The organism is Streptomyces lunalinharesii, assembly GCF_039532155.1.
Lineage (GTDB): Bacteria > Actinomycetota > Actinomycetes > Streptomycetales > Streptomycetaceae > Streptomyces > Streptomyces lunalinharesii.
This window is the reverse complement of record NZ_BAAARK010000011.1, coordinates 1-55881: the sequence shown is the minus strand read 5'-3', so window position 1 is coordinate 55881 and position 55881 is coordinate 1. Positions and strand designations below refer to the sequence as shown.

Annotated in this window: 55 protein-coding genes and 1 riboswitch; of the genes, 33 read left to right on the top strand and 22 right to left on the bottom strand. The window is 73.3% G+C overall.

Annotated elements, in window-relative coordinates:
• Positions 1-56: 56 nt before the first annotated feature.
• Complete coding sequence (locus ABD385_RS18725; protein WP_344577264.1) at positions 57-1778, top strand: flavin monoamine oxidase family protein; 1722 nt, start codon at positions 57-59, stop codon at positions 1776-1778.
• Positions 1779-1827: 49 nt separating this feature from the next.
• Here the strand turns inward: ABD385_RS18725 and ABD385_RS18720 are convergent, their stop codons facing one another.
• Both ABD385_RS18720 and ABD385_RS18715 read right to left on the bottom strand, forming a co-directional pair.
• On the bottom strand, positions 1828-2760 hold the full coding sequence (locus ABD385_RS18720) for a TIGR03619 family F420-dependent LLM class oxidoreductase (RefSeq protein WP_344577261.1): 933 nt from the start codon (positions 2758-2760) through the stop codon (positions 1828-1830).
• Between the two features lie 92 nt (positions 2761-2852).
• Entirely contained in the window at positions 2853-3506 is a 654-nt protein-coding gene (locus tag ABD385_RS18715) for a DUF5995 family protein (RefSeq protein WP_344577590.1), read from the bottom strand.
• A 396-nt stretch (positions 3507-3902) separates the two neighbouring features.
• On the opposite strand from ABD385_RS18715, the gene ABD385_RS18710 reads away from it, so the two are divergent.
• From ABD385_RS18710 to ABD385_RS18700, 3 genes are all read left to right on the top strand, one after another.
• Positions 3903-4358 carry a phospholipase gene (locus ABD385_RS18710; RefSeq protein ID WP_344577258.1) on the top strand — a complete coding sequence of 152 codons (456 nt, stop codon included), beginning with the start codon at positions 3903-3905 and terminating at the stop codon, positions 4356-4358.
• A 200-nt stretch (positions 4359-4558) separates the two neighbouring features.
• Complete coding sequence (locus ABD385_RS18705) at positions 4559-5947, top strand: uracil-xanthine permease family protein (RefSeq protein WP_344577255.1); 1389 nt, start codon at positions 4559-4561, stop codon at positions 5945-5947.
• 10 nt (positions 5948-5957) lie between these two features.
• Positions 5958-6752: a GntR family transcriptional regulator gene (locus ABD385_RS18700; protein WP_344577253.1), complete on the top strand. Its 795-nt coding sequence runs from the start codon at positions 5958-5960 to the stop codon at positions 6750-6752.
• A gap of 40 nt (positions 6753-6792) precedes the next feature.
• On the opposite strand, the gene ABD385_RS18695 is transcribed toward ABD385_RS18700, so the two are convergent.
• Positions 6793-7101 carry a hypothetical protein gene (locus ABD385_RS18695; RefSeq protein ID WP_344577251.1) on the bottom strand — a complete coding sequence of 103 codons (309 nt, stop codon included), beginning with the start codon at positions 7099-7101 and terminating at the stop codon, positions 6793-6795.
• A gap of 152 nt (positions 7102-7253) precedes the next feature.
• Here ABD385_RS18695 and ABD385_RS18690 point away from each other — a divergent pair, with 152 nt between their 5' ends.
• Both ABD385_RS18690 and ABD385_RS18685 read left to right on the top strand, forming a co-directional pair.
• Entirely contained in the window at positions 7254-7790 is a 537-nt protein-coding gene (locus ABD385_RS18690; RefSeq protein ID WP_344577249.1) for a hypothetical protein, read from the top strand.
• Positions 7791-7957: 167 nt separating this feature from the next.
• Complete coding sequence (locus ABD385_RS18685) at positions 7958-8443, top strand: acyl-CoA thioesterase (protein ID WP_344577246.1); 486 nt, start codon at positions 7958-7960, stop codon at positions 8441-8443.
• 10 nt (positions 8444-8453) lie between these two features.
• Here the strand turns inward: ABD385_RS18685 and ABD385_RS18680 are convergent, their stop codons facing one another.
• On the bottom strand, positions 8454-9707 hold the full coding sequence (locus ABD385_RS18680) for an MFS transporter (RefSeq protein WP_344577243.1): 1254 nt from the start codon (positions 9705-9707) through the stop codon (positions 8454-8456).
• A 70-nt stretch (positions 9708-9777) separates the two neighbouring features.
• Between ABD385_RS18680 and ABD385_RS18675 the strand changes: the two genes are divergently transcribed.
• Complete coding sequence (locus tag ABD385_RS18675; RefSeq protein ID WP_344577235.1) at positions 9778-11025, top strand: ROK family transcriptional regulator; 1248 nt, start codon at positions 9778-9780, stop codon at positions 11023-11025.
• A gap of 64 nt (positions 11026-11089) precedes the next feature.
• On the opposite strand, the gene ABD385_RS18670 is transcribed toward ABD385_RS18675, so the two are convergent.
• Positions 11090-11866 (bottom strand): SDR family oxidoreductase, encoded by a 777-nt coding sequence (locus ABD385_RS18670; protein ID WP_344577232.1) that lies wholly within the window; start codon positions 11864-11866, stop codon positions 11090-11092.
• A gap of 194 nt (positions 11867-12060) precedes the next feature.
• A riboswitch (FMN riboswitch) is annotated at positions 12061-12191 on the top strand.
• A gap of 154 nt (positions 12192-12345) precedes the next feature.
• Between ABD385_RS18670 and ribD the strand changes: the two genes are divergently transcribed.
• The 10 genes from ribD to ABD385_RS18620 all read left to right on the top strand — a co-directional run bounded on the left by ribD (position 12346) and on the right by ABD385_RS18620 (position 21092).
• Positions 12346-13533 (top strand): bifunctional diaminohydroxyphosphoribosylaminopyrimidine deaminase/5-amino-6-(5-phosphoribosylamino)uracil reductase RibD, encoded by a 1188-nt coding sequence (gene ribD, locus ABD385_RS18665; protein ID WP_344577229.1) that lies wholly within the window; start codon positions 12346-12348, stop codon positions 13531-13533.
• A 1-nt stretch (position 13534) separates the two neighbouring features.
• The gene (locus ABD385_RS18660) at positions 13535-14170 is read left to right on the top strand and encodes a riboflavin synthase (RefSeq protein WP_344577227.1); all 636 of its coding nucleotides are present in this window, start codon (positions 13535-13537) and stop codon (positions 14168-14170) included.
• Positions 14167-14826 carry a nicotinamide mononucleotide transporter family protein gene (locus ABD385_RS18655; protein ID WP_344577224.1) on the top strand — a complete coding sequence of 220 codons (660 nt, stop codon included), beginning with the start codon at positions 14167-14169 and terminating at the stop codon, positions 14824-14826. Before ABD385_RS18660 ends, ABD385_RS18655 begins: the two co-directional genes overlap by 4 nt.
• Positions 14823-16109 carry a bifunctional 3,4-dihydroxy-2-butanone-4-phosphate synthase/GTP cyclohydrolase II gene (locus ABD385_RS18650; protein WP_344577215.1) on the top strand — a complete coding sequence of 429 codons (1287 nt, stop codon included), beginning with the start codon at positions 14823-14825 and terminating at the stop codon, positions 16107-16109. Before ABD385_RS18655 ends, ABD385_RS18650 begins: the two co-directional genes overlap by 4 nt.
• Before the next feature lie 55 nt (positions 16110-16164).
• Complete coding sequence (ribH, locus tag ABD385_RS18645; RefSeq protein WP_344577214.1) at positions 16165-16650, top strand: 6,7-dimethyl-8-ribityllumazine synthase; 486 nt, start codon at positions 16165-16167, stop codon at positions 16648-16650.
• A gap of 83 nt (positions 16651-16733) precedes the next feature.
• On the top strand, positions 16734-17006 hold the full coding sequence (locus ABD385_RS18640; RefSeq protein WP_016571913.1) for a phosphoribosyl-ATP diphosphatase: 273 nt from the start codon (positions 16734-16736) through the stop codon (positions 17004-17006).
• A 55-nt stretch (positions 17007-17061) separates the two neighbouring features.
• The gene (gene hisG, locus ABD385_RS18635; RefSeq protein ID WP_016571914.1) at positions 17062-17910 is read left to right on the top strand and encodes an ATP phosphoribosyltransferase; all 849 of its coding nucleotides are present in this window, start codon (positions 17062-17064) and stop codon (positions 17908-17910) included.
• Between the two features lie 46 nt (positions 17911-17956).
• Positions 17957-18427: a PH domain-containing protein gene (locus tag ABD385_RS18630; RefSeq protein ID WP_344577201.1), complete on the top strand. Its 471-nt coding sequence runs from the start codon at positions 17957-17959 to the stop codon at positions 18425-18427.
• 173 nt (positions 18428-18600) lie between these two features.
• Complete coding sequence (locus ABD385_RS18625) at positions 18601-19965, top strand: hemolysin family protein (RefSeq protein ID WP_344577198.1); 1365 nt, start codon at positions 18601-18603, stop codon at positions 19963-19965.
• Positions 19962-21092 carry a hemolysin family protein gene (locus tag ABD385_RS18620; RefSeq protein ID WP_344577194.1) on the top strand — a complete coding sequence of 377 codons (1131 nt, stop codon included), beginning with the start codon at positions 19962-19964 and terminating at the stop codon, positions 21090-21092. The genes ABD385_RS18625 and ABD385_RS18620 overlap by 4 nt, the downstream gene beginning before the upstream one ends.
• Before the next feature lie 95 nt (positions 21093-21187).
• Here ABD385_RS18620 and ABD385_RS18615 read toward each other — a convergent pair whose 3' ends face one another.
• Complete coding sequence (locus ABD385_RS18615; RefSeq protein ID WP_344577191.1) at positions 21188-23089, bottom strand: AAA family ATPase; 1902 nt, start codon at positions 23087-23089, stop codon at positions 21188-21190.
• A gap of 496 nt (positions 23090-23585) precedes the next feature.
• Positions 23586-24182, bottom strand: a complete 597-nt coding sequence (locus tag ABD385_RS18610) for a uridine kinase family protein (RefSeq protein ID WP_344577188.1) — start codon at positions 24180-24182, stop codon at positions 23586-23588.
• Positions 24183-24340: 158 nt separating this feature from the next.
• Here ABD385_RS18610 and ABD385_RS18605 point away from each other — a divergent pair, with 158 nt between their 5' ends.
• Both ABD385_RS18605 and ABD385_RS18600 read left to right on the top strand, forming a co-directional pair.
• Positions 24341-25726, top strand: a complete 1386-nt coding sequence (locus ABD385_RS18605; RefSeq protein WP_344577186.1) for a peptidase C39 family protein — start codon at positions 24341-24343, stop codon at positions 25724-25726.
• 842 nt (positions 25727-26568) lie between these two features.
• Positions 26569-27039: an RDD family protein gene (locus tag ABD385_RS18600; RefSeq protein ID WP_344577184.1), complete on the top strand. Its 471-nt coding sequence runs from the start codon at positions 26569-26571 to the stop codon at positions 27037-27039.
• A gap of 401 nt (positions 27040-27440) precedes the next feature.
• Here the strand turns inward: ABD385_RS18600 and ABD385_RS18595 are convergent, their stop codons facing one another.
• Positions 27441-27983, bottom strand: a complete 543-nt coding sequence (locus tag ABD385_RS18595) for a carbonic anhydrase (RefSeq protein ID WP_344577181.1) — start codon at positions 27981-27983, stop codon at positions 27441-27443.
• Between the two features lie 354 nt (positions 27984-28337).
• On the opposite strand from ABD385_RS18595, the gene ABD385_RS18590 reads away from it, so the two are divergent.
• Positions 28338-29690, top strand: coding sequence for an NAD(P)/FAD-dependent oxidoreductase (locus tag ABD385_RS18590; RefSeq protein WP_344577179.1), 1353 nt, complete (start codon positions 28338-28340; stop codon positions 29688-29690).
• 165 nt (positions 29691-29855) lie between these two features.
• Here the strand turns inward: ABD385_RS18590 and ABD385_RS18585 are convergent, their stop codons facing one another.
• From ABD385_RS18585 to ABD385_RS18575, 3 genes are all read right to left on the bottom strand, one after another.
• The gene (locus ABD385_RS18585; protein WP_344577176.1) at positions 29856-30173 is read right to left on the bottom strand and encodes a transcriptional regulator; all 318 of its coding nucleotides are present in this window, start codon (positions 30171-30173) and stop codon (positions 29856-29858) included.
• Positions 30173-30646, bottom strand: a complete 474-nt coding sequence (locus ABD385_RS18580) for a hypothetical protein (protein ID WP_344577174.1) — start codon at positions 30644-30646, stop codon at positions 30173-30175. Before ABD385_RS18580 ends, ABD385_RS18585 begins: the two co-directional genes overlap by 1 nt.
• Before the next feature lie 109 nt (positions 30647-30755).
• Positions 30756-31517 carry an SDR family oxidoreductase gene (locus ABD385_RS18575; protein WP_344577170.1) on the bottom strand — a complete coding sequence of 254 codons (762 nt, stop codon included), beginning with the start codon at positions 31515-31517 and terminating at the stop codon, positions 30756-30758.
• A 152-nt stretch (positions 31518-31669) separates the two neighbouring features.
• Between ABD385_RS18575 and ABD385_RS18570 the strand changes: the two genes are divergently transcribed.
• The 5 genes from ABD385_RS18570 to ABD385_RS18550 all read left to right on the top strand — a co-directional run bounded on the left by ABD385_RS18570 (position 31670) and on the right by ABD385_RS18550 (position 36322).
• A complete protein-coding gene (locus ABD385_RS18570; protein WP_425585431.1) occupies positions 31670-32533 on the top strand; it encodes a helix-turn-helix transcriptional regulator in 864 nt (287 codons plus the stop codon).
• A gap of 202 nt (positions 32534-32735) precedes the next feature.
• Positions 32736-33155, top strand: a complete 420-nt coding sequence (locus ABD385_RS18565) for a hypothetical protein (RefSeq protein WP_344577168.1) — start codon at positions 32736-32738, stop codon at positions 33153-33155.
• Complete coding sequence (locus tag ABD385_RS18560; RefSeq protein ID WP_344577165.1) at positions 33152-33646, top strand: thiol-disulfide oxidoreductase DCC family protein; 495 nt, start codon at positions 33152-33154, stop codon at positions 33644-33646. Before ABD385_RS18565 ends, ABD385_RS18560 begins: the two co-directional genes overlap by 4 nt.
• A gap of 78 nt (positions 33647-33724) precedes the next feature.
• Positions 33725-34435, top strand: coding sequence for a TetR family transcriptional regulator (locus ABD385_RS18555; RefSeq protein WP_425585433.1), 711 nt, complete (start codon positions 33725-33727; stop codon positions 34433-34435).
• Between the two features lie 231 nt (positions 34436-34666).
• Positions 34667-36322: an amidase gene (locus tag ABD385_RS18550; RefSeq protein WP_344577159.1), complete on the top strand. Its 1656-nt coding sequence runs from the start codon at positions 34667-34669 to the stop codon at positions 36320-36322.
• 176 nt (positions 36323-36498) lie between these two features.
• Here ABD385_RS18550 and ABD385_RS18545 read toward each other — a convergent pair whose 3' ends face one another.
• Positions 36499-37950 (bottom strand): MFS transporter, encoded by a 1452-nt coding sequence (locus ABD385_RS18545; RefSeq protein WP_344577156.1) that lies wholly within the window; start codon positions 37948-37950, stop codon positions 36499-36501.
• Between the two features lie 181 nt (positions 37951-38131).
• Here ABD385_RS18545 and ABD385_RS18540 point away from each other — a divergent pair, with 181 nt between their 5' ends.
• Positions 38132-38926 (top strand): FadR/GntR family transcriptional regulator, encoded by a 795-nt coding sequence (locus tag ABD385_RS18540; RefSeq protein WP_344577153.1) that lies wholly within the window; start codon positions 38132-38134, stop codon positions 38924-38926.
• A 162-nt stretch (positions 38927-39088) separates the two neighbouring features.
• Positions 39089-40465, top strand: a complete 1377-nt coding sequence (locus tag ABD385_RS18535; protein WP_344577150.1) for a pyridoxal phosphate-dependent decarboxylase family protein — start codon at positions 39089-39091, stop codon at positions 40463-40465.
• Positions 40466-40512: 47 nt separating this feature from the next.
• Here ABD385_RS18535 and ABD385_RS18530 read toward each other — a convergent pair whose 3' ends face one another.
• The 6 genes from ABD385_RS18530 to ABD385_RS18505 all read right to left on the bottom strand — a co-directional run bounded on the left by ABD385_RS18530 (position 40513) and on the right by ABD385_RS18505 (position 46164).
• Positions 40513-41289: an SDR family NAD(P)-dependent oxidoreductase gene (locus tag ABD385_RS18530; protein WP_344577147.1), complete on the bottom strand. Its 777-nt coding sequence runs from the start codon at positions 41287-41289 to the stop codon at positions 40513-40515.
• Positions 41290-41438: 149 nt separating this feature from the next.
• On the bottom strand, positions 41439-42236 hold the full coding sequence (locus tag ABD385_RS18525) for an HAD family hydrolase (RefSeq protein WP_344577144.1): 798 nt from the start codon (positions 42234-42236) through the stop codon (positions 41439-41441).
• A 32-nt stretch (positions 42237-42268) separates the two neighbouring features.
• Complete coding sequence (locus ABD385_RS18520) at positions 42269-43204, bottom strand: M56 family metallopeptidase (RefSeq protein WP_344577142.1); 936 nt, start codon at positions 43202-43204, stop codon at positions 42269-42271.
• Between the two features lie 115 nt (positions 43205-43319).
• Positions 43320-43934 carry a DUF5134 domain-containing protein gene (locus ABD385_RS18515; protein ID WP_344577141.1) on the bottom strand — a complete coding sequence of 205 codons (615 nt, stop codon included), beginning with the start codon at positions 43932-43934 and terminating at the stop codon, positions 43320-43322.
• 133 nt (positions 43935-44067) lie between these two features.
• Positions 44068-45639, bottom strand: coding sequence for an FAD-dependent monooxygenase (locus ABD385_RS18510; RefSeq protein WP_344577140.1), 1572 nt, complete (start codon positions 45637-45639; stop codon positions 44068-44070).
• Between the two features lie 138 nt (positions 45640-45777).
• Positions 45778-46164, bottom strand: a complete 387-nt coding sequence (locus ABD385_RS18505) for a VOC family protein (protein ID WP_344577138.1) — start codon at positions 46162-46164, stop codon at positions 45778-45780.
• Between the two features lie 190 nt (positions 46165-46354).
• Here ABD385_RS18505 and ABD385_RS18500 point away from each other — a divergent pair, with 190 nt between their 5' ends.
• Positions 46355-46888 (top strand): GNAT family N-acetyltransferase, encoded by a 534-nt coding sequence (locus ABD385_RS18500; RefSeq protein WP_344577136.1) that lies wholly within the window; start codon positions 46355-46357, stop codon positions 46886-46888.
• A gap of 63 nt (positions 46889-46951) precedes the next feature.
• Here ABD385_RS18500 and ABD385_RS18495 read toward each other — a convergent pair whose 3' ends face one another.
• The 4 genes from ABD385_RS18495 to ABD385_RS18480 form a co-directional block, all read right to left on the bottom strand.
• Complete coding sequence (locus tag ABD385_RS18495; protein ID WP_425585430.1) at positions 46952-47773, bottom strand: amino acid ABC transporter ATP-binding protein; 822 nt, start codon at positions 47771-47773, stop codon at positions 46952-46954.
• A complete protein-coding gene (locus ABD385_RS18490) occupies positions 47770-48672 on the bottom strand; it encodes an amino acid ABC transporter permease (RefSeq protein WP_344577577.1) in 903 nt (300 codons plus the stop codon). Before ABD385_RS18490 ends, ABD385_RS18495 begins: the two co-directional genes overlap by 4 nt.
• A 17-nt stretch (positions 48673-48689) precedes the next feature.
• Positions 48690-49571 (bottom strand): ABC transporter substrate-binding protein, encoded by an 882-nt coding sequence (locus tag ABD385_RS18485; RefSeq protein ID WP_344577134.1) that lies wholly within the window; start codon positions 49569-49571, stop codon positions 48690-48692.
• Positions 49572-49723: 152 nt separating this feature from the next.
• The gene (locus tag ABD385_RS18480) at positions 49724-50407 is read right to left on the bottom strand and encodes a glycerophosphodiester phosphodiesterase (RefSeq protein ID WP_344577132.1); all 684 of its coding nucleotides are present in this window, start codon (positions 50405-50407) and stop codon (positions 49724-49726) included.
• 302 nt (positions 50408-50709) lie between these two features.
• On the opposite strand from ABD385_RS18480, the gene ABD385_RS18475 reads away from it, so the two are divergent.
• The 5 genes from ABD385_RS18475 to ABD385_RS18455 all read left to right on the top strand — a co-directional run bounded on the left by ABD385_RS18475 (position 50710) and on the right by ABD385_RS18455 (position 55618).
• Positions 50710-50859 (top strand): hypothetical protein, encoded by a 150-nt coding sequence (locus ABD385_RS18475; RefSeq protein WP_344577130.1) that lies wholly within the window; start codon positions 50710-50712, stop codon positions 50857-50859.
• Positions 50860-50919: 60 nt separating this feature from the next.
• On the top strand, positions 50920-52080 hold the full coding sequence (locus ABD385_RS18470) for an LLM class flavin-dependent oxidoreductase (protein WP_344577128.1): 1161 nt from the start codon (positions 50920-50922) through the stop codon (positions 52078-52080).
• A 207-nt stretch (positions 52081-52287) separates the two neighbouring features.
• The gene (locus tag ABD385_RS18465) at positions 52288-53685 is read left to right on the top strand and encodes a DUF6421 family protein (RefSeq protein ID WP_344577127.1); all 1398 of its coding nucleotides are present in this window, start codon (positions 52288-52290) and stop codon (positions 53683-53685) included.
• Between the two features lie 104 nt (positions 53686-53789).
• Positions 53790-54551 carry an SDR family NAD(P)-dependent oxidoreductase gene (locus ABD385_RS18460; RefSeq protein WP_344577574.1) on the top strand — a complete coding sequence of 254 codons (762 nt, stop codon included), beginning with the start codon at positions 53790-53792 and terminating at the stop codon, positions 54549-54551.
• Positions 54530-55618 carry a threonine aldolase family protein gene (locus tag ABD385_RS18455; protein ID WP_344577126.1) on the top strand — a complete coding sequence of 363 codons (1089 nt, stop codon included), beginning with the start codon at positions 54530-54532 and terminating at the stop codon, positions 55616-55618. The genes ABD385_RS18460 and ABD385_RS18455 overlap by 22 nt, the downstream gene beginning before the upstream one ends.
• Positions 55619-55881: the final 263 nt, after the last annotated feature.

The following is a 55881-nucleotide window of genomic DNA, read 5'->3' as shown; positions in this document are numbered from 1 at the left end:
CACCCGTGCCCGTTACGCCCCGACACGCCCGCCCTGCCCGCAAGGAGTCCGCCCCGATGACGTCCACGGTGCCCCCCGCCGTCCCGCACACCACCGCGCAGCCGCCGATCACCATGTTCGGCCCGGACTTCCCCTACGCGTACGACGACTTCCTCGCGCACCCGGCGGGCCTCGGCCAGATCCCGGCGACCGAGCACGGCACCGAGGTCGCCATCGTCGGCGGCGGCCTCTCCGGCATCGTCACCGCGTACGAACTCATGAAGATGGGCCTCAAGCCCGTCGTCTACGAGGCGGACCAGATAGGCGGCCGGCTGCGCACCGTGGGCTTCGACGGCTGCTCCGCCGCGGCCGACGAGAGCGAACTCAACTGCGAGCTGGGCGCGATGCGCTTCCCGCCGTCCTCGACGGCGCTCCAGCACTACATCGACCTGGTGGGCCTCACGACCAGGCCGTTCCCCAACCCGCTCGCCGAGTCCACCCCCTCCACCGTCGTCGACCTCAAGGGCGAGTCCCACTACGCCGAGACCGTCGACGACCTGCCCCCGGTCTACCGCCAGGTCGCCGAGGCGTGGAACGCCTGCCTGGAGGAGGGCGCCGACTTCTCCGACATGAACCAGGCGATGCGCGAGCGCGACGTGCCGCGCATCCGCGAGATCTGGGCGAAGCTCGTCGAGAAGCTCGACAACCAGACCTTCTACGGCTTCCTCTGCGACTCCGAGGCGTTCACCTCCTTCCGGCACCGCGAGATCTTCGGCCAGGTCGGCTTCGGCACCGGCGGTTGGGACACCGACTTCCCCAACTCCATCCTGGAGATCCTGCGGGTCGTCTACACCGAGGCCGACGACCACCACCGCGGCATCGTCGGCGGCTCCCAGCAGCTGCCGCTGCGCCTGTGGGAGCGCGAACCGGCCAAGATCGTGCACTGGGCCCCGGGCACCTCGCTGTCGTCGCTGCACGACGGCGCCCCCCGGCCGGCCGTCACCCGGCTGCACCGCACCGCCGGCAACCACGTCACCGTCACCGACGCCTCCGGCGACATCCGCTCGTACAAGGCCGTGGTCTTCACCGCGCAGAGCTGGATGCTGCTGTCGAAGATCGACTGCGACGACGACCTGTTCCCGATCGACCACTGGACGGCGATCGAGCGCACCCACTACATGGAGTCCAGCAAGCTCTTCGTCCCGGTGGACCGGCCGTTCTGGCTGGACAAGGCCGTCGACGACGAGGGCAACGAGACGGGGCGCGACGTGATGTCGATGACGCTCACCGACCGCATGACGCGCGGGACGTACCTCCTCGACAACGGCCCGGACCGGCCGGCCGTCATCTGCCTCTCCTACACCTGGTGCGACGACAGCCTGAAGTGGCTGCCGCTGTCGGCGAACGAGCGCATGGAGGTCATGCTCAAGTCGCTCGGCGAGATCTACCCGAAGGTCGACATCCGGAAGCACATCATCGGCAACCCGGTGACCGTGTCCTGGGAGAACGAGCCCTACTTCATGGGCGCGTTCAAGGCCAACCTGCCCGGCCACTACCGCTACCAGCGGCGCCTGTTCACCCACTTCATGCAGGAGCTGCTCCCCGAGGACAAGCGCGGCATCTTCCTCGCCGGCGACGACATCTCCTGGACGGCCGGCTGGGCCGAGGGCGCCATCCAGACCGCGCTGAACGCGGTGTGGGGCGTGATGCACCACTTCGGCGGCGGCACCGACGCGGTCAACCCCGGCCCGGGCGACGTCTACGACGCGATCGCGCCGGTGGAACTCCCGGAGGACTGAGCCCCGCACCGGTGGGCGGGCCCGCCCGACGCGGGCCCGCCCACCGCCGTCACAGCCCGGCCGCCCGGACGCGGCCGTGGAGTTCGGCGGCCCGGTCGGCCAGCTCCGCGCCGTCGCGGCAGTGCACCTGGAGGTCCAGCAGCACCTCCCGCGCCCCGGCGGCCGCGGCGCCGGCCAGATCCGCCAGCACCTGGTCGTGACTGCCGGTGTAGGGCGGGCGCCCGGCCGCCGGCAGCGGCGCGTCGGTCAGCTCGACCCCGACCCGCAGCACGACGTCCAGCTCCGCGGCGTCCCGGCCGTGGCGTTCGGCCGCGTCGGTCAGCTGTGCCAGGAGCGGGGCCAGCCGCTCGCCCGTCAGGTGGGCCGGGAGCCAGCCGTCGGCGCGCCGCGCCACCCGGTCCAGGGCCCGGCCGCCGCCCCCGGCCAGGTAGACGGGGATCGGGCGGGCCGGTTTGGGCCCGACCGAGGCCGGGGCGAGCTCCGTCCAGCGCCCCCGGTAGGCGACCGGATCGGGGCCCCAGACGGCGGCGCAGACGTCCAACAGCTCGTCCAACTGGGCGCCGCGGTCGGCGTACGGGGTGATCCCGGCGGCCCGGTACTCGTCCTGCGACCAGCCGGTTCCCAGCCCCGCCAGCACCCGTCCGCCACTGGCCGCGTCCAGCGACGCCAGCGTCCGGGCGAGCGGGAACGGCGCGTGCAGCCCGGAGACCAGCACGCTGCTGCCCAACCGGACCCGGTCGGTGACGGCGGCGGCCAGCGTGAGGGTGACCAGCGGGTCGGCGCACCGCCGGTAGAAGTCGGGCCAGGGCAGGTCGGGCACGCCGTAGAGCCCGTCGAGCGGCGCGCGCGGGAAGACCGTCCGCTCGAAGACCCAGACGCTGTCGAAGCCGATCTCCTCCGCGGCCCGGGCCACCTCCCGCACCGCGCGCCGCGGGTCGTACTGCGGCATCTGGGGCAGTCCCAGTCCCAGTCGTAACGTCATGGGGCGCACCTTACGACGGGGTGCCCGGTGGTGGAACGAAGCCGACACCGGACGTGGCGCGCCCGCCTCCGCCGTCGCACCGGGCCCGCCGGCTACCCCAGTGGGGTCAGCAGGCAGCGGCCGATCAGCCCCACGCTCGCGTCCAGCCGCTCGGCGAACTCCTCCACCACCTCCGGCAGCCGGCGGACGCCCCACATCATGCGGGCCGCGGCCCAGGCGCCGTCACGCGCCCGGTCCAGGCTCCAGGAGCCGATCAGGTGGGTGAGCGGATCGGCGACGTCCAGGAGGTCGGGACCGGGCATCAAGGTCTCCCGGATGCCCTCCTCCAGGCCGGTCAGGAGCGTGCCGATGCGGTCGAAGTCGCCTTCCAGGGAAGGGGGTTCGCACTCCAGCGCGCGGCAGGTGTCCACGACGGCCAGTGCGAGGTCGTGCCCGATGTGGGCGTTGATTCCGGCCAGCGCGAACTGCAGCGGGCGGACCCGGGGATGCCCGCGCAGCTGGAACAGCGGGCGCCAGCAGGCCGGCGGTCGCCGCCCGGTGGCGTCGGCGTCCACCGCGGTGAAGTAGCGGCGGGCGAACTGGACGTCCAGCTCGCCGGCGGCCGCCGGGTCCTCGAAGGCGCCGCCCCCCATCCGTTGGGCGACGGCCTCGGTGACGGTCAAGTAGACCCGGTTGAAGACGGCCACTCCGTCGTCGGCGGGCAGCGCCCGGTCCAGCGCCCGCATCCGCGCCAGTACGTGCGTCACCCCCGCCTGCTCCGCGGGTCCGGTGGGGCCTGCGGCGCCGTCGGCGGGTCCTGCGGCGAGGTGCTGCGGGCCGTTGCCGCCGTGCTGCTGAAGGGTCGTCATCCGCTCAGCCTGACATCGGGACTCCCTCGAATACGGCGAAGACCATGGCGAGTTGACCGGATCGGCGTAATAATCGGCGCGCCGTCCTGAGGTACTTCCCGTCCGTTGTGCGCCGTGTACTTCCCGCGGTCTTCGTGCCGTGGCGACGTGTGCTGCGCGTTTCCGGCCGAGCGGCCGACGGCGGAGCAGTCCCCGGTACCTCCCGCACACCCGGCGTCCCTTGAGAAATCACTGTGCACTCGGCATCCCAGGAAACGCCGCATGAACGCGGCGCAGAATTCCGGAGGTTGATCCGTGTCCCGAAGACGTGCCGCCCTGCTCGTCACGCCGCTGCTCGCGGTCTCCGCGCTGGCCGTGGCCGCCGCCCCGGCCCAGGCGGTTCCCGCCGACAAGCCGCAGGTGCTGGCCGGCTTCACGCAGACCGGCGCGGCCAGTTACGGCAACTGGCTGGCGGCCCGCAACGCCCAGGGAAAATGGGCCGCCTACGCTTTCGACTGGTCCACCGACTATTGCTCCAAGTCGCCGGACAATCCCTTCGGCTTCCCTTTCAAACTCTCCTGCGCCCGGCATGACTTCGGCTACCGCAACTACAAGAACGCGGGCACCTTCGCCGCCAACAAGCCGCGGCTGGACAGTGCCCTGTATGAGGACTTGAAGCGGGTCTGCGCGAGTTATTCCGGCGCGAAGAAAACGTCCTGCAACGGGCTGGCCTGGACGTATTACCAGGCCGTCAAGAATCTCGGGAAGTAACCCCGGCGACGCTCCGCCGGGCGCGGCCCGGCCGCCCGCCCGCGCCCGGCGGAGCCGCCGCCCGGCGGACCTCGCGGTGGCAGCGGTCGGCGCCGCGGATCGCCGGCCGATCGCGGCCAAGTTTGTCCTGAAGCCGTGGTTCGGTTATGAATCCCCTCGGCTCTGTGACGTGCAGGGCGTCGCAGAAGTGGAGAACGTTCATGGTCGGCTTGCGGTGGAAGGTTCACGGGGACGGGCGGCACCTCAAGCCGGGTGAGGTCGTCAAGCCGGGGGAGCGCCTGACGTGGGGACGCACGATCGCCCTGGGCGCGCAGCACGTCGTCTCGATGATCGGCGCGTGCTTCGTCGCCCCGGTCCTCATGGGGTTGGACCCGAGCCTGGCGCTCATGGCCTCGGGCGTCGCCACCGTGCTCTTCCTGGTGGTGACGCGCGGGCGCATCCCGAGCTACCTGGGCTCGTCGCTCTCCTTCGTCGGCGTGTCCGCGGTGATCGCCGGCCAGGGCGGGGACGCCGGCACCCTGACGGGCGCGATGCTCGTCGTCGGCGCCTGCTTGGCGGGCTGCGGCCTCGTCATCCACGTGCTCGGGGCCCGGGTGATCCACGCGGTCCTCCCGCCCGTCGTGACGGGCGCTGTCGTGATGCTGATCGGCTTCAACCTGGCACCGGTGACGGCCTCGACCTACTGGCCGCAGGACCAGTGGACGGCCCTCGCGACCATGATGTTCACCGGCCTCGCCCTGGTCGTGCTCCGGGGCTTCTGGTCACGCGTCGCGATCTTCCTCGGCCTGGTCTTCGGCTACGTGCTGTCGTGGGTCCTCGACCGCACCACCGGAATGATCCATTCCGCCAACGGCGCGGGGAAGGTGACCGACCACTGGCGCATCGACTTCTCCGGTGTCGCGAAGGCCGACTGGATCGGGTTGCCGACGTTCCACGCACCGAACTTCTCGGCCTCCGCCGTGCTGGTCGCCCTTCCCGTCCTGGTGGCCCTCGTCGCGGAGAACACCGGGCACGTCAAGGCGGTCGGGGAGATGACCGGTGACGACCTGGACGACAAGATGGGGCTGGCCATCGTCGCCGACGGCACGGCGACGGTCCTGTCGACGGCGGTCGGCGGCCCGGCCACGACGACGTACGCCGAGAACATCGGAGTGATGGCGGCGACCCGGGTCTACTCCACCGCGGCCTACTGGGCGGCGGCCGGCTTCGCCGTCCTCTTCGGCCTGTGCCCGAAGTTCGGCGCGGTGGTCGCCGCGATCCCCGGTGGGGTGCTCGGCGGCATCACGGTCATCCTCTACGGCATGATCGGCTTGCTGGGCGCGCAGATCTGGATCCGGAACGAGGTCGACTTCAGGGTTCCGCTGAACCTCATCCCCGCCGCGGCCGGCGTCATCATCGCGATCGGCGGCGTCTCGCTGAAGTTCACGGAGCACTTCGAACTCGGTGGCATCGCACTGGGCACGCTCATCGTGCTGACCGGCTACCACGGGCTGCGCTGGCTTTCGAAGGCGGCCGGCCAGCGTCGCATGCCCCTGCTCGACGCCGGGACCAGCGACTACGACGGCCCTGCCGAACGCAACGACCGATAGGAGGCGGACGATGAACCGCGAGGAGTCGGACCGGACCGGCTACCGGGAGGTCGCGGCGCGCATCCGCGCCGACGTGCAGGCCGGCGTCTGGCCGACCGGCCGGCCGATCCCCGGCATCGACCGACTGAAGGACCGCTACGAGGTGGCCCGCCAGACGGCCAATCGCGCGGTCCAGCACCTGGTGTCGCAGGGGCTGCTCTACAGCGAGGGGCGCCGCGGCACGTTCATCCGCCCCGCGGCCCCCGCGCGGACGACGGCCCGGGACCGGCAGGTCCGCCGCGACGCGCGGGGCTACTTCTTCGCCCCGCACGCCACGGACTGGCGTGGCATCGGCACCCCGACCCAGGAAGTGGGACCGGCGCCGGCCGACGCGGCGGAGCTGCTCGGCGTCGCCGCGGGCGAACCCGTGATGATCAGGGACCGCGCCGTGGGGCCGCCCGACGCCTCCCACCCCTGGCAGCTGGCGACGTCCTACCTCCCGGTGGCGCTCGTCGGCCAGTTGCCGGTCCTCGGCGCGGCCGAGACCGGGCCCGGAGGCATCTACGACCGGATCGAGGAGCACTTCGGCACGGCGATCTCCTGGGCGGAGACGGTGGGCGCCCGGCCCGCCGACGACCACGAGCAGCAGCAGCTGCGGATCGGGGCCGGCCTGCCGGTCCTGGTGGTCACGCGGGTGTCCCGGGTGGGGGAGCAGGTCGTGGAGGTCAACTGCACGCGGATGGCCGCCGATCGCTTCGTCGTGACGTACCCGGTGGCGCGTGACGACACGGCGCGCTGGCCGCGCGCGGCGTGCCGGGGCGACTAGGGCGCTTCTGACAGGGGCCCGGCGCGTGCCGGGCCCCTACTTACTCCACCGCGTACAGCAGCCGGTACTCCGCACCGTCCGCCCTGAAGCGCAGGCTGCGTTCGCCGGGCGTGTCCGTGATCCACTGCTCCCCGAGCCCGCCGCCCGCGCCCGAAGTGCCGCTCTCCCCGAGGGAGACGGCGATCGTCCCGGTGAAGTCGCAGTCGTACTTCACGGTGTACATCCGGTCTCCCAGCACCGTTCCGTTCCAGACGGTGCCGCGGTCCTGGACGACGAGCCGCTGCTCATCGAAGCCGCCCCAGCCCTCAGTCGTGACGCACGCGAGCTTCTCCAGATACAGCTTGGCCATGCCGTCCCCTGTGAACGATCCTTCTCGACCCCGCACATCCTGCCGATCGGCAATAAACGATCACTAAACGATCCGGCGCGGCAGGCGTCCCGATCCGGGCGGCCGCAGGCACCGCGTCGAGAACGGCGACGGGCTCGTTAGGCTCCGACGGCATGGACTTCACCGCGCTCGCTTGCGTCAGCACGGGCTACGCCCTCCTCTTGGTCTCCCTCTTCACCGTGGTTGTCATCGGCTCGCTGCTCGTGGCGCGGGACGCCCTGCTCGCCGACTACCCGCCCGCGATCAGAGAGCGGTACGGAACGCAGAGCGCACGCGGCCGGCGGACCGCGGCGGTGGCCGGCGTGCTGAACCTCGTGCTGTTCGTCGCCGTTCCGGTGGTCGGCGTGCTGGACCTGCACGACCGGACCGAGGGACGCCTGGGCTTCCTGCCGCCGTTCGTCCTGGGCACCACCGGCTTCCTCGCCCTGACCCTGTTCGACCTGCTGGTCATCGACTGGCTGCTGTTCTGCACGGTGCGGCCGCGCTTCATGGTGCTCCCCGGCACCGAGGGCATGCCCGAGTACCGCGACCTCGCCTTCCACGCCAAGGTGCTGGTCCCCCGTCCCGTTCCCTGGCCGCTGCTCGCGGTCCCCGGCTACGGGGTGCTGGTGGGCGTGGTGGCCTGGCTCGTCGAGACCGTGACCGCCTGACGGGCCGGGCGGGGCGTGCGGCGCCGAGGGCCTCGTCGGGGGCCGTCGTGCACGGGCGGACGCAAAGCATTCTAAGCGTCCGCTTACGATGGCTCGGGCTCGTCGCGCCGGACCGTCGGCGCCGCCCGCACCCAACCACCCACTCGGATCTCCCAGGAGCACCACCCGTGATCGTCGAACCCCTCCAGGCCGCCGCCCCCGTCCCCTACGGGCAACTGGTCCCCGTCACCGTCCACTTCGACGACCTCGACGCGCTCGGCATGCTCCACAACTCCCGCTACCCGCTGCTGGCCGAACGCGCCTGGGCGGAGTACTGGCACGGGCTCGGCTTCCGCTTCGACGGCGACTGGGCGGCCGCGGGCGACCTGTGCAACGTCATCAAGGAGATGAAGGTCTCCTACGAGCGCCCGGTCACCCGCGCCGGCCACTACGCCGCGCACCTGTGGGTCGAACGCCTCGGCCGCACCAGCCTGACCTACGGCTTCCGGCTCTGCTCCGCCGACGGCACCGAGACCCACGCCCGGGGCCACCGCGTGCTGGTCCGCGTCGACCCGCAGACCCTGCGCCCCACCCCGTGGTCGGACCGGGCCCGGACGGTCGCCGCGGACCTGCTCCGGCCGGAGCAGGCGGACGACGAGGTCGCCGCGGCCTGACCGGCGGCGGTCAGGAGCGTTCCAGGCCGCTGCCGCGGTCGGCGGGTGCCGGCGCGCCCGTCGACGCCGTCCGGGCCGGCACCCGCAGCACCCGCGCCCCCGCCACCAGGCCGCAGGTCAACACCGCCACCAGGGCGAACGAGCCGGTCAGGGACGTCGCCTGGGCGATGCCGCCGATCGCGGAGGGGGCGATCAGCCCCGAGGTGTAGGTGATCGTGGCCACCCCGGCGATGGCCTGGCTGGGGGCCGGGCCGCTGTGCCCGGCCGCCGCGAACGCTAGCGGAACCACCACCGCGATCCCCAGGCCGACCAGGCCGAAGCCGGCCAGCGCCGGTGCCGGATGGCCCGCGGTGACGATCAGCAGCCCGCCGACGGTGGCCAGCACCCCGCCCGCCCGGACCGTGCGCACCGGGCCGAAGCGGGCCACCACCCTGTCCCCGGCCAGGCGCGCGAGCGCCATCGTGCAGGAGAACGCGGTGGTGGAGGCGGCCGCCAACCCCGCGTCCGTGCCCAACCGGTCGCGGAGGTAGACCGCCGACCAGTCCAACGAGGCGCCCTCCGCGAACACCGCGCAGAACCCTATGGCGCCGATGACCAGCGCCGACCGGGGCGGCAGCGCGAAGCGCGGCGGCGGATGCTCCTCAGGGGCGCTGCGCAGGTCCAGTACGCCCCGGCAGGCGAGCACGCCGAGCAGGGTCAACACCAGTGCGGCGCCGGCCAGATGGAGCCGGGCATCGGTGCCGGTGTGCGCGGCGACGGTGCCGACCGCCGAGCCCAGCAGCGCGCCCAGGCTCCACATGCCGTGCAGCCCGGACATGATCGGCCGGCCCCACCGGTCCTCGGTCTCCACGCCCAGTGCGTTCATCGCCACGTCTGCCGTGCCCGAGGTGCCGCCGTAGACCAGCAGTGCGCCGCACAGCACGAGGAGGTTGGGGGAGAGGGCGGGCAGCGCCAGCGACAGGGTCCACAGGGCGAGCAGGGCGCGCAGTGCCGTGCGGGCACCGAAACGGTGGCTGATCCGGCCGGCCAGCGGCATCGCCAGCGACGCGCCGATCGCCGGGAAGGCGAGGGCCAGTCCGAGCTGACCCGGTGGGATCTGGGTGTGGTCCTGGATCCAGGGGATGCGGGTGGCGAAGTTCCCGGTGACCGATCCGTGGACGAGGAACACCGCGGCGATCGCCCAGCGGGCCCGGCGCAGCCGGTGGTCGGGAGGCGGGGGCAGCGGGGCGCGGGGGGTGGCGTCGGGAACGCCGTTGCCAGCCATGGCCGGCAAACTATCAGGAACCCTGCCTGATAATAAGGGTGACGGCGCGTGAGGATGGGAGGATCCAGCCATGCATGCACCGCTCGCGGCAGCCGCCGGCCGTACCGCCTCCCCGGCCACCGCCCGGCTCATCAACGACCGACTGGCCCTCCAACTCCTCCAGTCCGAGGGCCCGTTGACGGCAGGTCAGCTCAAGAACCTGACCGGGCTGTCCCGCCCCACCGTCGCGGACCTCGTCGACCGCCTCCAGGCCGCCGGGCTGGTCGCCGTGGTCGGCGAGAGCGGCGCCCAGCGCCGCGGCCCCAACGCCCGGCTCTACGGGATCGTCGCCGACCGCGCCCATCTCCTCGGCCTCGACCTGCGCACCCGCACCCTCACCGTGGCGGTCGCCGACCTCCTCGGCCGGGTGCGGGCCGAACGCACCGTGCCCATCGGCGCGCCCGCCACCGCCGACCGGCCCGCCACCACGTCCGACACCACCCCGGCGGCCCTCGCCACCGCGCTCGCCGCCGTCGACGCGACGCTCGCCGAGGCCGGGGCCACCGGCCCGCACGCCCTCGCCATCGGCGCACCCGGCCTGGTCGACCCGGTCACCGGGCGGCTCGGCGGTTCCGCCCCCACCTGGCACGACGCGCTGATCGGCGCCCTGCGCGAGCGCCGGACCGGCACCCTGCTGCTGGAGAACGAGGTCAACCTCGCCGCCCTCGCCGAACAGCGCGACGGCGCCGCCCGCGACCGCGACACCTTCGTCCTGCTCTGGCTCGGCCACGGCACCGGCGCCGCCGTGGTCCTGGACGGTGCGGTGCGGCGCGGCGCGTCCGGCGGCGCCGGCGAGATCGGCTTCCTGCCCGTCCCCGGCACCGGCGGACTGCCCTCCGCGACCGGCTGCGACGGCGGCTTCCACTCGCTGGCCGGCTCCGCCGCGATCGGCCGGCTCGCCGCGGAACACGGCCGCCCGGCGCCCCCCGCCGACGGCCCGGAACGCACCGACGCCCCACCCGCCGAAGCCCTGGTCCGGGACGCGGTGGCCGCGGGCGACGCCGCTGCCGCCTTCCTCGACGCCCTGGCCGCCCGGATCGCGCTCGGCGTGTCGGGCGTGTGCGCCGTGCTCGATCCCGGGTGCGTCGTGCTCGGCGGCGAGATCGGCCGGGCCGGCGGCGCGCCGCTCGCCGAGCGCGTCGCCGACCACCTCGCCCGGCTCTCCCCGCTGCGCACCGACGTCCGGGCCGGCACCGTCGGCGGCCGGGCGGTGCTGCGCGGCGCGGTGCTCGCAGCCCGGGACGCCGCGCAGGACGACCTGTTCGGACCCGCCGGCTGACCCGCGGGAAGCGGCGCGGGCCCGCGCGCCCCCCTGGCGTCCCGGGCCCGCGCCGGCCACCGGCTCACCCGCCCGTCCGGGCCGCCAGGAACTCCCCGTAGGTGCGCCGGCCCACCGCGTGCTCCGGCGTGAGGTTCTCGCCGCGCCGCAGCGCCGCGAGAGTCGGGCCGGGCAGCCACACCGGCAGCGGCAGCCGACGCCGCCCGCCGGCCCGCAGCGTCATCCGGACCACCTCGTCGGCCGTCAACACCTCGGGCCCGCCCACGTCGGCGACCCGCCCGGCCGGCCCGAGCAGCGCCAACTCGCTGAGCCGGTCGGCCACTTCACCGGAGTCCACCGGCTGGAAGCGGATCCCGGCGGGCACCGGGAGGACCGGCGAACGGGCCCCCGCCTTGACCCAGTGAAGCAGCAGGTCGTGGAACTGCGTCGTCCGCAGCACCGTGAAGCCGATCCCGGACTCCGCCACCAGCCGCTCCACCGCGAGCTTGGCGCGGTAGTAGCGCAGCGGGATCCGGTCCACGCCGACGATCGAGATGTAGACCAGGTGTCGGACGTCGGCTCCGCGCGCCGCTTCGATCAGTCGCCCGGCCGCCTCCGCGTCGCCGCCGGCGAGGGTGGAGGCGCAGTGCACGACCGTGCCGACGCCCGCCACCGCCTCCGCCAGCCCGGTGCCGTCCCGCAGGTCGACCGCGTACGAGTGCGGGTGGGGCTGTGCGGTCCCGGTGTGCGGGTGCCGGCTCAGCGACCGGACGCCGTGGCCGGCGGCCAGCAGCCGGTCGACCACGGCGCGCCCGAGGGTGCCGGTGCCGCCGGTGACCAGGAACTCCGTCGTGTCCGTCATCGCGGACCCTCCTTGCATACGGGGGGAAGGTGAGAAAAGGAGAGAAAGAGGGAGAAGCGGTACCGACCCATGACGAATCACCGGAGGTGACGGTGCCGGACGGCGCGCCCACACCCTGTGAGACAGCCCACAGCGCTTCGCTCGCATGGGCGACGATCGACCGTGGCAGACTGGAGCTGTACTGACATAAGCAGCAGCGCACTCCGGGGTCGGTGTAATTCCGAACCGGCGGTTATAGTCCGCGACCCGTCCGCAGCCAGCGGCCGGTTGAGCAGGTGGAATTCCTGCACCGACGGTGAAAGTCCGGATGGGAGGTAGTGCGCGGCGGGCCAGCTTGAGGTACACCGCCGTCGGCGGCGCGACCGGACGTCTCGTTCGGCCGGGCCGTTCCGTGCCGACCCGGTGTCCTTCGGCTTCAGCGTCCGCTCCTGTCGTCCAGACAGCCCCGGAGTCCGTGCCCGAAGAGGCAGGAGGACCCGGTGGCCACCTCAGCCCCCGTGGAGACCGCGGCGATGCGCCGGGCCATCGAGCTCGCCGCCCGCGGCCTCGGTCACACCAGCCCGAACCCGGTCGTCGGTTGCGTCGTCCTGGACTCCGCGGGCCGCACCGCGGGCGAGGGCTGGCACCAACGGGCCGGTGGACCGCACGCCGAGGTCCACGCCCTACGGGCCGCCGGTGAGCGCGCCCGGGGCGGCACCGCGGTGGTCACCCTGGAGCCCTGCAACCACACCGGTCGCACCGGCCCCTGTGCCCAGGCGCTGATCGACGCCGGCGTCGCCCGCGTCGTCTACGCCGTCGCCGACCCCCACCCCTCCGCCACCGGCGGCGCGTTGACCCTGGCCGAGGCCGGGATCGACGTCGAGGGCGGACTGCTCGCCGACGAGGCCGCCGCCGGCAACGAAGCCTGGCTGACCTCGGTGCTGCGCGGCCGCCCGTTCGTGCTCTGGAAGTACGCCGCCACGCTGGACGGCCGGATCGCCGCCGCCGACGGCACCAGCCGCTGGATCTCCTCGCCCGAGTCCCGTGCCGACGTGCACCGCCTGCGCGCCGCCGCGGACGCCGTGATCGTCGGCTCCGGCACCGCCCGCGTCGACGATCCGCAACTCGGCGCACGGGTCTCCGGGCTCGCGGACGACGCGGTCAGCCAACCGCTGCGGGTGGTCGTCGACTCCAGCGCCAGCGCCGTCAAGGCCGGCGCCCGGGTCCTGGACGGCACCGCGCCGACCCTGATCGCGGTCGCCGAGGACGCGGACGCCGCCCACCTCGAAGGGCTCGCCCCGCTCGTCCGGTTGCCCCGCGCCCCGGGGCGCGGCCTGTCCATCCCCGCCCTGCTCCAGGCCCTCCAGGCCCGCGACGTGCGGTCCGTCCTGCTCGAAGGCGGGCCGACGCTGGCCGGTGCCTTCCTCGCCGCCGGGGCCGTCGACAAGGTCGTCGGCTACCTCGCGCCGGTGCTGCTCGGCGCCGGCCCGTCCGTCGTCGGCGACGTCGGAATCACCACCCTCACCCAGGCGTTGCGGCTCGACGTGACCGACACCGACCGGCTCGGCCCCGACCTGCGCATCACCGCCACCGTCTCCCACCCCGCCACTGCCGCAACGCGCCCCCGGCCCGGCACCGTCCGGGCAGCCGAGCGCCCCGCCTCCGCACTCCGTCCCGAGGAGAACTGACGTGTTCACCGGAATCGTCGAAGAACTGGGTGAGGTCGTCGCCGTCGAGAACCTCGGCGACAGCTCCCTCTTCCGCCTGCGCGGCCCCGTCGTCACCGAGGGCGCCAAGCACGGCGACTCGATCGCCGTCAACGGCGTCTGCCTGACCGTCGTGGACACCGCGGACGGCGAGTTCACCGCCGACGTGATGGCCGAGACCCTGCAGCGCTCCAGCCTCGGCGCGCTGACCACCGGCTCCCGGGTCAACCTGGAGCGCCCGATGGCCCTCGGCGGACGGCTCGGCGGCCACCTCGTCCAGGGCCACGTCGACGGCACCGGCACCATCGTCGAGCGCACCCCCGGCGAACGCTGGGAGCTGGTGAAGGTGGCGCTGCCCGCCCAACTCGCCCGCTACGTCGTCGAGAAGGGCTCCATCACGGTCGACGGCGTCAGCCTCACGGTCGTCGACGCAGCCGACGACCACTTCACCATCAGCCTCATCCCCACCACCCTCGCCCTGACCACGCTCGGCATCAAGGCGCCCGGCGACCCGGTCAACCTGGAGGTGGACGTGCTCGCCAAGTACGTCGAGCGGCTGCTCGGCCGGGGCGGCCAGGACGCCGACGACCTCGCGGAGATCAAGGAGATGGACCGGTGAGCGTCCTCGACTGGCTCAACGGCCCGGCCTTCACCGCCTTCGGCCAGCGGGTCATCTGGTCCGACATGATCGGCAACACTGTCGGCCTGGCCGCCCTCGCGCTCGGCTGGCGACGCTCGATCTGGACCTGGCCCACCCAGTTCCTCTCCGGCGTCATCCTCGTCGCGGCCTACGCCTCTGCCCATCTCAGCGGCGGCGTCGGCAAGCAACTGCTGGTCATCGGCGTGGCGCTGTGGGGCTGGCGGCAGTGGCAGCGCGGCCGCCGGCAGGCCCAGGACGGCTCGATCGCCGTCCGGTTCGCCACCTGGCGTGAGCGCGGGCTGCTGATCGGCGGCACCGCCCTCGGCACCCTCGCCGTCGGCGGCCTGTTCGCCCTGGTCCCGCAGCTGTCGTGGAACCCCTGGCCGGACGCCTACATCTTCGTCGGCACGCTCGCCGCGATGGTCGCCCAGGCCCGCGGGCTGGTCGAGTTCTGGTTCGCCTGGCTGCTGGTCGACGTGGTCGGCGTCCCGCTCGCCTTCAGCAGCGGCCTGGCCTTCTCCGGGCTCGTCTACGTCGTCTACCTCGCGCTCGTCGCATGGGGCATGCGCGACTGGTGGCTCCGCTCGCGGACCGCCGCCGCCGACCGCCCCGCACTGGAAGGAGCCGCAGCATGACCGCACTGCAGAGCTGGTACGGCGAGGCCGGGACCGGCGCGCTCACGCTCGACCCGATCGAGCGGGCCCTCGCCGACATCGCCGCCGGCCGGCCGGTCGTCGTGGTCGACGACGAGAGCCGGGAGAACGAGGGCGACCTGATCGTCGCGGCCGAGAAGGCCACCCCGGAGATCGTCGCGTTCATGATGAGCGAGTGCCGCGGCCTGATCTGCGCCCCCATGGAGGGCCCCGAACTGGACCGCCTCGACCTCCCGCAGATGGTCGACCGGAACACCGAGTCGATGGGCACCGCCTTCACCGTCTCGGTCGACGCCACCGCCGCGCACGGCGTCAGCACCGGCATCTCCGCCGCCGACCGCGCCACCACCCTCAGGCTGCTGGCCGCCGGCGACTCGACCGCCGGCGACTTCGTCCGGCCCGGCCACGTCTTCCCGCTGCGCGCCAAGCCCGGCGGCGTCCTGGTCCGCAACGGCCACACCGAGGCCGGGGTGGACCTCGCCCGCCTGGCCGGACTGCGCCCGGCCGCCGCCATCGTCGAGATCGCCGGCGAGGACGGCACCATGCTGCGGCTGCCCGAGCTGGTCCCGTTCGCCCGCAAGCACGGCCTGGCGATCATCTCCATCGAGGACCTGATCGCCTACCGCCGCTCCGCCGAACCCACCGTCCGCCGCGAGGCCACCACCCGGCTGCCCACCGCGCACGGCGAGTTCACCGCCCACGGCTACCGCTCCACGGTCGACGGCGTCGAGCACGTCGCCCTGGTCGCCGGCGACCTCGGCGACGGCGAGGACGTCCTGGTCCGGATCCACTCCGAATGCCTGACCGGCGACGTCTTCCAGTCGCAGCGCTGCGACTGCGGCCCCCAGCTGGCGGAGTCGCTGCGCCGGATCGACGAGGCCGGCCGCGGCGTGGTGGTCTACCTCCGCGGCCACGAGGGACGCGGCATCGGACTGCTGTCCAAGCTGCGCGCCTACGAACTCCAGGAGCGCGGCCGGGACACCCTCGACGCCAACCTCGAACTGGGGCTGCCGGCCGACTCCCGGGACTACGGCGCCGGCGCCCAGATGCTCCGCGACCTCGGCGTCCGCTCGCTGCGCCTGATGACCAACAACCCCGAGAAGACCGCCGCCCTGGTGCGCCACGGCCTCACCGTCACCGGCCGCGAGCCGATGCCCGTCCAGGCCGGCGAGCACAACCTGCGGTACCTGCGCACCAAGCGCGACCGGATGGGCCACGACCTGCCCTGGCTGGACGGCGCACCGAGCACCTGCGCCAACCAGTGACCACCCCACCACCCCGTCAACCGAACACCGACGCATCACCCGTACGAGGAGAAGCATGAGCGGCAAGGGCGCACCCGAACTGACCGTGAAGAACTGTGGCGACCTGCGGGTGGCCGTGATCGCCGCACAGTGGCACCAGCAGGTCATGGACGGCCTGGTCAACGGCGCGCTGCGGGCCTTGGGCGACCTGGGCATCGACGAGCCGACGCTGCTGCGGGTGCCCGGCACCTTCGAGCTGCCGGTGGTCGCCAAGGTCCTGGCCGGCCGCGGCTACGACGCGGTGGTCGCGCTCGGCGTGGTGATCCGCGGCGGCACCCCGCACTTCGACTACGTCTGCCAGGGCGTCACCCAGGGCCTGACCCAGGTCGCGGTGGACACCGGCGTTCCGGTCGGCTTCGGCGTGTTGACCTGCGACACCGAGGACCAGGCGCTGGACCGCGCCGGACTGCCCGGATCCGTCGAGGACAAGGGGCACGAGGCGGTCACCGCCGCCGTCGCCACCGCCGCGACGCTCCGCACCGTCGCGGAGCCCTGGCGCTGAGCATCCCGCCCGGCGCCCGCCCCCACCCTTCGGTCGAGGCGCTGCGCGCTGCTGTGACGTCACCGCGTAGGGTAGGCGCCATCATGTCCAAGAAGACGTTCGAGGAGCTCTTCGCCGAGCTCCAGCAGAAGGCCGCCACGGGCGACCCCGCCACCTCCCGCACCGCCGAACTGGTGCAGGCCGGTGTCCATACGATCGGCAAGAAGATCGTCGAAGAGGCCGCGGAGGTGTGGATGGCCGCGGAGCACGAGTCCCACGACGCCGCCGCCGAGGAGATCTCGCAGCTCCTCTACCACCTCCAGGTGATGATGGTCGCCAAGGGGATCTCCCTCGACGACGTCTACGCCCACCTCTGATCCACCCCCCCCACGCACGTCCCCAACTCCCTTAGCTGCAAAGGAAATCGCCGTCATGCTGCGCATCGCTGTCCCCAACAAGGGTTCACTGTCCGAGCCTGCGTCGGCGATGCTCCATGAGGCCGGCTACCGCCAGCGCAAGGACCGCCGCGAACTGGTCCTGGTCGACGCGGAGAACGACGTCGAGTTCTTCTTCCTGCGCCCCCGCGACATCGCGGTCTACGTGGGCTCCGGCAAGCTCGACATCGGCATCACCGGCCGCGACCTGCTGCTGGACTCCGGCTCGCCGGCCGAGGAGATCCTCCAGCTCGGCTTCGCCGGCTCCACGTTCCGCTACGCCACCCGTCCCGGCACCGCCAAGGACGTCAGCGAGTTCGGCGGGATGACCATCGCCACCTCCTTCTCCGGCCTGGTCACCAAGCACCTCGCCGACAACGGGGTGGACGCCTCCGTCGTCCACCTCGACGGCGCGGTGGAGACCGCCATCCAGCTCGGCGTCGCCCAGATCATCGCCGACGTCGTGGAGACCGGCACCACCCTGCGCAACGCCGGCCTGGAGATCATCGGCGAGCCGATCCTGAAGTCCGAGGCCGTGGTCATCCGCGGCACCGGCGCCCCGGACGACGACCCGAAGGTCCGCCAGTTCCTCCGCCGCATGCAGGGCGTCCTGGTGGCCCGCCGGTACGTGATGATGGACTACGACATCCGCGTCGACCAGGTCGAGAAGGCCGTGGCGCTCACCCCGGGCCTGGAGTCCCCCACCGTCTCCCCGCTGCACCACGAAGGCTGGGTCGCGGTCCGCTCCATGGTCCCGGCCAAGGACGCCCAGCGCATCATGGACGAGCTGTACGACCTCGGCGCCCGGGCGATCCTGACCACCGGCATCCACGCCTGCCGGCTCTGACGCACCGCCGCCAGCACTCCCACCCCCTCCTGACGGAAGACGACACGTGTCCGCGCCCGCGTCCCCCGCTGCCGCCCCGCCCGCCCTCCCGGTGACCTTCCGGCCGTCCCGCACCCGGGCCGTCCTGTACACCGTCGGGATCGCCCAGCTCGCCGCCCTCACCGCGATCGCGGTGCTGCTGCCGGAGCTGAGCGGCGGCGAGCGGATCAGCTTCGCCGGCACCGGGGTGCTCGTGGGCGCCGTCCTCCTGCTGCTCGGCCGCCCCCGGGTCGTCGCGCGGCCGGAGGGCGTCACGGTCGTCAACCTCACCACCCGGCGCGACCTGGCGTGGGCCCAGGTCCTGCGCGTCAACCTCCGAGCCGGCGACCCCTGGGTCCATCTGGACCTCGCCGACGGCACCAGCCTGCCCGCGATGGGCATCCAGCCCGGCATCGCCCGGGAGCAGGCCATCCGCGACGCCCGTGCGCTCCGCGACCTCGTCGAGCGGCACGGTGCCGTCGACCACACGGCCCGCTGACCCTGCCGCAAGGCGGGCCCCGCTGTTTACTCTGTTCTCCGGGGTGCACCCGCACCCCTCCCCTTGAGTGGGACCCAACGACCCGAGGAGTGACTCCCTCCGGCAATGGACGGATCGTCCTGTAGTACCTGCGCCGCCCCTCCCGAACCCCCGCATACGACGGAGGCGGCGGCATGACCGGCCCCCTGCTGCTCCTCCTTGCGGCACTCGTACTGATCTTGGCCAACGGCTTCTTCGTGGCCGCCGAGTTCGGCCTCGTCACCGTCGAGAAGGCGGACGCCGAACGGGCCGCCGCCGACGGCGACCGCCGGGCCGGCACCGTGGTCTCCGCACTGCGCGAACTCTCCTTCCAGCTCTCCGGCACCCAACTGGGCATCACCATCACCTCCTTGGTGGTCGGCATGCTCGCCGAGCCGGCGCTGGCCGAACTCCTGTCCGGTCCGTTGCTCGCCCTCGGCCTGCCCAAGGGCGCCGTCCCGGGCATCGCGGTGGTCATCGGCATGTTGGTGGCCTCCGCCGTCCAGATGGTCGTCGGCGAGCTGGTGCCCAAGAACTGGGCGGTCTCCAAGCCGCTCCAGGTCGCCCGCTTCGTCGCCGGCCCCCAGGGCGCGTTCTCCCGCTTCTTCCGGCCGGTGATCACCATGCTGAACACCGTCGCCAACCGACTGGTCCGCGCCCTGGGCGTGGAGCCGACCGACGAACTGGCCTCCGCCCGCACCCCCGGCGAGCTGGTCTCGCTGGCCCGGCACTCCGCCCGGGCCGGTGCGATCGAGCAGGACACCGCGGACCTCTTCGTCCGCACCCTCTCGCTCGGCGACCTCACCGCGGAGAACGTGATGACGCCCCGCGTCCGGGTCAGCGCCCTCCAGGCCAACGCCACCGCCGCGGACGTCGTCAACCTCACCCGGGCCACCGGCCTCTCCCGCTTCCCCGTCTACCGCACCCGGCTCGACGAGATCGTCGGCATGGTGCACCTCAAGGACGCCCTGGCGGTCCCCGCCGAGGAGCGACTGCGCATCCCGGCGGCCCGGATCGCGGTGCCGCCGCTGCTGGTGCCCGAGACGCTGCCGGTGCAGCCGCTGCTGGAGCGACTGCGCAGCGAGCAGCCGATCGCCGTCGTCGTCGACGAGTACGGCGGCACCGCCGGTGTGGTCACCCTGGAGGACATCATCGAGGAACTCGTCGGCGAGGTCCGCGACGAGCACGACCGGGTGGACCTGCCCGAACTCGGCCAGGCCCCGCCCGAGGACGGCCGCCCCGCCTGGGACGCCGACGGCGGCTGCCGGGTCGACACCCTGCGCCGCATCGGCCTGGACGCCCCCGACGGCCCGTACGAGACGGTCGCCGGCCTGGTCGCCCACATACTCGGCCGGATCCCGGCCCCCGGCGACACCGCGGAGCTCGACGGGTGGCGCCTGCGGGTGCGGCTGGTCACGCACCACCGTGCCGAGCGGATACGGCTGGTCCGGCTGGCGACCCCCGTCGTTCCCGAGGCCGCCCGCGAGCGCGTCGCGGCCGGTGCGGAGGTGGCCCGATGACCGTGGCCCAGCTCTTCTTCGCGGTCCTGCTCGTGCTCGTCAACGGCTTCTTCGTCGGCGCCGAGTTCGCCCTCGTCTCGGTCCGCCGCAGCCAGGTCGAACCGCTCGCGGCCATGGGCTCCAAACGGGCCCGCCGGGTCCTGCACGGCCTGGAGAACCTGCCGCAGATGATGGCCGCCGCCCAGTTCGGCATCACCGTCTGCTCCCTGACCCTCGGCGCGGTCGCCGAACCGACCGTCGCCAGCCTGCTGGAACCGCTCTTCGAGGCCGTCCACCTGCCCGCGGCCCTGGTCCACCCGCTGGGCTACGCCCTCGCCCTCGCCCTGGTGGTCTTCCTCCACCTGGTGATCGGCGAGATGGTCCCCAAGAACCTGGCGATGGCCGCGCCGGAGAAGACCGCCCTGTGGTTCAGCCCCGGACTGGTCGCCTTCGCCCGACTGTGCCGCCCGGTCACCGCGCTGCTCGGCGCACTGGCCAGGGGCGTGCTGCGGCTCTTCGGCGTCGAGCCCAAGGACGAGGTCGAGGCGGTCTTCACCAGCGAGCAGCTCACCCACCTCGTCGAGGACTCCGGGCAGGCGGGCCTGCTCGACCCGGCCGAGCAGGAACGGCTCTCCGACGCCCTGGAACTCGGCAGCCGCCCGGTCACCGACGTGCTCCTCGACCCCGCCGGGCTGATCACCGTCGAGCCGACGGTGACGCCCCGCCAGGTGGAGGAACTGACCGTACGCACCGGCTACTCCCGCTTCCCGGTCTGCGCGCCGGGCGGCGTCTACATGGGATACCTGCACGTCAAGGACGTCTTGGACCTGGAGGATCGGAAGCGGGCGGTGCCGCAGCGGATCTGGCACCCGATGACCACGCTGCGCGCCGAACTGCCGCTGGACGACGCCCTGACCGCGATGCGCCGGGCCGCCTCGCACCTCGCCGCGGTGGCCGACGCCGGCGGCCGGGTGCTCGGCCTGGTCGCCCTGGAGGACGTCCTGGAGATGCTGGTCGGTGAGGTCCGCGATCCGGCGCACCGCACGGAGCCGACGGCCGGCCCGGCGCCCCGCACCGGCACCGAGCGGGTCGGCGCACCGCAGGACGGGGCGCCCCTGGCGACCGAGGACCCCGCGCTGGCCGGCTGACCGCCGCACGGACCCGCGGACGTGGGGGCGCGCCGGATGACCGGCGCGCCCCCACGCACGTCCGGCCGTCGGCGTCCTGGGGCGTCAGAAACGCCCTAGAAGTCCAGCCCCTTGGGCGGTGTCTGCGGATCGGGCCCGCGCCCCGAGAGCACCTCGCCGTACGCCTGCATCAGGTCCGGCAGGCGGAGGGTGGCGAGGTCGTCCCGGGTGGGCGTGCCCTGCCAGGTCGACAACCGCAGGTCGCGGTAGGCGCAGCTCTTCTCGTACAGGGTCCGCAGGAAACGGCCGTTGCCCAGCTCGTCGATCCAGCCCTGCTCGACGACGTGGCCGTTGATGCTGCGCAGTTCGTCGCGGGTCTCCTCGTCCCAGCGGTCGCCGTTCTCCGCCGCCAGCACCTCGCCGATCTTGGTGAGTTCCAGCGGCCGGTAGCTGGGGAAGTCGACGCGGCTGGTGAACCGCGAGGACAGCCCGGGGTTGGCGGCCAGCAGCCGGTCCATGCCCTCGGGGTAGCCGGCCAGGATCACCACCAGCCGGTCGCGGTTGTCCTCGGCGCGCTTGAGCAGGACCTGCAGCGCCTCGTCGCCGTACGCGTCGCCCTTGCTGTAACCGGAGTTGGACAGGCTGTACGCCTCGTCGACGAAGAGCACCCCGCCGAGCGCCGAGTCGATCAGTTCGTTCGCCTTGACCGCGGTCTGGCCGAGGAACTCTCCGACCAGGTCCGCCCGTTGGGCCTCCACGAGATGGTCGCCGCCCAGCAGCCCCAGCGCGTAGAAGACCCGGCCGAGTATCCGGGCCACGGTGGTCTTGCCGGTCCCCGAGGGCCCGGAGAAGACGAAGTGCCGCTTCGGGGGCGCCACCGGCAGGCCCTGGCCGGCGCGCAGCCGGGCCATCCGCAACTGCGCGGACAGCGCCCGCACGTGCCGCTTGACCGGCTCCATGCCGACCATCCGCTCCAGCTCCGCCAGCGCCTTCTCCAGCAGCACCGGGTCGGCCGGTCCGGTGGGCAGGAGCGGACGGTCGCGACGGCCCGGCGGGGCGGACTTCCGCCGGGCCGCGCCGCCGTCCCCGACGGGCGGTCCGGTCGCCTCGGGCGGCGGCCCGACCGGCTCGTCGGCGACCAGCAACTCCCGGCCGTCCACCGGGTCCAGTGGTGCCAACGGGTCGAGGTCGCCGCCGGCCTCCTGCACCGGGCCCTGGGCGGAGACCGTCGCCAGTCCGGCGCCCTCGTCCAGCCCGTCCGCCTCCGCGATGGCGGCCAGCCGGGCTGCGGTGTCCATGAACGTCGGATCGACCCGGTGCACCGCGCGGTAGAGGGGGAGCGCGGCGGCACTGCGGCCGGTGCCCTCGTAGGCGCGAGCGAGCCAGTACCGCAGCTCCTTGCGCTGCGGCTGCTCGCTGCGGCAGCGCATCAGGGCCGCGGCCAGCAGTGGTTCGGCCTGCCCGTACGTCTCCAGCCGCACCCGTGCCATCCCGCCGAACAGCCCCGCCTCGATGCCCAGCACCGGATCGCCCAGCAGCGGTTCGGTGTGCCGGACGAGCTGGTCCCAGTCCTTGACGAGATAGGCGCGGCAGGCGTGCAGGAACCGGACCTGGGGGTCGGTCTCCACCGGCGGGCAGCCGGCCAGCGCCTGGTCCAACTCGGCGACGTGGCGGCCGTCGAGCCAGTGCGAGGCGTGCGCCAGCAGCAGGTCACGGCCGGTCTCCAGCACCGGCTGGACCCACCAGCCGAGCCAGTACCACGAGTTGAGGGACCGTCGGTGCCGGGCGCGCTGCTCGCCGAAGCGGTCCCGGTGCTGGTGCATCCGCAGCAGCGCCATGGTGGTGTCCGCGCGCAGCGCGTGCAGCCCGAGCCAGGCGTCGGCCATCGACGGATCGAGTCGGACCGCGGCCCGGAACTCCTCCTCGGCCTGGGGGTAGGCCCCCATGGTGTAGGCGTCGACCGCGCGCAGCCAAGCGAGTTCGGCCGGGGCGGGCGAACCCTGAGCGCCGACTTCCATCCCGTCCCCCCACAAAACGTCCCCCCGTGGTGTACCACCGGACGTGTGCCGGGCCGTGGGCCCAGGGCCGGGTAGGTCCTGGCCGAACCGGCGTGCGGCGGGCGGGAGTTGCCCTGCCACGCACCCGGGTCCGGGTCCTGCGGTGGCACAGACTCGCATCGTACCTGCGCTGTCGGTGCAGGTCGTAGAGGGCGGCACGAGGTGGAAGCAGGGGCGGACGAGGGGGCGCACCGGCGCGAAGAGAACGGTGACCCAGGGTGAGGAAAGTGCCGCCCGGCGAGCGCCGCGGCAGGTCTTCCGCACAGGACGAAGCCCCCGATCACGGGGGAACAACCGGGGGCTTCGCGTCTGCAGGCGGTCCGTTGAACCGCACATTGAGAACGTAAGTCCTGTACGCCCCCCAGGTCAAGCCGAGTTGGCGCACTCGGCGGGTCCCGGTCGGCGCCTGCCGGCGTGTCAGCCACGGTCGGCTACGCAGGGTGAAATCGGGGCCCGGTCACGGCGCGTCGGCCGGTCCCACAAGCACCTCGTACCCCATCTGCCCCTGGCGCACCAGGAGATCGGCGTGCGGTCGGGACGGATCCGCCGCGAAGTGCGCGCGCTCCGCCGGAATCCAGCCATCCCAGAACGTGGAGAGCCCCGGGCCGTCGCGGAGTTGGCCCCGTTCCCATGCACGTTCGCTCGCCAGTTCCATCCACAGCAGGCACGCGGTGTACGGGCGCAACTCGCGCCGCCCGGTGCCCACGCCCTCGACGAGCACCACCGGCTCCGGCGGCAACTCCCGCACCGCGTCGAACTCCTGCCGCACCCAGTCGTAGACCTCGTAGTGCGCCGTCTCGCCCCGCGACAGCGGCGTCAGCACCTGCTCCCGGAACCGGCCGCTCCAGGCGAACAGCTCCGCATGGGTCGCGAGGTCGTCGGTGTGCACCACCGGGGCGCCGCCCAGTGCCCCGGCCAGCCGTCCGGCGAAGGTGCTCTTGCCGGATCCCGCGTGCCCGTCCACGGCGATCAGCCGCACCGGGCCGCAGGAGGGCGGCAGGGTGCGCAGCCGAGCGGCCAGCGAGGTCAGTACCGGGTCCGGGGGCGGGGTCATCCCACCAGCGTACGCCAGTGGTCCACACCAATATTCGTGGCGCGACGCGCGTCGGACCGCCTTCCTAAGCCCGCCCGCAAGGGCAATAGTTGAGCCCACCGGAACCACCCCGTACCACCCCGCACCGCGATCCGTCCGCACCGACTGGGGGACCCCACATGACCAGCTCCGCGCCCCGGCGCACCGTCCTGGCCGCCGTGCTCGCCGCAGCCGCGGGCGCCGCCGCCCCGCCCCTGGCCGCGGCCGCCGGCGCACCCGCCCGCCGCTCCGTCCCGCCGCCTCCCGCCCCCACCGCCCGAACGAAGAGCCCCGTGGACTACCACGCCTGGACCGCCGCCGCCGACTGGCACCACGGCACCGCCGACGGCACCCGCGTCGTGGCCGCCGCCCGCCCCGGCATCGCCCTCGCCCGCCCCGCCGGCACCACTGTCTACCGCGACCCACACACCAACAAGACCGCCACCTGGGAGTACGCCACCTGGACCAGCCCGGTGCACCGCCTGCCGGTCCCCGCCACCGAGGCCGTCGCCTCCTGGAACGCGCACACCCCCGCCGGCACCTGGATCGCCGTCGAGCTGCGCGGAACCTACTCCGACGGCAGCCGCACCCCCTGGTACGTCATGGGCCGCTGGACCGCCGGCGACGGCGAGAGCGACATCCGGCGCACCTCCGTCGACGACCAGAAGGACGGCCGGAGCGCCGTCTCCACCGACACCTTCGCCGTCGACGACCCGTCGAGCGGCCTCCGGCTGGCCGCCTACCAACTCCGCGTCACCCTCCACCGCCGACCCGGCAGCACCGACACCCCCACCGTCTGGCGCCTCGGCGCGATGGCCTCCGACCTCCCCGACCGCTTCGAGGTCCCGGCCTCCGCCCCCGGCCTCGTCGGCCGCGAACTCCAGGTCCCGCGCTACTCGCAGGAGATCCACAAGGGCCAGTACCCGCAGTACGACAACGGGGGAGAGGCGTGGTGCAGCCCCACCTCCTCCCAGATGATCATCGAGCACTGGGGCCGCCGTCCCACTAAGCAGCAGCTCTCCTGGGTCGACCCCTCCTACGCCGACCCACAGGTCTGCCACGCCGCCCGCTACACCTTCGACTACCAGTACGAAGGCTGCGGCAACTGGCCCTTCAACGCCGCCTACGCCGCCACCTACCGCGACCTCCAGGCCGTCGTCACCCGCCTCTCCTCCCTCACCGACGTCGAACGCCTCGTCCACGCCGGCATCCCCGTCATCACCTCCCAGTCCTTCCTCAAGACCGAACTCGACGGCGCCGGCTACGGCACCGCCGGCCACCTGATGACCGTCATCGGCTTCACCCCCTCCGGCGACGTCATCGCCAACGACCCGGCCTCCCCCGACGACCCCGCCGTCCGCCGCGTCTACAACCGCCGCCAATTCGAGAACATCTGGCTGCGAACGAAGCGCCACGACGACAAGGGGCAGGTCAAGAGCGGGTCCGGGGGGGTGTGCTACCTCTATTTCCCGGTGCGTGTTTCCGCAGTTCAGAGGGGTGCGCTTGCCGCTGTTGGGGTGCGCTGAGGGTGTAGCGGAGGCGCGGGCCCTTACCGGTCGGGGCCCTGTCCTCGTGTCGCTCCGGCGTCCTGGGGGGAATCCGGGGAGAGTGCGTCGGTTCTGCGGCGAGCTGGGCCGGCCGGACCGCAATCACCTGAGGGACTCCCGAGCAGTCAGTCGTGTGACTTCACGTGGACGACGCGTGCGTCGCCCACGTCGTCCGTGTCGATGTCGAACTCTGCCTGGTGATCGGCTTCAGACGATGTCGACCGCCTCCCGCACCGGAGCATGGCCGGTCTGGACACGGTGCGCCGCCGCGCTCCGTAACCTGCCAGCAGCTCGGTCAGCACGGCTACCCGGCCCTCGGCAGAAACCGGGCGAAGGTCAGTCCGGAAGGTCCTGCCCCTCCCGCCGCGCATCCTTCAGTAGCAGCGCCAGCGTGGTCTCGGTCGGCCCCCTCGGCACCACCTCCTGCTCCTCCGCAGGCAGAAGTGGGAGGGGGAAGACTGACGCGGGTCCCTCGTTGGCCGACGGCCCGCCAGGCGGCCGCCGGCTCAACGGTCCGTGTCGGGGCGGGTGGTCGGCGGGGAGACGTCTCCCGGTGCCCGCGTTCGGTCGGGCCGTGTTGGACAACTGCCGGTCGATATGGCCCTGTTCGTGCATCCCGGGTTGTCGTGGTGCCGCGGCATCGGTTTGGATCACCTTCTGTGAGTAGTTTCCAGTCGCCACCGTCCCCCAACCAGCCCGGCCCCGGCTTCGGTCCCACGCAACCGCACTACGGTCAACCGCAAGGCGTGCCGCCTCAGCCTCACCTGCCGCAGTCCCCAGTTCCGCCGCCGTACGGGGCGCCGGAGCCCATGCATCCGCCCATGGGCCGGCCGCAGGGCCCACCCCCACAGGCGCTCGCCGCCCCCGGCGTGCGCCTGCTCGCCCGCTTCATCGACTACCTGATCATCGGGATGTTGATCGCGGGCGCCTGGGTGCCGACGAACATCTGGATGTACAGCATGTTCAAACCCGGAGACGACCGAGGGGCGCCCGTGGTCCTCGGCCTCTTCGCCTGGACGCTGCTCGTCGGCCTCTTCTTCGAACCTCTGACGATGGCGATGGGCGGCACCGTCGGCAAAGCCATCTGCGGCCTGCGCGTGGTCCAGGTCGAAACCGGTAACAAGCTCGGGTTCGGCCACGCGCTGGGACGGTGGCTGGCCTACCTGGGCATCGGCATGGTGCCGGTTCTGGGCCTGATCAGCGTGTTGTCATGCATTTGGAACGAGCCGTTCCGGCAGTGCATGCACGACAGGGCCGCCAACACTGCGGTCGTCAAGCGCCGCTGGCAGTGACACACCGGCCGTGGCCCGGACCGGTCCGAGGCGCGCCGGCCCATGAACGCCATGTTCGATGGATCTGCCGGTGCCGGATCATCCCCGACGGCATCAGCCCCGACGGCACCGTGCGGCTCCGTCCCGGGCGGGACGGAGCCGCTCCGTGTCGAACCTGCTGCTCGCTTCAAGCGGTAGCAGACCAACGTTCCGTCTCTCACTGGTTGTCCTCGGGGCGCGGGCGTCATCTGCCTTGGCCGGTCTCCAGGCGCCGGTGGTGGGGGTTCCCGGCCGTGGCGTATGGGGCCCGCTTCGTCTTGCGGCAACGGCGTGCCGCACCGAAGCCCGAGGGCCGGTCCGTCGGATGAGGTTGCCTCCGTCTCGTCGCCGTACCGCGGCTACCGAGGTCGACGGCGACCTGTTCAGTCGGGTGGTACGACGGTGGTGATCTTGCCGGTGTCGAGGTCGTAGGCGTAGCCGCCGATCTTGATGTGGTCGATGCTCGAGGCGAGTTCGGGGGCCGAGCGCAGGGTGGCGACGTCTTTTTGGACCGTCTGGGAGGGGTCCAGGACGGCCATCTCCAAGGAGGTCTGTTCGTCCCAGCCGCCGCGGGCGGCGTAGCCGGCGCGCAGGTCGTCGTCGGCGAGGAGGCCCGAGCCGCAGTCGGTGTGGTGGATGACGGCGATTTCGAACCAGTCCGCGTCGGGGGTCTTGTTCTCGTGCAGGTGCACGATCCAGGCGAGGTCCTTGATGACCGCGGGCGTCGTGCGGCCGCCGATGTTGCGTGCGACGATCGCCTCCCCGAGCCGGGCGCCCAGCACCGCCGCCGGCTCCACCCGCGGATCGATGCAGATGATCAGGTACAGCTGCTTGAAGGGGACGAACGGGATCTGCGGGACGTCGGCCTGGGCGCCGGAGGCCGCGAAGGCCTGGTTGCGCTCCAGGTACGGGGCGAAGTTCGACATGGCGGGTTCCTTTGCGGAGGCGGTGGCGGCTCGGGGCCGGCCCGTTCGGCCATGGACCGCGGGTGGGCGGCGGCAAGCCGTCCTAGCGCCACCCTCGCGCAGGCGGGGACCGCCCGCCAGGCGGGCCCCGCCCCGCAAGGGGTGGCCGGGCAGCGGCCGCCCTGGCGCCCTCGTGTGGACGAACGCCTCGGCCCCCGGCCCCGTCCTCTAGCGGCATGGCCTCCGGAGGTACCCGCCGCTACGGAGCGTCCTCGTTTGCTCGCCGTGCGTGGAATATTCGTCGGTCGATCGGGGCAGGGAACGGCCCGGGTGCGGCGGGGTCAGGCCCGCGGCAGGGAGGGAGAGGGTGTGCCTATGGGTACGGACGTTCGGCACGCGGTGGTGATGGGGGCGGGGATCGCGGGACTGGCGGCCGCCCGGGTCCTGGCCGAGGTGTGCGAGGCCGTCACCGTCATCGAACGCGACCGCCTGCCGAGCGCGTCCGCGCCGAGGGCCGGGGCGCCGCAGGGACATCATGTGCACGGCCTGTTGGCGCTCGGTGCCGAGGTGTTCGAGGGGTATTTCCCCGGGCTGCGGGCCGAGTTGGAGCAGGCCGGTGCGCCGGTCTGGGACTGGGGCGAGGGACTGTGTGCCGTGCTGCCCCACGGCACCCCACCGCCCACCCCGATGGGCATGCCCATCCAGACCTTCTCCCGGCCCCTCCTGGAGCACGTGCTCCGCCGGCGGGTGACGGCGTTGGAGCGCGTCGTCCTACGGGACGGACTGACCGTCACCGGCCTGTGCACCGCCGGCCCCGGCACGGTCCGTGGGGTGCGCGTCAAGGGCGTCGACGGCGAGGACGAGATCGCCGCGGACCTCGTGGTGGACACCACGGGCCGCTCCACCCACCTGCCGCAATGGCTGGCCGCACTGGGACTGCCCACCCCTCACACCACGACCGTCGACGCCCAGGTCGGCTACGCCTCGCGCACCTACGCCTACCCGGAAGGGCACCGCCCGCCGTGGTGGAAGGGCCTGCTGCAACCCCTGCGGGCTCCCGACTTCGACCGGGGCTGCTACGCCATCCAGATCGAGGACGACACGCTCCACGTCACCCTGCACGGAGCCGGCGGCACCCAACCCCCGCGCGGTGAGGACGACTTCCTCGCGTACGCCAAGACGCTGCGCGGCCCGATCGCCGACACCATCGCCCCCCTCACCCCCACCTCCTCCGTGCGTCGCTACGCCCGCACGGTCAACCGCAAGACCGCCTACCACCGCCTCGCCCGCTGGCCCGACGGGCTGATCGCCCTGGGGGACTCGGTGTGCACCTTCAACCCCGCCTACGGTCAGGGCATGACGATGGCGGCCCTCGAAGCGCGGCTCCTGGACGAGATGCTCCGCGGTCGGCGCGCTCGAAGCCCCTTCGACGGACGGGCCTTCCAGCAGCGACTGGCCCGCCTCACCGCCTCCTCGTGGCTGATGGCGACCATCCCCGACCGCGCCTGGGGCCAGGACCAGTCATCGCCGGTCTCGCCCCTCAAGGCCGGCAACTGGTTCATGAACCGGCTGATCGACACCGTCCCGCACGACCCGAAGGTCTACACCACGTTCTCCAGCCTCTTCCACATGACCGCGGGGCCCCTGGCGCTCGCCGATCCGCGTCTGCTCTCCCGCGTCCTCGTCGGACCTCGGCCCCGCACCGACCGGCGTTCGTCCACGGCCTGAAGTGCCGGCCCGGCTGGCTGCCGGGCCGGGCCGGGCACCGCCTGCGTTCAGGCGTCGCGTCGGGTGAGCGTGGCCGCCGTACGCGTCGTGGGGACGTCGTTCAGGTCGCCTTTCTCGGGGTCGCCTGCCGGCCGCCGGGGTCCGAACGACCCGTCCGGGCCCCGATCAGCCCGACTGGCCGGTGGCTTGCGGGGCGTGCGCGGCCGCCGCGATCCGCTCCAACGCCGCGGCGTGGCGGCGGAATTCCTCCCGCCCCACCGGGGTGAGCCGCACGAGGGTGCGGCGCCCGCCGAGGGTCTTGTACTTGCGGACCTCGACGTAGCCCTTGGACGTGAGTGCGGAAACCTGCTTGGAGAGCGCGGAGTCGCTGGTGTCGATCGCGTCCCGCATGAACCCGAACTCCAGCCAACTGGCCGGGGCCAGCAGCGCGACGATCGTCAGTCGCGCGGGAACGTGCAGGAACTCGTTGAAGTCTTCGTCCATCAGCGCGGTCCGGCCTCCGCCTTCTTGTCCTGTGCCCGGGCCACGGCGACGGCCCGCCACCTGTCTGCGACGACTGTGCCCGCCAGGCACAGCACTGCGGAGACCACGGCGTGCGGTGCGGGCACGCCCCCGGCCTCCGCGGCGCCCGACAGCAGGCGGATCGCCGCCGCCAGGGCCAGTCCGAGCGCCACCGCGAGGAGCGCCTGCCTGCTGGTGAGCGGCATGCGGACGGAGGCCCGCCGCAGGTAGACCGCGAGCGTGCCCGCGAACAGCACCAACGACGGGAGGAGTACGGCTCCGCCCCAGGGGTTGGGCAGGTCGAAGGAGGCGAACGCCGCGAACACCAGCACTGCCGTGGCGGCGAGGTAGGGCCGGGAGAGGCCGTAGCGCACGTACTCGGCGCGCGACTGTCCGCGCCGACGTCGGACGTCATCCAGTGCGGCCTGTGCGGCCTGTGCGTCATGGGATGTCATGCGGCCCCCTGCCCTCTACGGCATCTAGTTTCCTGTCAGGAAAGTACCAGGTTCTTTCTCCTCGGGAAAGTAGTGCGGCCGAGGGGGCCGCCCGCACCACCGGACGGGCTCACGCCTGCCGCGTCGGCAGCACGACGGCCTGGCGCAGGTTGACGTGGCGGGCGCGACTGGTGGCGTAGGCGATCAGGTCCGCGACGTCGTCGGCGGAGAGGCCGATCAGGGCCTCGAACATGCCGTCCAGTTGGGCGGCGAGTTCGGCGTTGTCGACGTGGCCGCCCAGTTCCGTGTCGGTCAGGCCGGGCTCAATGTTGGTGACGCGCACGTCGCGCGGGCCCAACTCGGTGCGCAGGGACTGGGAGAGGTAGGTGAGCGCGGCCTTCGTCGCGCCGTAGACCGCGTAGTGGGGGAAGGCGACGTGGGCGCCGATGGACGAGACGTTCACGAGGTCCGCGGTCCGGCCCGCCGCGGCCGCCGCGATCAGGTCCGGGGTGAACGCGCGGATGACCCGCAGTGCGCCGGCGACGTTCGTGTCGAGCATGCGCTGCCACTCGTCGGCGCGGCCGTCGGTGACGGGGTTGGGCAGCATCACGCCGGCCGCGTTGACCACCAGGTCGACCGCCCCGTACGCGGTGTGGATCCGCTCCACCGCGGCGTCCACCGAGGCCGCGTCGGTGACGTCGGCGGGGACCGCGAGGGCCTGTCCGCCGTCCGCCTCGATCCGGGCGGCCAGTGCGGTCAGCCGGTCGGCCCGGCGGGCGAGCAGCGCCACGCGCACCCCGTGCGAGGCGAGCGTCCGTGCGGTGGCCTCGCCCATGCCGCTGGCGGCTCCGGTGACGACGGCGGTGCGACCGGCGAGGGGGGCGTACGACATGGGAACTCCTGGTGCGGTGGGTGGTGTTGCCGGGCGTCTCCCGGCGACGTCACCCACCCTGCGCCCCGTGGCCGGGCTTACCCAGGGTGGCCGTTTTCCTGGGTCCGGCAGTACCAGGATCGAGGGGTGCGCCGGAGCCTAGGATCGGCGGCATGGACACACCCATAGGCCGGGAACTCGGCGACTTCCTGCGCTCGCGGCGCGCTCGCATCCAACCCGAGGAGGTCGGGTTGCCGGGGCACGGCAGGCGGCGGGTCCCGGGCCTGCGCCGGGAGGAGGTCGCCCAGCTCGCGGGCGTCAGCGTCGACTACTACATCCGTCTCGAACAGGGCCGCGGCCCCTCCGTCTCGGACGCCGTCCTCGACGCCGTCGGGCGGGTGCTGGGCCTCGACGACACCGAGCAGGAGTACCTGCGGCGGGTGGCCAGGCCCACCGCCCGGCGCGCCGCCACCCGTCGCGCGCCCGCCGGCGGCGCCTCGCCCCAGCAGGTCCGCCCCGGCCTGCGCCTGCTCCTGGACACCATCGACAAGGCGCCGGCCTTCGTGCTCGGCCGCCGCATGGACGTGCTCGCCTGGAACGACCTGGGTGACGCCATGGTGGGCTTCTCGCGCATGGCGCCCGAGGACCGCAACATGCCGCGGCAGGTGTTCCTCGACCCCCGTTCCCGTGAGCTGTACCCCGACTGGCCGGCGGTCGCCGCGGAGACCGTCGCCCATCTGCGACTGGACGCGGGAAGCCATCCGCACGATGCCCAACTGGCGACGCTGGTAGGTGAGTTGTCGTTGCGGAGTGAGGACTTCCGCCGGCTGTGGGCGGACCACCAGGTCCGGGAGAAGAGCTACGGCGTCAAGCGCCTGGACCATCCCGTGGTGGGCGCACTGGAGCTGCCGTACGAGACCTTGGCCGTGCCGGGGGAGGCGGGCCAGATGCTGGTGGTCTACACGGCGGAGCCGGGCTCGCAGACGGCGGAGCGCCTGCAACTCCTGGCCAGTTGGGCGGCGACGCCGGCGGTCTGAACGGGGCGCGGGCCCCGGTGCGGCGCGGTCCTCGGTACGCCGGTACGGCGATCGGGGGCCGCGCCCTTGTGTTTTCCGGGGTGTCGTCACCCCTCCCGGTGTTGGGCCCGGCGTCCGGCCGCGTCCGCACTTGAACGTGTTCAAAAACGCGTCTAGAGTCTCCCGCAAGAGCTTTTGAACACGTTCAAGAAGGAGTCGGGACGTGGACCTCACCGTCGTCGCGTACGTCATCTACCTGGTCGTCAGCATCGGCCTCACCGTCTGGGTCGCCCGCACCCTCAGCCGGAACGGCCGGATCTTCCTCGCCGACGTCCTGCGCGGGAACGAGAAGTTGGCGGACGCCGTCAACCACCTGCTCGTGGTCGGCTTCTACCTCGTCAACCTCGGGTTCGTCACCCTGTACCTCCAGGACGACGGCACCCTCGCCACCGCGCGACAGGTCTTCGAGGCGCTGTCGAAGAAGCTCGGGGTCGTGCTGCTGGTGCTCGGGCTGATGCACCTCGGCAACGTCTTCGCGCTCAACAAGTTCCGCCGGCGCGGGCTGATGGACCGGGAGCAGACCCCGCCGGTGCCGCCGCAGGGGTACACCCAGCCCGCGAGCTTCGGGCCGGCGCAGGCATGACGGCGAGGACCGTCCCCGGGGACCGGGGTGCCACGGGCACCCCGGTCGGCCGGCTCACCGTCCTGTACGACGCGCACTGTCCGCTCTGCGCGTTCGTGCGCGACTGGCTCGTGCGGCAGCGGCAGTTGGTGCCGCTGGACCTGGTGCCGGCCGGGACCGCGCAGGCCCGGCAACGGCTGCCGGAGCTGGACCACGCCGGCACCCTGGAGGAGATCACGGTGGTGGGGGACGGCGGCCAGGTGTACCGGGGCGCCGCCGCCTGGGTGGTGTGCCTGTGGGCGCTTCGGAAGTACCGGCCGTTGGCCCACCGGCTCGGCACCCGCTCCGGGCAGCAGCTCGCCCGTGGCGCGGTCCTCGCCGCGTCCCGGTACCGCGCCGCGCACCGTAGTCCGCGGCCCGGCGACACGGTGGTGCCCGGTCCGGGGGACGGGCGCGGGCCGGGTCCGGCCGCCGCGCGGGGTTGCCGCGGTGGCTGCGCGGTGCCCGATTAGGCTCTCCCCGTGCCAGCACAGAACCAGCCCCCACCCACCAAGAGCGAGCAGACCCGCACCCTGATCCTGGAGACGGCGATGCGGCTGTTCCAGGAGCGGGGCTACGACAAGACCACGATGCGGGCGGTCGCCGCGGAGGCCGGGGTCTCCGTCGGGAACGCGTACTACTACTTCGCGAGCAAGGAGCACCTGATCCAGGGCTTCTACGACCGGATCGCCCAGGAGCACCAGGCGGCGGTCCGCGAGGTGCTGGACCGGGAGACGGGCCTGGAGGAGCGGCTGGCCGGGGTGTTGCGGGCGTGGCTGGACATCGCCACGCCCTACCACGAGTTCGCGGCCCAGTTCTTCAAGAACGCGGCGGACCCGGAGAGCCCGCTCAGCCCCTTCTCCGCCGAGTCCGAGCACGCCCGCCAGGCGGCCATCGACGTCCACCGCGAGGTGCTGGCCGGGTCGAAGGCGAAGGTGCCGGCGGAACTCGCCGAGGCGCTGCCCGAGCTGATGTGGCTCTCCCAGATGGGGCTGGTGCTGTACTGGGTCTTCGACCGCTCCCCGGAGCGCGAGCGCAGCCGCCGGCTGGCCGGCCGCGGCGCCCGGCTGACGGCGCGCGGCGTGGCACTGGCCCGCTTCCGGGTACTGCGCCCCCTGGTGCACGAGGTGCACGAGCTGTTCACCGACTTCCTGCCCGGCATGGCCCAGACCGCGGTCGCCCGCAAGGCGACGAAGGGCACGCGGGAAGCCGAGGAGGCGAAGGGGTCCGAAGAGGCGAAGGGGGCCGAGGGGGCGGCGTGAGGCCCGTTCCGTCCCAACGGGGCGCAGTGGCGCCTCCGTTGGCCTGCGTTCGCCGGTGGTTACGCGTGACCCACCGCAGCCGCTGTACCGCGCACCCGGTGCCGCGCTGCCGGCCGGCCGGGTGGTTGTCCGCACCGTCGTCGGGCGGTCCGGCCACCCGCGGGCCCGCCCGCCGGGCGCGGCGCGAAAGGCCCTTGCGCGGGCGGGCGGGCGTGTAGTCGGCTGGGCTTCATGAGGAGCAGGAGGAAGCGGAGCGTCGCCACGTTGATCGGTGCCCTGGTGGTGGGGTCCCTGTGCGCGGGTGCGGCGAACCCGCGCCCGGGCGCCGCGGAAGCCGGTGGGGCGGCGGCGCCGCGCACCGACACCGACCGCCACGACGCCCACGACCCGCGCATCGGCGTCGACCTCGACACCGTGACCATCCCGGAACTCCAGGCGCGCAGGGCGCACGGTTCCCTGACCTCGTCGGCGCTGACCGCCGCCTACCTGCGGCGGATCGCGGCCATCGACCCCACGATCCACGCCGTGCTGCGGCTCGATCCGACAGCGCCGCGACAGGCGGCCGCCAGCGACGCCCGGCAGCGGCGCGGCGACCTCCGCGGCCCGCTCGACGGCATCCCCGTCCTGCTCAAGGACAACGTGGACACCCGCGGCCTGCCCACCACGGCCGGGTCACTGGCGCTGGCCGGGAGTCCGCCGCACCGCGACGCCGCCCTGGTGACCCGGCTGCGCGCGGCGGGAGCGGTGATCCTCGGCAAGACCAACCTCTCCGAGTGGGCGAACTTCCGTGCCGAGAAGCCGACGTCGGGGTGGTCGGCGGTGGGCGGACAGACCCACAACCCCTACGTCCTGGACCGGAATCCGTGCGGTTCCTCCGCCGGTTCGGCCGCCGCGCTCGCCGCGTCGTTGGCGCAGGTGGCCGTCGGGACCGAGACGGACGGTTCCATCGTGTGCCCGGCCGGGATGAACGGGGTGGTCGGCCACAAGCCCACTCTCGGCCTGGTCAGCCAGTCCGGCGTGGTCCCGATCTCCGCCGAGCAGGACACCGCCGGGCCCATGGCGCGCAACGTGATCGACACCGCGCTCGCCTTCTCGGTGCTCAGCGGCGGGCAGGGACTGCCCGCCGACGGCTCCGCCGGCCTGCCGGCGGGGCTGCTGCGCCCGGACGGTCTGCGCGGCAAGCGGATCGGCCTGTGGCGGCTGCCCTCGCTCGGGCCGGAGGTGGACGCCGTGCTGACCCGGACCGCCGAGCGGCTGCGCACCGCGGGCGCCGAGGTCGTCGAGGTGACGCCGCCGTACCAGAAGCGCCTGGCGGAACTTGAGTTCCCGGTGCTGCTGAGCGAGTTCCACCGGGACATCGACGCCTACCTCCCCACCCGCGACGGCCCGCAGGACCTCGCCGGGCTCATCGCGTTCAACCGCGCGCACCCGGCCGAACGCACCTGCTTCGCCGGCCAGGAACTCTTCGAACGGGCGCTCGCCGCCCCGTCCACCAGCGACCCCCGATACCGCGCCGACCGGGCGGAGTTGACGGACCTGGCGCGGCGCTCCATCGACGAGACGATGGCCGCGCACCGGCTGGACGCCATCGCCGCGCCGACCAACCCGCCCGCCTGGACGACCGACTGCGCACGCGGCGACAACGACGTCATCCCGTCGTCCACGCCCGCGGCCGTGGCCGGATACCCGTCGCTGTCGGTGCCGGCCGGATTCGTGCACGAACTCCCCGTGGGCCTGCTCCTGATGGCCGGTGCCCGCCAGGACGGCGCGCTCCTGTCGTTGGGGGCCGCGGTGGAACACCGCCTGGACGCCTGGCGGGCGCCGCGCTACCTGCCGTCGATGGGGTCCGCGGCGAAGGGCCGGCCGGGGAGCGGCGCCGCTCGATGAGTGCGGGCGGGGCGGGCCGACGCGGCGACGCCCCGCGGGGCGCCGGGCGAGCGACGGCCGGACGACGGTCCGTGGGCGGCACCCCGCGGACCGCCCGGTTCCGGCCACGGCGCTTCGCCTCCGCGGACGCCTCCCGGCCGCCCGTTGCGCCCCGTTGAGTCGCGTTCCGACCGGTGTCAGTCCGACCCGTCGCGGGTGCCCCGCCGTCCCTGGGCGACCAGGCAGACCGCGCTGAGCAGGGCCATCGCGGCGAACGCGAGGGCGACCGGGGTCCAGGAGTTGCCGGACGCGGTGAACAGCCAGGTGGTGGCGGCCGGGGCCAGGGTGCCGACGAGCCCGGCGGTCTGGAAGCTCATCGACAGGCCGGTGTACCGGGTGCGGGGGGCGAACCAGCCGGACACCAACGTGCCGATCGCGGCGTAGGCGACGGTGCTGGCCAGCATGGGCAGGCACATGGCCAGCCAGAGTCCGGGGACCGAACGGGTCTCGGCGAGCCAGAACATCGGGAAGGCGACCGCGACGTGGAGCAGGATCCCGATGAGGGTGATCCGACGCAGCCCGAAGCGGTCGGCGGCCAGGGCGGCGAGCGGCGTGCAGACGATCACGACGAGCGAGGCGGCGGTCCCGGCGCCGGCCGTCTGCGAATCGGAGAAGCCCAGGTCGTCGACGGCGTAGGTGGACATGAAGGTGACCACGATGTAGTAGCCGCCGACGGTGATCAGGAAGGCGCCGGAGGCCAGCAGCCAGGTCCGCCAGGCGTGGCGCAGGACGGACAGGAACGGGGTGTCGCGCTTGGCGGCGGGGGCCGCGCCGGCGCCGGCCCGGTCGCTTTCGGCCTCGGCGGCCTGCTGCGCGGCCTCGAACTCCGGGGACTCCGCCATCGTGCGCCGGATCAGCAGCCCGACCATGACCAGCACGGCGGAGAGCAGGAACGGGATCCGCCAGGCCCAGTCGAGCAGGGCGCGGTGGCCCAGCAGGCCGACGGCGGCGAACGCGCCGGTGGAGAGGAAGTAGCCGACGCCGTCGCCGACTTGCGGGAAGGAGCCGAAGAACGCCTTGCGGCGGGGCGGCGCGTGCTCGACGGCGAAGAGGACCGCGCCGCCCCACTCGCCGCCGACGGCCAGCGACTGGGTCATCCGCACCAGTACCAGCAGGACCGGGGCCACCACTCCGATGGTGTGGTAGCTGGGGAGCAGGCCGATGCCGACGGTGCCGGCGCCCATCAGGGTCAGTGACCAGATGAGGGCCTTCTTGCGGCCGTACCGGTCGCCGACGTGCCCGAAGACGATCGCGCCGAGCGGGCGGCCCAGCGCGCCGACGAACAGCGTGGCGAAGGACATCAGGGTGCCCAGGGCGCGGTTCATCTCGGGGAAGAACAGCTCGGGGAAGACCAGCGCGGCCGCCGTGGCGTAGATGCCGAAGTCGTACCACTCGACGCTGGTGCCGATCAGCGAGGCGGTGGCAATCTTCCAGGGGCTCGACGGGCTCGACGGGCTCGACGGGCTCGACGGGCTCGACGGGCTCGACGGGCTCGACGGGCGCGCGGGGCCCGGGCCCGGGGCGGCGCCGGGGGCGCTGGTGCTCGGCTCCGGGGCGGAGCTCGCTGGGGCACCTGCGGTTGTGCTCATGAAGACGCTCCTCACGGCGGTCCCACGGAGCGGCGGACCGCGGCGGGGTGCGGCGGGGCGTGCACCCGGTCCGGCCGTCCAATCAATGGGTTTGCCTGGGATCCAAAAATGATGAGGTGACCGTAGGAGGGGGGCGGATGCCTGTCAATAGGTTCCGCGGGAAGTCCAATAGGCTGGGAGCGTGAGCGACGGCGTGCATGACGAGGGTTCCGGCGGGTCGGCCCGTAGTGGCGACGGCGAGCGGCTGAACGGCGCGGGGCAGCAGTCCTCGCGGGCGGTGGTGGCCGAGGCGCTGCGGCAGCGGATCGCGCTCGGCGGCTTCGGCCCGGGCGACCGGCTGCCGCCGGAGCGGGAGTTGGCCGCGGCGTTCGGCGTGGGGCGCAACACCGTGCGACAGGCGCTGCGCGAGCTGGCCGACGAGGGGCTGGTGCACACCACCCTCGGGCGCGCGGGCGGCACCCGGATCGCCCCGGCCCGGCCCGGCGGCGACAGCGCGCGCGCCGCGGTCACCGCCGGGATCCGCGCGTCGCTGCGCGACTACATGGAATACCGGCAGGCCATCGAGCCGTACGCGGCCCGGCTGGCGGCCGAGCGCGGGGGCGGCGCGGCGCGCCGGGAGCTGGTGGCGCTGCTCGACGCCAAGGTCACGGACCTGGGCGAGTACCACCGGATCGACACCCGCTTCCACCTCGGGCTGGCCTCCGCGGGCGGCAACGAGGTGCTGGCGGAGGCGGTGACCCGGGCGCGGGCCGAGATGTTCGTCGCCGGCAACGCGCTCTGGCTGGGCTCGGACTGGAGCCGGGTCTACCCCACGGACCGGGACTTCGGGCTGGCCATCCGCGAGGAGCACGAGGCGATCGCGTTCGCGGTGTTGGCCGGCGATGGCGCGGCCGCGGAGGCGGCCATGCGGGAGCATCTGCGGGACGCGCACCGGCAGTTCCTCACCGTCCTGGACCAGTTCGCGGCGCACGACTAGGGCGCTTCCGGGGGCGAGGCCCCAGGGCACCGCCCGCGTGCGGTCGTCGCAGTCGCCGATTGACGCTTCCTGCCGCGGACACTTACGCTCCCGTAAATGGATCTGATCGAGACCCATTGGATCCGGAGTGTGGGATCCCGCTACGCGACAGGAGAGACGCCCGTGCACGCTTACGACGAGGAACTCGCCCAGCAGGTCATGGACCACCTGCTCCACCGGCTGCGGCTCGACCCGCCGCCGCTGGGCCGCCTCGGCGAGGTCGGCGAACTCTCCACCGCACTCAAGGACGCGATAGGCACCGGCCCGCGCCCGGTGGCCGACGTGCTGCGCACCTACACCGACGACCTCGAACCCACCGTCGTCTCCTGCGACCACCCCGCCTTCCTGGCGTTCATCCCCGGTGCGCCCACCAAGGCCGCAGCCCTCTTCGACATGGTGCTCTCCGCGTCGTCGCTGCACGGGGTGTCCTGGCTGGAGGCGTCCGGCGCGGTGGCCGCCGAGAACCAGGTGCTGCGCCTCCTCGCCGACCTCGCCGGACTGCCCCCGGCCGCCGGCGGCTGCTTCGTCAGCGGCGGCTCGGCCGGCAACCTCTCCGCCCTCGTCGTCGCCCGGGACACCGGCCGCCGCACCCGCGGCCTCGGCGACGCCGCCCCGGTGCGGATCGCCGTCAGCGACCAGGTCCACTCCTCCGTCGGCAACACGCTGCGGATCATCGGCGTGGAGCCGCTGGTGGTGCCGACCGCGGACCACCGGCTGACCGGGGACGCGCTGCGCACGGCCCTGGACGCGGCCGAGCGGGACGGCGGCGCGCCGGTGGTCGCGGTGGTCGCCACCGCCGGCACCACCAACGCCGGGATCGTCGACGACCTGGCCGGCGTCGCCGAGCAGGCCCGGACCCGCGGGCTGTGGCTGCACGTCGACGCGGCCTACGGCGGCGCCGCGCTCTTCGTCCCCGAACTCCGCGACCGACTCCGCGGCATCGAGCACGCCGACTCGCTGGTCATGGACCCGCACAAGTGGATGTTCGCGCCCTTCGACTGCGGCGCCCTGCTCTACCGGGAGCCGCACCTGGCCCGCGCGGTGCACACCCAGGACGCCTCCTACCTCGACGCCATCCACGGCGCCGACGGCGACACCCCCGGCGAGTGGAACCCCAGCGACTACGCCTACCACCTCACCCGCCGCCCGCGCGGACTGCCGCTGTGGTTCTCGCTGGCCGTCCACGGCACCGACGCCTACCGCGACGCCGTCGCCCGCGGCGCCCGCATCGCCCGCTGGACCGCCGAGCGGGTGCGGGCGAGGGACGGCCTGGAACTGCTGCGGGAACCGGAACTGACCGTGGTCCTGGTGCGCCGCACGGGATGGCGTCCCGAGGACTACTACGCCTGGTCCAAGCGGCTGTTGGCGGCCGGCACGGCCTTCGTGACCCCCAGTGTCTGGGAGGGCGAGACCGTCGCCCGGCTGGCGTTCCTGCACCCGGACATCAGCGAGGAGACGGTCGGCGGCATCCTCGACTCCCTGGTGGGGGAGGGGAGTTAGGGCAGGCCGCCCGGAGGGCCGGCCCCCGGGCGGGCGGTGCCCCGGCCTCAGGTCACCGAGAAGCCACCGTCCACGAACAGCGTCTGGCCGGTCACGTACGCCGAGCCGGGGCCGGCCAGGAAGACCGCGGCGCCCGCGAAGTCGGCCAGTTCGCCGTTGCGACCGGCCATCGTCCGGCGCGCCATCGCCTCGGTGCGCACCGGATCGGCGAAGACCGCCGCGTTGAGCGGCGTACGCACGAAACCGGGGGCGAGGGCGTTGACGGTCACGCCGTGCCGGGACCACGCCTCGGCCTGGGAACGGGTCAGCGCCGCCAGGCCCGCCTTGGACACCCCGTAGGCGCCGCTGTTGCCGAACGCCCGGATCGCCTGCTGGGACACGACGTGCACGATCCGCCCCCAGCCCCGCTCCGCCATCGTGGGACCGAAGCGCTGGCCCAACAGGAACGGGGCGTTCAGGTTGACCGCCATCGTGCGGTCCCACTCCTCGGTGCCCAACGCGTCGAGCGGCGGGCGGGGATTGACCCCGGCGGCGTTGACCAGGACGTCCGGCGCGCCGAACCGGCGCGCCACCTCGTCGGCGCCGGCCCGGACCGCCGCCCGGTCGCCCAGGTCGGCGGCCACCCAGTCCGCCGCGCACCCCGCCGCCCGCAGCTCCTCGGCGGCCGCCCGCAACGGGTCCGGGCGGCGCGCCATCAGGACGACGTCGGCCCCGGCGCGCCCCAGCGCCTCGGCGATCGCCCGCCCGATCCCGGAACTGCCCCCGGTCACCAGGGCCCGACGGCCGGAGAGCGAGAACAACGCGTCGAGGTACGGGGTGGACACGGGTCGGCCTCCTGGGCGGACGGGGTCCGCGCCGTGCGGCGCGGCGGGTCGTGGGGCTCCCCGACGATCACACACCGACCCGGTCCGCGCCACCCCCTTCCCGGCGGCCGGCCCGCCGCCTGCTGCCCGGCCGCCGCCGGCCCCGCCGGTCAGCCGACCAGCTCCAGGACCGGCCGCAACCCGCCGGGACGGCGGTGGACGGGGACGTGGTCGACCGGGAAGTAGCCGCAGCCGATCGCGGTGGCGCCGCCGTCGGCCGTCCGGTCGTCGCCGACCATCAGGACCCGCGCCGGAGCCACTCCCAACTCCTCGCAGGCGAACGCGAAGAGACGCGGGTCCGGCTTCTGCCGGCCGTGCTCATAGGACAGCACGCAGGCGTCGAGGTGGTGGTCGAGGCCGTGGGCGCGCAGGACCGGGCGGAGGTCCCAGCCGATGTTGCTGAGCAGGCCGACGCGGATGCCGCGGTCGTGCAGCGCGGCCAGCACCTCGGCCGCGTCAGGGTAGGGCAGCCAGGCGTCCGGAAGCCGGTGGCGCTCGTAGAGGGCGTCGTAGAGGGACGGGGCGGCGCCCGACGGAACGTACAACTCGGCGTGCGGGAGCGGTACTTGGCGGGCCAGGCCGGTGTAGAGGGCGCGGTGGCTGCGGGCGTCGCGGTCCCGGACGTCCCAAAGCGGCCGCAGCGCGTCGGGCACCGCGGCCGGTGACCCGCCGCCGGGGAGGGCGCCGGCCCGTTCCAGGTCGCCGGCCAGTCGGGCGATCTCGTCGTCGGTGAGTGGACAGGGCGCGGTACCGGGGACGGCGTGGAAGGCGGCGAGGGCCGCGCGCAGCCAGCGTTCGGCCGGCTCGATGCGCAGGAGCGTCCCGGAGAAGTCGAACAGGACGCCGTCGATCCCGCCGCCGGCCGTGCCGTGGGGTGCGCTGTGGGGTGCGCCGTTGGTGGTGGTCATGGTGACCATGGTGCCGGTCGGACGGCGGACGGTCAGGTGAGCGCGGAGAGTCCGGGCCCGAAGGCCACCAGCAGCGGGACGGCCGGGAGCAGCAGCGCGTAGGCGGTCATCCGCAGTCGGCGCCCGACGGTGAACCGGGCCGCCGGGGCGAGCAGCCGGTCCACCCGCTGCGGGACCTGCGCGAGCTGGGGCGGACAGGGCCCGAACACCCCGCGGTCCTCGTTGAGTCCGACCAGCGCCAGGGCGATGGTCAGCCGGCCGAAGCGGCGCGAGGCGACGTCGTCGGCAGCCATCTCGACCAGCCGGTGGACCTGGTCGCGGAACGCCGCGAAGACCGGGATCTGCGGGAAGCCGGCGGCCAGCGCCGACGCGCAGTGCAGCAGAACGTCGTGCCGGGCCCGCAGGTGGCCCTGCTCGTGCGCGACCAACGCATCGAGCTGGCGCCCCTTCAGGCGCTGCAACGCCGCGGTGGTGACGACCAGTTGCGGCGCGGGGTGGTGCTGCCAGAACGCCTCCGGCCGGTCGTCCTCCAGGACCACCAGGCGGCCCTCGCGCGGGTCCTCGCCCGGCATCAGGGGGGAGCGCCGGCGCAGTTCGGCCCGGCGCCGCCGGCGGCGGGCCCGCGCCGCCCGCACCTCCCGGGTCAGCGCCACCACCGTCCACGCGCCGCCGCCGGCCAGCAGCATCGCCAGCACACCGGCCCACGGACCGTAGGTGTTGAGCGCGTACGCCTCGACGACCACCCGCGGGGCGAAGCCGAACACCGGACTGCGGATCGCGTCCCAGGCGGCGGCCGCGCTCAGCGACATGGCCAGTCCGCAGCACAGCAGGACGGCGGCCACCACGCACTGCCACACCCACAGGGCCAGCACCGGCTCACGGTCGGGCCAGTCCGAACGGGCCATCAGGCGCGGCGCCATCGCCGCGGCCAGCACGCCGAGAACCATCAGCGTGAGGGGGACCATCATGGCGTCAGCCTATGAGCGGCCGACTACCGGTTGGTACGGTCCTGCGACGGAAGTGACGTACACCACGTCCGCCCCGGGTGTGCGGCGCCGGGACGGTGCGGCCGGCGCCCCCGCGTCACAGCGCCAGCAGCATGGCGAGCATCCCCAACCCCATGGCCACCTGACAGGCCCGCAGGACGACGGGCGGCCCGGCGCACGTGCCCCGCTCCGCGCCGCCCGCCGTACGCGGCCCGGCCCCGGCGTCCCCCGGCACCAACCGGACGCCGGCGGCGAGCACGTAGACCGCGTAGTAGGCGAGCAGCAACCCGGTCAGCAGCGGGACACCGGCCGGAGCGGTGTGCGTCATCCCGGCCGTTCCGCCCGTCCCGCCCATCCCCGCCATCCCGTCCATTCCGGCCGCAGGGTGCCCCGCCATGGCCGGCATGCCGACCATGGCGAGCGCCATGTAGACCATCGCCAACGCGCCCACCGCATGGTGCGGATGACGCCGCACCAGCGCCCACAGCGCCGTCGCGCCGAACACCGCGGTGAAGACCCAGGGCGACCAGGCGGGCGGCGGCACCACCGACGCCGGCAGCGCCATTACCGCCATGCCCACCGCCATCAGGGCCTCGCAGCGGGCCGTCACCCGCTGCGCCGGGGGGCCGCCGCGGCTCCGCGTCAGGCAGTAGCCGCCGGTGGCGGCGCACAGCAGCACCAGCAACCAGCCGACCAGCGACGGTGTGTGCACGGGACACCTCCCGGACCGGGGACCGTGAGCACCGGCAGGATGCCCGGCCACGGCGTGGCACACGGGAGCGCACGGGCGCAATCCGGGAGCGCAGGGCGCCGGCGGCGGGTCGGCCGGCCGGTGGCGGACCCCGTCAGCTGGCCGCCCCCTCCGCCCCGCACCACGCGCGCAGCGCCGCGCGCAGCCCCTCCTCGGTCACCGGCCCGTCGCTCGCCCAGGCCAGATAGCCGTCGGGGCGCACCAGCAGCGCCGCCGCCAGGGGGTCCGGGGCGGTGGCCGCGACGATCGTGACGCGGTCGGCCCAGCCCGCCGCGGCCTTGAGCGCGCCGTCCGCACCGGAACCGTCGAAGCACAGCAGCAACGGCCGCCCCGGGCGCAGCAGTTCCGCCAGGCGGGTCGGCCCGTTTGCCGTCGTCACCGGCAGGTCGCGGGCGAACGTACCGACCCGCGGGTGCCCGCCCGGTCCCGGCGGACCGCCGGCGGCCGCGGGGAGGGCGTCGTAGCGGATGCCGGTGCCGTAGATGACGTCGCTGAGGTGCTTGTTGACCTCCTCCATCCCCAGCAGCCGGCTGAACAGCGCCCGCAGCGCGTCCACTTGCGGCCCCGGCCGCATCAGGGCGACCTGGGCCCGGGTGTTGTCCAGCACCTCCGCGGCGACCGGATGCCGCTCCGCGTGGTAGCTGTCCAACAGCCCGTCCGGAGCCCAGCCCCGGCACTGGGCGGCCAGCTTCCAGCCCAGGTTGAAGGCGTCCTGGAGGCCGAGGTTGACGCCCTGCCCACCGGCCGGGAAGTGGATGTGCGCGGCGTCCCCGGCCAGCAGCACCCGGCCCGCCCGGTACCGGCCCGCCTGGCGGGCGCTGTCGGTGAAGCGGTTCACGAAGTCCACGTCGGTCAAGGTGACGCGCTGCCCGGTCACCCGCTCGATGGCCGCCGCCAGTTCGTCCCCGGTCGCCGCGTCCTCCACGTCCGCCGGTTCGTGCCACTCGATGACCGCTATTCGACCGTCGGCCATCCGCATGAACCAGCCCCCGTCGCTGCGCCGCCAGCCGCCCGGCAGCTCCCCGTCCCCGTGGACCTCGACGGTGCCGCGCCCCATCCGGGACACCAGCGACGGCCCGGTGCCCGGGAAGTCGATCCCGGCGTCCTTGCGGACCGCGCTGCGCCCGCCGTCGCAGCCGACCAGGAAGTCCGCGCGGACCGCGGCATCGCCGTCCGCGGTCCGCACGCGGACGGTGACGCCGTCCGCGTCCTGCTCCAGGCCGGTCACCTCGTGCTCGTGGCGGACCACCGCGCCGAGGTCCTCGGCCCGCCCCGCGAGGAGGTCCTTGAGGACCTGGTGCGGCAGGGTCAGGCCGCGCGGCTGCTCGGCCGGCTCCGCCGTGTGCCGGCCCAACTGGTGCAGCCCGGCGAAGTGGCCGCGGGCGCCGTGGTCGTCGAGCTGCCCCCGCCACGCGTCCAGGTCCGGCAGGGACTCCTCGGCGCGGGTGAACTCGGCCAGCAGGCCGCGCCGGTCCAGCGTCTCCAGGGTCCGGGCGTGCAGCGCCAGCACGCGCGGTTCGCCCACCCCGCGCGGCCCCCGCTCCAGGACGAGTGTCGTGACGCCGTGCAGCCGCAACTCCGCGGCGAGCGCCAGGCCGACCGGTCCGCCGCCCGCGATGACGACGTCGAAGTGCTCCCCGACGGAGGGGAATTCCGTAGTGGTCATGCACGCGACGCTAGCGACCGCGGGAACCCACCACCAGTTACCGTCGCGCAGGCCAGAGTTGCACCGCACGCACGCACGCACGCCTCGCCGCCCGGTCCCGGCGCCGCCCGCGGACGGGCCGTGGGCGGGCCGGTGGGCTCAGGGCCGGTAGCGCAGCGGATGGTCGGCGGGGACCTCGGTCACCACGATCTGGTGGCCGTCCGGGTCCGCGATCCACATCTCGATCAGCCCCCAGGGCTCCCGCACCGGCGGGCGCAGCACGGTCACCCCGCGCTCCACCAGCTCCTCGTGCGCCCGCGCCGCGTCGGCCACCTGGAGCCACAGCTGGACGGTGGGCGTCGGGGCGTCGGTGGCCCGCCCGGACACCTCCAGGAACCCGCCGCCGAGGAAGTACACGGTGCCGCGCTCCGGCCCCGTGCCGAACTCCCGGTAGACCGCCAGACCCAGCGCCTCGCCGTAGAACGTCCGCGACCGCTCCGGATCGGCCGGCCGCACCAGCACCCTGCTGCTCAGTACCTGCACCATGGCACGGACCCTACGCCGCCGGACCGCCCCGCCCGGGGGGACACGGCACAGCTCGGCCACCGGGGCAGCTCGGCCACCGGGGCGGCCCGGCCGGCGGCGGGTCGTCGGGACGACGGGCCCTGCCGCCCGGCGCCGCCGCTTGTTAGCCTCGCTGACAGCTACCTGTACGGCCGAGAGGACCCCGCCCACCATGACCACCACCGCGCTGACCTTCCGCTCCGCCACCGATGCCGACGTTCCCGGGCTCGTCGGCCTGGTGGAATCGGCCTACCGAGGGGACGCCAGCCGCGCCGGGTGGACGACGGAGGCGGACCTCCTGGCGGGCCAGCGGACCGACCCGGACGGCGTCGCCGACGTGGTGCGCAACGAACGGGGCCGGCTGCTGGTCGCCGAGCGGGACGGCGAGCTGATCGCCTGCTGCCAGCTGGAGCACCGCGGGGACCACGCCTACTTCGGGATGTTCGCGGTCCGTCCGGACCTCCAGGGCGGCGGCCTGGGCAAGGTGATCATCGCCGAGGCCGAGCGGACCGCGCTGGCCACCTGGGGCAGCCGCGAGATGCGGATGACCGTCATACGCCAGCGCGAGGAACTGATCGCCTGGTACGAGCGCCGGGGCTACCGGCGCACCGGCCAGCTCAGCCCGTTCCCCTACGGCGACGAGCGGTTCGGCATCCCGCAGCGCGCCGACCTGGAGTTCGAGCTGCTGGTCAAGCCGCTGGGCTGACACCGGGCCGGCCGTGCCGGCCGGTCCGCGGACCCGCCTCGGCCCGCGGACCCGCCCGGCCCCTCAGAGCCGCCCGGCCTCGATGATCCGCTGGAGGAACTGCCGGGTCCGGGGGTGCTCGGGCTCGCCGAAGACCCGGCCGGGCGCGCCGCGCTCCAGGACCACCCCGCCCTCCAGGAAGCACACCTGGTCGGCGACCTCCCGGGCGAAGCCCATCTCGTGGGTGGCGATGACCATCGTCATGCCGTCCTCCTTGAGGTCCCGGACGACCCGCAGCACCTCGCCGACCAGCTCCGGGTCGAGCGCCGCGGTGATCTCGTCGAGCAACAACAGCCGCGGCCGCCCGGCCAGCGCCCGGGCGATCGCCACCCGCTGCTGCTGGCCCCCGCTGAGCCGGTCCGGATACTCGTCGGCCCGCCCGTCCAGCCCCAGCCGCGCCAGCAGCTCGCGGGCGCGCTCCGCCGCCTCGGCGCGCGCCACCCCGTGCACCCGGCGCGGCGCCAACGTGACGTTGTCCAGCACGCTCATGTGCGGAAAGAGGTTGTACGCCTGGAAGACCACCCCGATCCGGCGGCGCACCGCGTCCGGGTCGACCCGCGGATCGGTGATCTCCTCGCCGTCCAGGAAGATCGCCCCGTCGTCGATCTCCTCCAGCAGGTTGGCGCAGCGCAACAGCGTGGACTTGCCGGACCCGGAGGCCCCGATCAGCGCGGTCACGGTGTGCGGGGCCACCTCCAGGTCCACGTCCCGCAGCACGACGGTGCCGCCGCGCCCGTAGGTCTTGCGCACCGACTCCATCCGCAGCACCGGCCCGCCGGCCGGTGCCTGGGCCTGAGCCGGTGTCTGTGCCTGCGACGCCACCGGCCCGTCGTCCGTCCTGCTCATACCGTCCCTCCCTGGGCGCGCCGGCGGTCCATCCGGGCCGTGACCCAGTCCGTGAGGCGGGTCATCGGGATCGTCAGCGCCACGAAGACCAGCCCGGCCACCACGTACGGGGTGTAGTTGAAGTCCTTGCTGGCGATGATCTGCGCCGCGTAGACGGCGTCCACCGCGCCGGCGATCGACACCAGTCCGGTGTCCTTCTGGAGCGACACCAGGTCGTTGAGCAGGGGCGGCACCACCCGGCGCACCGCCTGCGGCAGCACCACGAAGCGCAGCGTCTGTCCGCTGGAGAGCCCCAGCGAACGGGCCGCGGCCCGCTGCGAGGGGTGCACCGACTCGATGCCGGCCCGGAAGACCTCCGCCACGTACGCCGAGTACGTCAGCACCAGCGCCGCGCCCCCGAGCACCACCGGATCGGTGGTGACGCCCTGGAGCCGCAGCGCCGGCACCCCGAAGACCACCATCAACAGACAGATGATCAGCGGCATCCCGCGGAAGAAGTCGGTGTAGGCGGTGGCCAGCGCCCGCACCGGGAAGAACACCGGCCCCCGCAGCGTCCGGGCCACCGCCAGCAGCAGCCCCAACACCAGCACCGCGGCCCCGCAGATCACCAACAACCGCAGGTTGAGCAGCAGCCCCTCCAGCACCTTCGGCAACGCGAGGCGCGCGTAGGCGGCGCTGAAGAACGTCTCCCGGGTGCGCGGCCAGCCGGGCGCCGCCGTGATCACGAAGTACAGCACCGCGCCGGTGACCAGGGTGCTCGTCGCGGCGAGGGCGGTCGCCCGGCGGGCCCGGGCCCGCTTGTACCGCTCCCGTTCGAGCCGCCGCGCGGACGGCACGTACCCGTCGTCGGCGGCCCCGGCCGCGGCGTCCCGCGCGGCCCCCTGCCCCGTCCCCTTCATCTTCGCCGTCCCGGAGGTCACTTCAGCACCGGAACGTTGACCGCGTCGGCCAGCCACCGCTTCTCCAACGCGGCCAGGGTGCCCTTGCGGCGCAGCGCGTCCACCGCCGCCGTGACGCAGCCGGTGAGTTTGCTCTCCTTGTCCAGCACCAGCCCGAACTGCCCGGCGGACGGCCCCTGTTCGCGGAACTGGCCGACCACCACGGCGTCCTTGAGCTCGACGGACGTCATGTAGAAGGCGGTCGGCAGGTCGACCACCACCGCGTCCACCTGGCCGTTCCTCAGGGCCGACTTGGCCAGGTCGTTCTTCTGGAAGACCGCGGCGGGCCGGTGGGGACGGACGGTGTCGTTGACCACGTCGAGGCTGGTGCTGCCGACCTGGGCGCCGAGCTTGACGCCCGCGAGGTCGGCGATGCTCTTGGCGCCGGCCGCCTTGGAGCCCTTGAGCGCGACCACGGCCTGCCGCACGTCGTAGTAGCCGGCGGAGAACGCCACGGCCTGTTTGCGGGAGTCGCTGATCGACACCTGGTTCACGTCGAAGTCGAAGCTCTTCGCACCGGGCGCGAAGGCGCTGTTGAACGGCACGGTCCGCCAGTGCACCGCGTCCTTGCGGTAGCCCAGTTCCTCGGCCACGGCGTAGGTCACCGCCGCCTCGTAGCCCTTGCCGTTGGCCGGGTCGTCGTCGACGAACCAGGGCGCGTAGGCGGGCTTGTCGGTGCCGACGGTGAGCTTCCCGGGCGCCACGGTGGCCAACTTGCCCGGCGTACAGCTCTGCTTGCCCCCGCCGGCGGCCTGCGAGGCGCCGGGGGAGGCGTCCTGCGGGGCGCAGCCGACCGCGGCGACGAGCAGCACGGCGGTGGCGCAGACGGCGAGACGCACGGGGCGTGGGGACGGGTACATGCCGGGAGAGTGGCAGTGCACCGGCCGCCCTGTCGAGGTCACCGGGCCGAACGTCCGCATGCTGGAAATCCGTTGCGCCGCTGTGAACTTCACGTTTCCCGTCGGGCGGCCCCCGTGTGCCGGGCCCGGCCGGCCCGCCCGCCGCCCGCCGGCTACGCGGTGAAGCGCACCGCCCGCCGGATCTCCGGCTGGTCGGTGACCACGCCGTCCAGTCCCAGCCCGCGCGCCAGCCGCAGTTCGTCGTGGGTGTTCACCGTCCACCCCAGCACCGTCAACCGGGCGGCGTGCGCCCGCTCGACGAGTTCCAGGGTGAGCCGCGGGAGGTAGAGCGACACCAGCCCCGCACCCACCGCCGTGGCGCGGTCGACGACGTCGGCACCGTAGTGCTCGCCCACCAATCCGGTCCGCACGCCCGGCAGCAGCGAACGGACCGCCGCGAGCGCCTCGTCGTGGAACGAGATGACCTCCACCCGGCCGATCAGGTCCCGCGCGCGCACCACCTCGGCCAGCGCCCGGGCCGCCGCGACGTCCTTGATCTCCGCCTGGAGCGGCAGCCGCACCGCGTCCACCACGTCCTCGAACACCGGGATCCGCTCGCCCTGGCCGGCTTCCAGTTCCCGCAGTTCGGCGAGGGTGCGTTCGGTGATCGGGCCGGTGCCGTCGGTGGTCCGGTCCACGTCCGGGTCGTGCATCACCACCAGCGCACCGTCCTTGCTCAGGTGCAGGTCGAGTTCGATGACGTCGACGCCCTCGCGTTCGGCCCGTTCGAAGGAGCGCAGGGTGTTCTCCGGCTCCACACCCATCAATCCGCGGTGCCCGATGGTGAGAAAGGACAAGGCTGCCTCGCTTCTGTCGGCTCGGTTGCTGTCGGCTCCGCACACGTGTCGGCCGCCGGCGCACTGCTGCCCGAAATGGCCCACAGCCTAATCCGCCCGACAGCGGCAGCGCCGTAGGGACAAGTGCCCTCTAGCCCGTACGAGTGCCCCCGCGTTCCGCCGTCTACGCACCGGTGGCCGGTTCGCGCACAGCCACCGCGCCAGATCCGCCGGCGGCTCGCCGGTCAGCGCCGACTCGGCGAGGTGCCGGCGCTGGCTCCAGGCCGGCGCGGGCGCGCGGCAACGCCCGCCCAGGGACCCGCGTGGCGCGCCGCCAGGAGAAGAACCGCAACGAGGCGTCGGCCCACCTCTTCAGCCCGTGGCCGGTGCGCGCGCCGCGGCACGCGAGCGGTCCGAGCGCCGCCCACGAGGTCGCCGGCAGGTCCGGCGGACCCGCCTCTTCCCACTTCTGACGATTAGTCATATGACTGATTGGCATAGCGAGTTGCCCGCAGGACAAGCCGGGAGGCACCGTGCAGTTCTCGATCATCTTCGAGGCCCAGCTCGCCGATCCGACCGTCGCCCGCGAGCACCGCCTGTTCCACGACTGCGTCGAACAGGCCGTCCTCGCCGAGCAGATGGGATTCGACCGGATCTGGGCCGTCGAGCACCACTCCCTGAAGTGGTACGCGCACATGAGCGCCCCGGAGGTCTTCCTGACCTGGGTCGCCGCCCGCACCCGGACCATTCGCGTCGGCCACGGCGTGGTCTGCATGCCGTTTGCCTTCAACCACCCGGCCCGGGTCGCCGAGCGCGCCGCCACCCTCGACCTGCTCTCCGGCGGCCGCCTCGACCTCGGCGCCGGCCGTGGCGGCACCGCGCAGGAGACCTCGCTGTGCGGCGTCGACCGCGACCGCACGACCCGGGAGGTGGAGGAGGCGCTGCGCATCCTCGGCCGTGCCTGGCAGGGCGAACAGCTCTCCTATCACGGCGAGTTGATAGACATCCCGCCGCATCCGATCCTGCCCCGCCCCCACCAGACGCCGCACCCGCCGCTCTTCCTGGCGTGCAGCCGCACCGAGACCCTGCGGCAGGCCGCCGAACTGGGTGTGGGCGCCCTCGTCATGGGCTTCGCCGGCCCGGACGCGGTCGCCGAACTGCGCACCGCGTACGACGCCGCGCGGGCCGCCCGCACCGGCGACCGGCTGGTGTCCTCGCAGCTCAACGACCACTTCGCGGTGCTCTGCCCCACCATCGTGCTCGCCGATCGCGAGCGGGCCCGCGCCGTCGGCCTGCGCGGTCAGCGCTTCTTCGCCCAGGCCATCGCGCACTGGTACGGCGGCGCCGGGGTCCCCGACGAGGCCGTGGTGGACGGCACGGACGAGGCCGACGAGCTGCGCCGGGCCGCCGAGACGGTCGTCGCCCACCTCCACGAGCAACGCATCCCGGTCCGCCCGAACGCCACCGCAACCTTCCGGGACGACCACGCCTACGGGACGGCCGAGGACGCCATCGCCTACGTGGAGCGGCTCCGGGCGGCCGGCGCCGACGAGGTGATGTGCCTGATCCAGATGGGCACGGTGCCGCAGGAAGCCTGTCTGGAGACCATCCGCCAATGGGGTGAAAAGGTCATTCCGCACTTCACCGGGGGGCGTTCCCGTCCCGTTCCCGTCACCCGCCCGGACCGGCCGTGATTCCCTCGTCTACCCCGGCATCCGACGGAGAAAACGCGGAATCAACTGTCTCCTACGCCAGGAAGTGAGATCGAATCCGTACCTCACAGGAAAAATAGTCGTGACCATGGGGTGTCCGCAGAATAATTTTCAGTGACCCCACTTGAATGGGCGATCCTTGGCTGGTTACGGTGGTCTCACAGGACGATCTACCGCCGGAGGGCAGTCATGACGGAAATTCTTTCGCCTGTGGGTGTCCGGAGCGGCACCCCGTCCGACGAGTCCGTGGTCGCGCACCCCGCCTGGCCCGTGCTGAAGGACGCCATCGAGACCATCCGCCCGTGGCAGTCCAAGGACGGTTCGATCGACCTCGCCGCGGACGGCGCGCCCAGCACCACGGCCGTCCGCCACGAGGCCGACCGCGCCGTGGCCGCCATCCGGGAACTCGCCCCGCTGCTCCCGCACAACGCCGCCTACCACCAGGCCCTCGTCGCCGACCTGCAGCGCTGGGCCGACCAGGGCTTCGGCGTCCCCGACTTCCTCGACTCGCTGCTCGCCTTCCAGCCCGCCCAACAGCGCGCCGACGGCCTCCAGCACCTCGTCGTGTTCCCCATGTACACCCAGAACGGCAACCCGAACCGCAACTTCGAGGCCGTCGTCCTGCGCATGGTCTGGCCCGAGTGGCTCGCCGACCTGGAGCGCACCCGCTACGACAACCCGCTCTTCTGCGGCATCACCTTCGAGGACTTCACCGCCGGCTACGACACCAACTCGGCCGTCCTCTTCCCCGAGACCATCGCGGTCCGCCAGGCCCCCGAGCGGTTCAGCTGGGGCGGCATCTTCTGCGACCGCGAGGCCGCCCGCTTCCGTCGGGTCAGCGAGGCCGCCGTGGACATCCTCGGCGTCGAACTCCCCGCGGACGTCGCGGCCATGCTCGACGACCAGCAGCGCTGCCAGCAGGCGTTCGTCCTCTGGGACATGATCCACGACCGCACCCACAGCCACGGCGACCTGCCGTTCGACCCGTTCATGATCAAGCAGCGCCAGCCGTTCTGGATGTACGGCCTGGAGGAGCTGCGCTGCGACCTCACCGCCTTCAAGGAGGCCGTGAAGCTGGAGGCCGAGGGGTACCCGCAGGCCCGCGACGTGCAGTTCGCGGTGATCTTCGACCGGATGTTCCGGTTCCCGGTCACCGGCGACCGGGTCCGCAACTATGACGGCCTCGGCGGCCAGCTCCTCTTCGCGTACCTCCACAAGCACGACGTCGTACGCTGGACGGACAACACACTGCACATCGACTGGGAGCGGGCACCCAAGGTCACCCAGCAGCTCTGCGGCGAGATCGAACGGCTCTACCGCGACGGCATCGACCGACCGAAACTGGTCCACTGGTTCGCCGCCTACGACCTCGTCTCGACCTACCTCGCCCCGCACCCCGGCTCGGCTTGGGCCAAGGGCCCGGACGCCCTCGACCTCGACCAGCCGCCGCGCAAGCTCGTGGACGACGTGCTTCCCGACGAGTTCCCGCTGAGCATGTTCTACGAGGCGCTCGCCAAGAAGCTCCGTTCCGTGATCGCCTCGACCAAGGGCATCACCGCCCACAGCGACACGCCGGCGGCGGCGTGACCCGCGTACGGACCGAACAGGACCAGAACGGACAGCGCAGCGTGCGGAACGACGAGAACACCCGGGCAACGGCCGTCCAGGGGCAGGACGAGGAGGCGACGGAGATGGTTACTTCGACGGGCGGCCAGGGGCCGCTGGACGGTGCGGTCATCGCGGTGGCCGGAGCGGCCGGCCCGGCCGGTCGGGCCACCCTGCTGCGGCTGGCCGAGGCCGGCGCGGTGGTGGTCGGCTCGGACTCGAACCCCGAACGCCTGGCGGAGGCCGTCGACGCGGCCCGGTACGCCCACGGCGGCGCCACCGTCATCGGCGAGACCGTCGACCTCCTCGACCTCGACCAGACCCGCGAATGGGCCGCCCGCACGGAGAAGGAGTTCGGGCGCGTCGACGGCGTCGTCCACCTCGTCGGCGGCTGGCGCGGCTGCTCCACGTTCACCGAGACCGACCTCGCCGACTGGGACACCCTCCACCGGCTCCTGGTCCGCACCGTCCAGCACACCTCGCTCGCCTTCTACGACGCGCTCGACCGCAGCGGCAACGGTCGCTACCTGCTGATCAGCGCGGCCGGCGCCAGCAACCCCACCGCCGGCAACGCCGCCTACGCCGCGTCCAAGGCGGCCGCCGAGGCGTGGACCCTCGCCATGGCCGACGGTTTCCGCAAGGCCGGGGGCGAGGACGGACCGCGCGCCGCGGCTGCCATCCTGGTCGTCAAGGCGCTCGTCAACGACCAGATGCGCGCCGAGCGACCGAACGCCAAGTTCGCGGGCTTCACCGACGTCACGGAGCTGGCCGAAGCCATCGCCGGGGTCTGGAACCGGCCCGCCCAGGAAGTGAATGGACAGCGTCTGTGGCTGACCCCCAAGCCGTGAACCGGGCGAAGACCGACGCCCGTCAGCACCACGACCCGCAGCTCCGCGGCTTCGCCAGCGACAACTACGCCGGGGCCCACCCGGAAGTGCTCGCCGCACTCGCCCTCGCCAACGGCGGCCACCAGGTCGCCTACGGCGAGGACGACTACACCGAGCACCTCCAACGCGTCTTCCGCAGCCACTTCGGGCAGCGGGCCCAGGCGTTCCCGGTGTTCAACGGCACCGGCGCCAACGTCGTCGCGCTGCAGGCCGTCACCGACCGCTGGGGCGCGGTGATCTCCGCCGACACCGCCCACATCAACGTCGACGAATGCGGCGCCCCGGAGCGGATCGGCGGCCTCAAGCTGCTCACCGTCGCCACCCCGGACGGCAAGCTCACCCCCGAGCTGATCGACCGTCAGGCGTGGGGCTGGGACGACGAGCACCGCGCCATGCCGCAGGTCGTCTCGATCACCCAGAGCACCGAACTCGGCACCGTCTACACCCCGGACGAGGTCCGCGCCATCTGCGACCACGCCCACGAGCGCAACATGCTCGTCCACCTCGACGGCTCCCGGATAGCCAACGCCGCCGCCACCCTCGACGTCCCCATGCGGGCCTTCACCAACGCCGTGGGCGTCGACATCCTCTCGTACGGCGGCACCAAGAACGGCGCGGTCTTCGGCGAGGCCGTGGTCGTCCTCAACCCCGACGCGGTCCGCGCCATGAAGCACCTGCGCAAGCTCTCCATGCAACTGGCGTCCAAGATGCGCTTCGTCTCCGTCCAACTGGAGGCGCTCCTCGCCAAGGACCTCTGGCTCCGCAACGCCCGCCACGCCAACGCCATGGCCCAACGCCTGGCCACCGGCGTCCGCGAGATCCCCGGCGTGGAGATCCTCCACCCCGTCCAGTCCAACGCCGTCTTCGCCCGCCTCCCGCACGACGTCAGCGAACGCCTCCAGAAGCGCTTCCGCTTCTACTTCTGGGACGAACCGGCCGGCGTCGTCCGCTGGATGTGCGCCTTCGACACGACCGAGAACGACATCGACGGCTTCCTGAACGCGATCGCCGACGAAATCCGCCGCTGACGTTCGGTTTTCTTCCCACGTTTTTGTCTTTTCCGCCGTGGTGGTTGCGGTTTGCGCCTGGCGGCGCGGGCCTCTTCCCACGTTGTGGGGTTTGCCGCCGTGGGGCGTCTCGCTGTTGCGCCTGCGGCGCGGGCTGGTTGTCCGCTGCGCGGGGCGTTTGGGTGGCGGTGTCGGGCCTGCGGGGGTGGTGTGCAGGACTGCTGCGCTTTACGTCCTGCACACCACCCCCTCCGGCCCGCCCCCTCCCGTTGAGGGTGGGTTGA

Bases quoted from the DNA above. Each gene is read 5' to 3' on its own strand.
- ABD385_RS18525 (WP_344577144.1), bottom strand. From the start codon at position 42,236: ATGACCACCACCAACGGCGCACCCCACAGCGCACCCCACGGCACGGCC.
- ABD385_RS18695 (WP_344577251.1), bottom strand. From the start codon at position 7,101: ATGGCCAAGCTGTATCTGGAGAAGCTCGCGTGCGTCACGACTGAGGGC.
- ABD385_RS18545 (WP_344577156.1), bottom strand. From the start codon at position 37,950: ATGAGCACAACCGCAGGTGCCCCAGCGAGCTCCGCCCCGGAGCCGAGC.
- ABD385_RS18460 (WP_344577574.1), top strand. From the start codon at position 53,790: ATGGTTACTTCGACGGGCGGCCAGGGGCCGCTGGACGGTGCGGTCATC.
- ABD385_RS18580 (WP_344577174.1), bottom strand. From the start codon at position 30,646: ATGACATCCCATGACGCACAGGCCGCACAGGCCGCACTGGATGACGTC.
- ABD385_RS18725 (WP_344577264.1), top strand. From the start codon at position 57: ATGACGTCCACGGTGCCCCCCGCCGTCCCGCACACCACCGCGCAGCCG.
- ABD385_RS18610 (WP_344577188.1), bottom strand. From the start codon at position 24,182: ATGACCCCGCCCCCGGACCCGGTACTGACCTCGCTGGCCGCTCGGCTG.
- ABD385_RS18615 (WP_344577191.1), bottom strand. From the start codon at position 23,089: ATGGAAGTCGGCGCTCAGGGTTCGCCCGCCCCGGCCGAACTCGCTTGG.
- ABD385_RS18595 (WP_344577181.1), bottom strand. From the start codon at position 27,983: ATGTCGAACTTCGCCCCGTACCTGGAGCGCAACCAGGCCTTCGCGGCC.
- ABD385_RS18705 (WP_344577255.1), top strand. From the start codon at position 4,559: ATGGTCGGCTTGCGGTGGAAGGTTCACGGGGACGGGCGGCACCTCAAG.
- hisG (WP_016571914.1), top strand. From the start codon at position 17,062: ATGCTGCGCATCGCTGTCCCCAACAAGGGTTCACTGTCCGAGCCTGCG.
- ABD385_RS18485 (WP_344577134.1), bottom strand. From the start codon at position 49,571: ATGTACCCGTCCCCACGCCCCGTGCGTCTCGCCGTCTGCGCCACCGCC.
- ABD385_RS18625 (WP_344577198.1), top strand. From the start codon at position 18,601: ATGACCGGCCCCCTGCTGCTCCTCCTTGCGGCACTCGTACTGATCTTG.
- ABD385_RS18585 (WP_344577176.1), bottom strand. From the start codon at position 30,173: ATGGACGAAGACTTCAACGAGTTCCTGCACGTTCCCGCGCGACTGACG.
- ABD385_RS18555 (WP_425585433.1), top strand. From the start codon at position 33,725: ATGCGGCTGTTCCAGGAGCGGGGCTACGACAAGACCACGATGCGGGCG.
- ABD385_RS18700 (WP_344577253.1), top strand. From the start codon at position 5,958: ATGAACCGCGAGGAGTCGGACCGGACCGGCTACCGGGAGGTCGCGGCG.
- ABD385_RS18670 (WP_344577232.1), bottom strand. From the start codon at position 11,866: ATGACGGACACGACGGAGTTCCTGGTCACCGGCGGCACCGGCACCCTC.
- ABD385_RS18600 (WP_344577184.1), top strand. From the start codon at position 26,569: ATGGGCCGGCCGCAGGGCCCACCCCCACAGGCGCTCGCCGCCCCCGGC.
- ABD385_RS18465 (WP_344577127.1), top strand. From the start codon at position 52,288: ATGACGGAAATTCTTTCGCCTGTGGGTGTCCGGAGCGGCACCCCGTCC.
- ABD385_RS18690 (WP_344577249.1), top strand. From the start codon at position 7,254: ATGGACTTCACCGCGCTCGCTTGCGTCAGCACGGGCTACGCCCTCCTC.
- ribH (WP_344577214.1), top strand. From the start codon at position 16,165: ATGAGCGGCAAGGGCGCACCCGAACTGACCGTGAAGAACTGTGGCGAC.
- ABD385_RS18620 (WP_344577194.1), top strand. From the start codon at position 19,962: ATGACCGTGGCCCAGCTCTTCTTCGCGGTCCTGCTCGTGCTCGTCAAC.
- ABD385_RS18590 (WP_344577179.1), top strand. From the start codon at position 28,338: ATGGGTACGGACGTTCGGCACGCGGTGGTGATGGGGGCGGGGATCGCG.
- ABD385_RS18500 (WP_344577136.1), top strand. From the start codon at position 46,355: ATGACCACCACCGCGCTGACCTTCCGCTCCGCCACCGATGCCGACGTT.
- ABD385_RS18640 (WP_016571913.1), top strand. From the start codon at position 16,734: ATGTCCAAGAAGACGTTCGAGGAGCTCTTCGCCGAGCTCCAGCAGAAG.
- ABD385_RS18495 (WP_425585430.1), bottom strand. From the start codon at position 47,773: ATGAGCAGGACGGACGACGGGCCGGTGGCGTCGCAGGCACAGACACCG.
- ABD385_RS18680 (WP_344577243.1), bottom strand. From the start codon at position 9,707: ATGGCTGGCAACGGCGTTCCCGACGCCACCCCCCGCGCCCCGCTGCCC.
- ABD385_RS18560 (WP_344577165.1), top strand. From the start codon at position 33,152: ATGACGGCGAGGACCGTCCCCGGGGACCGGGGTGCCACGGGCACCCCG.
- ABD385_RS18550 (WP_344577159.1), top strand. From the start codon at position 34,667: ATGAGGAGCAGGAGGAAGCGGAGCGTCGCCACGTTGATCGGTGCCCTG.
- ABD385_RS18570 (WP_425585431.1), top strand. From the start codon at position 31,670: ATGGACACACCCATAGGCCGGGAACTCGGCGACTTCCTGCGCTCGCGG.
- ABD385_RS18490 (WP_344577577.1), bottom strand. From the start codon at position 48,672: ATGAAGGGGACGGGGCAGGGGGCCGCGCGGGACGCCGCGGCCGGGGCC.
- ABD385_RS18605 (WP_344577186.1), top strand. From the start codon at position 24,341: ATGACCAGCTCCGCGCCCCGGCGCACCGTCCTGGCCGCCGTGCTCGCC.
- ABD385_RS18575 (WP_344577170.1), bottom strand. From the start codon at position 31,517: ATGTCGTACGCCCCCCTCGCCGGTCGCACCGCCGTCGTCACCGGAGCC.
- ABD385_RS18650 (WP_344577215.1), top strand. From the start codon at position 14,823: ATGACCGCACTGCAGAGCTGGTACGGCGAGGCCGGGACCGGCGCGCTC.
- ABD385_RS18520 (WP_344577142.1), bottom strand. From the start codon at position 43,204: ATGATGGTCCCCCTCACGCTGATGGTTCTCGGCGTGCTGGCCGCGGCG.
- ABD385_RS18510 (WP_344577140.1), bottom strand. From the start codon at position 45,639: ATGACCACTACGGAATTCCCCTCCGTCGGGGAGCACTTCGACGTCGTC.
- ABD385_RS18505 (WP_344577138.1), bottom strand. From the start codon at position 46,164: ATGGTGCAGGTACTGAGCAGCAGGGTGCTGGTGCGGCCGGCCGATCCG.
- ABD385_RS18675 (WP_344577235.1), top strand. From the start codon at position 9,778: ATGCATGCACCGCTCGCGGCAGCCGCCGGCCGTACCGCCTCCCCGGCC.
- ABD385_RS18720 (WP_344577261.1), bottom strand. From the start codon at position 2,760: ATGACGTTACGACTGGGACTGGGACTGCCCCAGATGCCGCAGTACGAC.